Source organism: Pseudomonas sp. FSL R10-1339 (genome assembly GCF_009600545.1).
GTDB lineage: Bacteria > Pseudomonadota > Gammaproteobacteria > Pseudomonadales > Pseudomonadaceae > Aquipseudomonas > Aquipseudomonas bubulae.
Genome location: NZ_WIVQ01000006.1, coordinates 1 through 57,380 on the forward strand (window position 1 = coordinate 1; position 57,380 = coordinate 57,380).

At 58.6% G+C, this 57,380-nt stretch carries 49 protein-coding genes, 4 tRNA genes and 3 pseudogenes (1 of these 56 running past the window's edge); 43 read left to right on the top strand and 13 right to left on the bottom strand.

The features are described 5' to 3' along the window. Positions 1-77 precede the first annotated feature (77 nt). Both GHO03_RS25485 and GHO03_RS25725 read right to left on the bottom strand, forming a co-directional pair. Positions 78-755: pseudogene (locus GHO03_RS25485) on the bottom strand (IS481 family transposase); the annotation flags it as partial. Positions 756-803: 48 nt separating this feature from the next. Further along, positions 804-947 (bottom strand): annotated as a pseudogene (locus GHO03_RS25725) (MFS transporter); the annotation flags it as partial. On the opposite strand from GHO03_RS25725, the pseudogene GHO03_RS03605 reads away from it, so the two are divergent. Next, positions 938-1,051, top strand: a pseudogene (locus GHO03_RS03605) (helix-turn-helix domain-containing protein); the annotation flags it as partial. The pseudogenes GHO03_RS25725 and GHO03_RS03605 overlap by 10 nt on opposite strands. 14 nt (positions 1,052-1,065) lie before the next feature. Here GHO03_RS03605 and GHO03_RS03610 read toward each other — a convergent pair. Then, positions 1,066-1,581, bottom strand: a complete 516-nt coding sequence (locus GHO03_RS03610) for a cupin domain-containing protein (protein WP_153399171.1) — start codon at positions 1,579-1,581, stop codon at positions 1,066-1,068. Between the two features lie 510 nt (positions 1,582-2,091). Here GHO03_RS03610 and GHO03_RS03615 point away from each other — a divergent pair. Beyond that, positions 2,092-2,490: a hypothetical protein gene (locus tag GHO03_RS03615; RefSeq protein ID WP_153399173.1), complete on the top strand. Its 399-nt coding sequence runs from the start codon at positions 2,092-2,094 to the stop codon at positions 2,488-2,490. Positions 2,491-2,508: 18 nt separating this feature from the next. Here GHO03_RS03615 and GHO03_RS03620 read toward each other — a convergent pair whose 3' ends face one another. Continuing rightward, positions 2,509-3,747, bottom strand: a complete 1,239-nt coding sequence (locus tag GHO03_RS03620; RefSeq protein WP_153399175.1) for an acyl-CoA dehydrogenase family protein — start codon at positions 3,745-3,747, stop codon at positions 2,509-2,511. Between the two features lie 313 nt (positions 3,748-4,060). Here GHO03_RS03620 and GHO03_RS03625 point away from each other — a divergent pair, with 313 nt between their 5' ends. The 3 genes from GHO03_RS03625 to GHO03_RS25070 all read left to right on the top strand — a co-directional run bounded on the left by GHO03_RS03625 (position 4,061) and on the right by GHO03_RS25070 (position 6,728). Further along, positions 4,061-4,984, top strand: coding sequence for an ABC transporter substrate-binding protein (locus tag GHO03_RS03625; RefSeq protein WP_138738466.1), 924 nt, complete (start codon positions 4,061-4,063; stop codon positions 4,982-4,984). 17 nt (positions 4,985-5,001) lie between these two features. Beyond that, positions 5,002-6,321, top strand: a complete 1,320-nt coding sequence (locus GHO03_RS03630; protein WP_095019284.1) for an LLM class flavin-dependent oxidoreductase — start codon at positions 5,002-5,004, stop codon at positions 6,319-6,321. A 263-nt stretch (positions 6,322-6,584) separates the two neighbouring features. Further along, positions 6,585-6,728, top strand: coding sequence for a hypothetical protein (locus GHO03_RS25070; protein WP_165446521.1), 144 nt, complete (start codon positions 6,585-6,587; stop codon positions 6,726-6,728). Positions 6,729-6,760: 32 nt separating this feature from the next. On the opposite strand, the gene GHO03_RS03635 is transcribed toward GHO03_RS25070, so the two are convergent. Beyond that, positions 6,761-7,426 carry a response regulator gene (locus GHO03_RS03635; RefSeq protein ID WP_095001750.1) on the bottom strand — a complete coding sequence of 222 codons (666 nt, stop codon included), beginning with the start codon at positions 7,424-7,426 and terminating at the stop codon, positions 6,761-6,763. A 3-nt stretch (positions 7,427-7,429) separates the two neighbouring features. Beyond that, positions 7,430-8,815, bottom strand: a complete 1,386-nt coding sequence (gene baeS / locus GHO03_RS03640; protein WP_153399177.1) for a sensor histidine kinase efflux regulator BaeS — start codon at positions 8,813-8,815, stop codon at positions 7,430-7,432. A gap of 138 nt (positions 8,816-8,953) precedes the next feature. Here baeS and GHO03_RS03645 point away from each other — a divergent pair, with 138 nt between their 5' ends. The 4 genes from GHO03_RS03645 to GHO03_RS03660 are packed head-to-tail and all read left to right on the top strand — an operon-like array spanning position 8,954 to position 16,450. Then, positions 8,954-10,150 (top strand): efflux RND transporter periplasmic adaptor subunit, encoded by a 1,197-nt coding sequence (locus GHO03_RS03645; protein WP_153399179.1) that lies wholly within the window; start codon positions 8,954-8,956, stop codon positions 10,148-10,150. Positions 10,151-10,152: 2 nt separating this feature from the next. Then, positions 10,153-13,287, top strand: coding sequence for an efflux RND transporter permease subunit (locus GHO03_RS03650; protein ID WP_153399181.1), 3,135 nt, complete (start codon positions 10,153-10,155; stop codon positions 13,285-13,287). Further along, complete coding sequence (locus GHO03_RS03655) at positions 13,284-14,657, top strand: efflux transporter outer membrane subunit (RefSeq protein ID WP_153399183.1); 1,374 nt, start codon at positions 13,284-13,286, stop codon at positions 14,655-14,657. The genes GHO03_RS03650 and GHO03_RS03655 overlap by 4 nt, the downstream gene beginning before the upstream one ends. A gap of 41 nt (positions 14,658-14,698) precedes the next feature. Continuing rightward, complete coding sequence (locus GHO03_RS03660; protein ID WP_153399185.1) at positions 14,699-16,450, top strand: tannase/feruloyl esterase family alpha/beta hydrolase; 1,752 nt, start codon at positions 14,699-14,701, stop codon at positions 16,448-16,450. A gap of 5 nt (positions 16,451-16,455) precedes the next feature. Here the strand turns inward: GHO03_RS03660 and GHO03_RS03665 are convergent, their stop codons facing one another. Next, on the bottom strand, positions 16,456-17,316 hold the full coding sequence (locus GHO03_RS03665) for an AraC family transcriptional regulator (protein ID WP_095001744.1): 861 nt from the start codon (positions 17,314-17,316) through the stop codon (positions 16,456-16,458). A 241-nt stretch (positions 17,317-17,557) separates the two neighbouring features. Here GHO03_RS03665 and GHO03_RS03670 point away from each other — a divergent pair, with 241 nt between their 5' ends. The 14 genes from GHO03_RS03670 to nadA all read left to right on the top strand — a co-directional run bounded on the left by GHO03_RS03670 (position 17,558) and on the right by nadA (position 30,091). Continuing rightward, a complete protein-coding gene (locus GHO03_RS03670; RefSeq protein WP_095001743.1) occupies positions 17,558-17,749 on the top strand; it encodes a Flp family type IVb pilin in 192 nt (63 codons plus the stop codon). A gap of 417 nt (positions 17,750-18,166) precedes the next feature. Beyond that, positions 18,167-18,358 (top strand): Flp family type IVb pilin, encoded by a 192-nt coding sequence (locus GHO03_RS03675; protein WP_016782274.1) that lies wholly within the window; start codon positions 18,167-18,169, stop codon positions 18,356-18,358. Positions 18,359-18,386: 28 nt separating this feature from the next. After that, positions 18,387-18,905 (top strand): prepilin peptidase, encoded by a 519-nt coding sequence (locus GHO03_RS03680; RefSeq protein ID WP_095001742.1) that lies wholly within the window; start codon positions 18,387-18,389, stop codon positions 18,903-18,905. A gap of 14 nt (positions 18,906-18,919) precedes the next feature. Next, positions 18,920-20,242, top strand: a complete 1,323-nt coding sequence (locus GHO03_RS03685; RefSeq protein WP_095001741.1) for an AAA family ATPase — start codon at positions 18,920-18,922, stop codon at positions 20,240-20,242. 12 nt (positions 20,243-20,254) lie between these two features. After that, on the top strand, positions 20,255-21,061 hold the full coding sequence (gene cpaB / locus GHO03_RS03690; protein WP_095001740.1) for a Flp pilus assembly protein CpaB: 807 nt from the start codon (positions 20,255-20,257) through the stop codon (positions 21,059-21,061). Between the two features lie 40 nt (positions 21,062-21,101). Beyond that, a complete protein-coding gene (locus tag GHO03_RS03695; RefSeq protein ID WP_372241703.1) occupies positions 21,102-22,442 on the top strand; it encodes a TadE/TadG family type IV pilus assembly protein in 1,341 nt (446 codons plus the stop codon). 8 nt (positions 22,443-22,450) lie between these two features. Next, positions 22,451-22,921, top strand: a complete 471-nt coding sequence (locus tag GHO03_RS03700) for a TadE/TadG family type IV pilus assembly protein (RefSeq protein WP_095001738.1) — start codon at positions 22,451-22,453, stop codon at positions 22,919-22,921. Then, entirely contained in the window at positions 22,921-23,424 is a 504-nt protein-coding gene (locus GHO03_RS03705) for a TadE/TadG family type IV pilus assembly protein (RefSeq protein ID WP_095001737.1), read from the top strand. The genes GHO03_RS03700 and GHO03_RS03705 overlap by 1 nt, the downstream gene beginning before the upstream one ends. After that, a complete protein-coding gene (locus GHO03_RS03710; RefSeq protein ID WP_095001736.1) occupies positions 23,418-24,635 on the top strand; it encodes an AAA family ATPase in 1,218 nt (405 codons plus the stop codon). The genes GHO03_RS03705 and GHO03_RS03710 overlap by 7 nt, the downstream gene beginning before the upstream one ends. A gap of 3 nt (positions 24,636-24,638) precedes the next feature. After that, positions 24,639-26,078: a CpaF family protein gene (locus GHO03_RS03715; protein ID WP_095001735.1), complete on the top strand. Its 1,440-nt coding sequence runs from the start codon at positions 24,639-24,641 to the stop codon at positions 26,076-26,078. Continuing rightward, positions 26,075-27,061: a type II secretion system F family protein gene (locus GHO03_RS03720; protein WP_095001734.1), complete on the top strand. Its 987-nt coding sequence runs from the start codon at positions 26,075-26,077 to the stop codon at positions 27,059-27,061. The genes GHO03_RS03715 and GHO03_RS03720 overlap by 4 nt, the downstream gene beginning before the upstream one ends. 24 nt (positions 27,062-27,085) lie before the next feature. Beyond that, positions 27,086-28,048, top strand: coding sequence for a type II secretion system F family protein (locus tag GHO03_RS03725; RefSeq protein WP_153399190.1), 963 nt, complete (start codon positions 27,086-27,088; stop codon positions 28,046-28,048). Positions 28,049-28,132: 84 nt separating this feature from the next. Beyond that, complete coding sequence (locus tag GHO03_RS03730; RefSeq protein ID WP_153399193.1) at positions 28,133-28,819, top strand: type 1 glutamine amidotransferase domain-containing protein; 687 nt, start codon at positions 28,133-28,135, stop codon at positions 28,817-28,819. 213 nt (positions 28,820-29,032) lie between these two features. Further along, on the top strand, positions 29,033-30,091 hold the full coding sequence (gene nadA / locus GHO03_RS03735; protein ID WP_095001725.1) for a quinolinate synthase NadA: 1,059 nt from the start codon (positions 29,033-29,035) through the stop codon (positions 30,089-30,091). A gap of 39 nt (positions 30,092-30,130) precedes the next feature. Here the strand turns inward: nadA and GHO03_RS03740 are convergent, their stop codons facing one another. Next, on the bottom strand, positions 30,131-31,561 hold the full coding sequence (locus GHO03_RS03740) for a M48 family metalloprotease (protein WP_095001724.1): 1,431 nt from the start codon (positions 31,559-31,561) through the stop codon (positions 30,131-30,133). A 120-nt stretch (positions 31,562-31,681) separates the two neighbouring features. Here GHO03_RS03740 and GHO03_RS03745 point away from each other — a divergent pair, with 120 nt between their 5' ends. Together GHO03_RS03745 and GHO03_RS03750 are read left to right on the top strand one after the other, a co-directional pair. Continuing rightward, on the top strand, positions 31,682-31,921 hold the full coding sequence (locus GHO03_RS03745) for a sulfurtransferase TusA family protein (RefSeq protein WP_095001723.1): 240 nt from the start codon (positions 31,682-31,684) through the stop codon (positions 31,919-31,921). Positions 31,922-32,008: 87 nt separating this feature from the next. After that, positions 32,009-33,079 (top strand): AI-2E family transporter, encoded by a 1,071-nt coding sequence (locus tag GHO03_RS03750; RefSeq protein WP_095001722.1) that lies wholly within the window; start codon positions 32,009-32,011, stop codon positions 33,077-33,079. A 69-nt stretch (positions 33,080-33,148) separates the two neighbouring features. Here the strand turns inward: GHO03_RS03750 and acnB are convergent, their stop codons facing one another. Then, complete coding sequence (gene acnB, locus GHO03_RS03755; RefSeq protein ID WP_095001721.1) at positions 33,149-35,749, bottom strand: bifunctional aconitate hydratase 2/2-methylisocitrate dehydratase; 2,601 nt, start codon at positions 35,747-35,749, stop codon at positions 33,149-33,151. A gap of 406 nt (positions 35,750-36,155) precedes the next feature. Here acnB and GHO03_RS03760 point away from each other — a divergent pair, with 406 nt between their 5' ends. Next, positions 36,156-36,626: a DUF1289 domain-containing protein gene (locus tag GHO03_RS03760; protein WP_095001720.1), complete on the top strand. Its 471-nt coding sequence runs from the start codon at positions 36,156-36,158 to the stop codon at positions 36,624-36,626. Between the two features lie 4 nt (positions 36,627-36,630). Here GHO03_RS03760 and GHO03_RS03765 read toward each other — a convergent pair whose 3' ends face one another. After that, complete coding sequence (locus GHO03_RS03765; protein ID WP_095001719.1) at positions 36,631-37,494, bottom strand: universal stress protein; 864 nt, start codon at positions 37,492-37,494, stop codon at positions 36,631-36,633. Between the two features lie 220 nt (positions 37,495-37,714). Between GHO03_RS03765 and GHO03_RS03770 the strand changes: the two genes are divergently transcribed. The 5 genes from GHO03_RS03770 (at position 37,715) to GHO03_RS03790 (ending at position 43,338) form a co-directional block, all read left to right on the top strand. Continuing rightward, positions 37,715-38,323 carry a tRNA-(ms[2]io[6]A)-hydroxylase gene (locus GHO03_RS03770; RefSeq protein WP_095001718.1) on the top strand — a complete coding sequence of 203 codons (609 nt, stop codon included), beginning with the start codon at positions 37,715-37,717 and terminating at the stop codon, positions 38,321-38,323. 261 nt (positions 38,324-38,584) lie between these two features. Next, complete coding sequence (locus GHO03_RS03775; RefSeq protein ID WP_095020911.1) at positions 38,585-39,058, top strand: MarR family winged helix-turn-helix transcriptional regulator; 474 nt, start codon at positions 38,585-38,587, stop codon at positions 39,056-39,058. Then, entirely contained in the window at positions 39,055-40,530 is a 1,476-nt protein-coding gene (locus tag GHO03_RS03780; protein ID WP_095022906.1) for an efflux transporter outer membrane subunit, read from the top strand. The genes GHO03_RS03775 and GHO03_RS03780 overlap by 4 nt, the downstream gene beginning before the upstream one ends. Before the next feature lie 9 nt (positions 40,531-40,539). Beyond that, the gene (locus GHO03_RS03785) at positions 40,540-41,745 is read left to right on the top strand and encodes an efflux RND transporter periplasmic adaptor subunit (protein ID WP_153399195.1); all 1,206 of its coding nucleotides are present in this window, start codon (positions 40,540-40,542) and stop codon (positions 41,743-41,745) included. A gap of 63 nt (positions 41,746-41,808) precedes the next feature. Continuing rightward, a complete protein-coding gene (locus GHO03_RS03790; protein WP_095001714.1) occupies positions 41,809-43,338 on the top strand; it encodes a DHA2 family efflux MFS transporter permease subunit in 1,530 nt (509 codons plus the stop codon). A 120-nt stretch (positions 43,339-43,458) separates the two neighbouring features. Here GHO03_RS03790 and lpxH read toward each other — a convergent pair whose 3' ends face one another. Together lpxH and GHO03_RS03800 are read right to left on the bottom strand one after the other, a co-directional pair. Next, on the bottom strand, positions 43,459-44,196 hold the full coding sequence (gene lpxH, locus GHO03_RS03795; RefSeq protein ID WP_372241702.1) for a UDP-2,3-diacylglucosamine diphosphatase: 738 nt from the start codon (positions 44,194-44,196) through the stop codon (positions 43,459-43,461). Next, positions 44,193-44,696: a peptidylprolyl isomerase gene (locus GHO03_RS03800; RefSeq protein ID WP_095001712.1), complete on the bottom strand. Its 504-nt coding sequence runs from the start codon at positions 44,694-44,696 to the stop codon at positions 44,193-44,195. The genes lpxH and GHO03_RS03800 overlap by 4 nt, the downstream gene beginning before the upstream one ends. A gap of 277 nt (positions 44,697-44,973) precedes the next feature. On the opposite strand from GHO03_RS03800, the gene GHO03_RS03805 reads away from it, so the two are divergent. Next, positions 44,974-46,671 carry a glutamine--tRNA ligase/YqeY domain fusion protein gene (locus GHO03_RS03805; RefSeq protein WP_095019323.1) on the top strand — a complete coding sequence of 566 codons (1,698 nt, stop codon included), beginning with the start codon at positions 44,974-44,976 and terminating at the stop codon, positions 46,669-46,671. A 22-nt stretch (positions 46,672-46,693) separates the two neighbouring features. Next, positions 46,694-48,076: a cysteine--tRNA ligase gene (gene cysS, locus GHO03_RS03810; protein WP_095001710.1), complete on the top strand. Its 1,383-nt coding sequence runs from the start codon at positions 46,694-46,696 to the stop codon at positions 48,074-48,076. Between the two features lie 220 nt (positions 48,077-48,296). Here the strand turns inward: cysS and folD are convergent, their stop codons facing one another. Next, positions 48,297-49,154, bottom strand: coding sequence for a bifunctional methylenetetrahydrofolate dehydrogenase/methenyltetrahydrofolate cyclohydrolase FolD (gene folD, locus GHO03_RS03815; RefSeq protein WP_088377854.1), 858 nt, complete (start codon positions 49,152-49,154; stop codon positions 48,297-48,299). A 280-nt stretch (positions 49,155-49,434) separates the two neighbouring features. Here folD and GHO03_RS03820 point away from each other — a divergent pair. The 10 genes from GHO03_RS03820 to GHO03_RS03865 form a co-directional block, all read left to right on the top strand. Next, positions 49,435-49,511, top strand: a tRNA-Arg gene (locus tag GHO03_RS03820). 41 nt (positions 49,512-49,552) lie between these two features. Then, positions 49,553-49,628 (top strand) — tRNA-His (locus GHO03_RS03825). A gap of 56 nt (positions 49,629-49,684) precedes the next feature. Beyond that, positions 49,685-49,769 (top strand) — tRNA-Leu (locus tag GHO03_RS03830). An 86-nt stretch (positions 49,770-49,855) separates the two neighbouring features. After that, positions 49,856-49,931: transfer RNA gene (locus tag GHO03_RS03835), tRNA-His, on the top strand. Positions 49,932-50,290: 359 nt separating this feature from the next. Continuing rightward, positions 50,291-51,601, top strand: a complete 1,311-nt coding sequence (gene tig, locus GHO03_RS03840) for a trigger factor (protein WP_029611584.1) — start codon at positions 50,291-50,293, stop codon at positions 51,599-51,601. A gap of 90 nt (positions 51,602-51,691) precedes the next feature. Next, a complete protein-coding gene (gene clpP, locus GHO03_RS03845; protein WP_095001709.1) occupies positions 51,692-52,333 on the top strand; it encodes an ATP-dependent Clp endopeptidase proteolytic subunit ClpP in 642 nt (213 codons plus the stop codon). Positions 52,334-52,439: 106 nt separating this feature from the next. Further along, a complete protein-coding gene (gene clpX / locus GHO03_RS03850) occupies positions 52,440-53,723 on the top strand; it encodes an ATP-dependent Clp protease ATP-binding subunit ClpX (RefSeq protein WP_016782313.1) in 1,284 nt (427 codons plus the stop codon). Positions 53,724-53,885: 162 nt separating this feature from the next. Next, on the top strand, positions 53,886-56,282 hold the full coding sequence (lon, locus tag GHO03_RS03855; protein ID WP_095001708.1) for an endopeptidase La: 2,397 nt from the start codon (positions 53,886-53,888) through the stop codon (positions 56,280-56,282). 148 nt (positions 56,283-56,430) lie between these two features. Next, positions 56,431-56,703 (top strand): HU family DNA-binding protein, encoded by a 273-nt coding sequence (locus GHO03_RS03860; RefSeq protein WP_016782315.1) that lies wholly within the window; start codon positions 56,431-56,433, stop codon positions 56,701-56,703. Between the two features lie 229 nt (positions 56,704-56,932). Then, on the top strand, positions 56,933-57,380 hold the beginning of the coding sequence (locus tag GHO03_RS03865) for a SurA N-terminal domain-containing protein (protein ID WP_153399197.1). 1,424 nt of this gene lie beyond the right edge of the window; the window shows 448 of its 1,872 coding nt (coding positions 1-448); the start codon lies at positions 56,933-56,935; its stop codon lies beyond the right edge, outside the window.

Sequence of the window (57,380 nt, forward strand, 5' to 3'; positions counted from 1 at the left end):
ATCAGCTGTCACCGGTAGAGTTTGAAAAGCGTTACGCAGCGAGCCTGGAGAGTGTCTAGGAAACCCGGGGCGATTCAGTACTCGTAGCAAACACGATCAAAATCATGTCCCCAAAAGCGGTTGGTGGCACCGCTTCGATATCTCGACTGTTCGGTAAATGTTGTACCGTTGTCAGTCAGGACGGTCTGTATCTGGTATGGAAACGCTTCGATAGCCTGACGTTAAAACATTGTCCCGTTGCGTTTTGTGGCCGCATTGAATAACGCGACATAGGTGAACTTGGTCACCCGGTCGATGGCAACGAACATGTGTTATTTACCGCTCTCCAGCCGCAGCTCAGAGCTGTCGATATGTAGGTAACCCATTTCAGTCGGCGCGAATTTTCCGCGTTTGGGCGCGTTGGTAGACTTGGGTAGCTGGCTGATACCGTGGCGCACCAGGCAACGATACAAGGCGCTGCGACTTAACTGGGGAAGACATTGATGAAGGTGTCCCAACATGTCGTCCAAAGGCAGCAAGGTCCGCCTACGAAACTCAACCACCAACTCCTCTTCAGCCAATGTCAGCTTTGCGCTTCGCGGCAGCGCAGGCCCCATACGAGAGTCCATGGTTGTTGACCGTGAGCGCCATTTGGCGACGGTTTTTACGTTCAGCCTGTAACGGGCCGCAAGCTGGCGATTCGACTCTTTCGACGCTTGGAGCTCGGCTCGAATTCGCGGCGTTGTTCGGGCTGAACCATCAAGACGTCTTGCCAAAATGCATCCTCTTGTTCGATTGCTAAGGATGCACCATGACTTTCCGAGACTGAACACGAAGATGGCGAAGATGGCGAAGGTGGCAAACAGGCCAAATCTGGCGACATGCCACTGGCCATAAGGGATCACGATGGCCGCAGCCAGTAGTGGGCCGAATGCGCTGCCGGCGTTGCCGCCGATCTGGAAGGGAGAAGATTATCGATGTGGCATTTTCACTGGGGTATGAAAGTCCGAGTGCGTTCACCAACATGTTCAAAAAGCAGTTCGGCAAAACCCCCAGCCATTTTTTCAAATAGTCTTTCGCTCGCTGCTACGAACCGCTACACACCTTGGCAGCAACCGGATCGTCGGGGATAAACGAGTCCTTGGCTGAGGGTTTAAGCACCACGTAGCCGCGGCGCCAGGGCTGGTCATCGACCATGCTCCAGCGATGCCCCGTACCGGTGTTGTCTTCGGCGATCAGCACTTCGCCCGGATGCAGGGTGAATTTCTCGCCATTGCGGGTCGCGAATGCCAGCGTGCCCGACAACGTGATGACGTACTGCGGCTCCGGGTCGTTGTGCCAGTCATAGGAAGCATGCGCCGGGCTTTGCTTGAAATGGATGGCGGTCACGTCGTTGCGCATGTTCTGGTCGATACGGCCTTGCAGAACATGGGAGGCGTTGTCCGCACCCGTACACAATTTGTAGGCCTTGATGGTGTCGGCAGTGGAGGTGGCGGCCTGGGCACCGCTCAGGCCAGCCAGGGTAATGGCGACAGCCGCTGCCGTGCGCAGGCTCAGACGGTGGATTGCAGTGCGCTGCGGTGCGCGCGTGTGCTTATGCATGGAGCAGGTTTCCCTTGTGCAGAATTGACGTGACAGGCGGCCATGTTCTGCGAGGCAACGGTTCTGGACAATTAACAATTTGTTTATGGGTCATAAAAGCCCGGCAGATCGCGACGGGCTTCCGGTGAGCGGTCATTGGGTTGATCGTTCGCGGATACCCGCTATGCGCCAAGCGGCGAGGCGTAGGTGTCGGTACGTTGCATGGGGTCTGGGGTGTAGTTGTCCCAGAACGACTTCATCCTGTATTGGTTTGCGTGATAGATGATCAATAAGTTCAGGATGGTTGTGAGAAATTTCTGATGTATTAGTTAGATTGGTCTTTTATTGCAGTGAAAGTTTCGTATTTGTTTCGCATGACAGTCGTTTGATGACAACGTGCAAGTTGTCAGGGTTTGATCCCGGCAAGTACTCAGTGACAGTAAAACCGAGCGCCACATAGACAGAGGAAAAAGAATGAGCACTATTACATGCCCAAATTGTGGTAACGAAGCCAGTGCGTATGGCTCTGTCATGAATTGCTGGTGCGACAAGATGTATTGCGACCATACCGATGGCATGTTTGCGACGTACAGCTGCGCCTGTGGCTCAAGCGGTCAAACCCCTCAAGCCTGGCAACACCAGGCCCATCAGGAGGCCAAATTTCTGGCCGAAATGGCCCGTGATGTTTCGGCACTGCTGGCTACCCTCCCGAACACGATCAAAGCGACTTTTCAAACTGAAAGTGTCATTGCCAACTACTCGGATGTGCAGGTCGTCTTCAAAAATGGCCGCAGCGCTACTGTCACCGTTACTTGCGTGTATTCAACCCCCAAAGAGTTCCAGGTGGCCACTAGCAATCAGCGAGTCGTGGCTAAAGGCGGTAGCGAGCTCAGGGCCGCGCTGGCGAGTATTGCCCAGGCTTGCCCTTGAGCTGCACAAACGCTGACGTCAGCTCTTGGCCACCCCCACCCGCCACTGCGAAGGGGGCACCAGGCCGTTGACCAGGTAGTTGCCGACAATGCGTGACTTGTAGACCCGGGGGTTGTGGTTGGCCAGGGTGCGGGCGTTGCGCCACAGGCGGTCCAGTGCCTTGTTGCTGGCGGTGGCACTGGCGCCCAGGGCATCGAACAGCGCCGTAGTCGCGGCCAGGGTGGCGTCTACCACGGGGTTGACCGCCAGGCACACTTCCAGTTCGGCCAGTGCTACCTGCGGGTCTTCATGGGTCAGCGGCTGCTCACTGGCAATGGTGTATTGCGCGGTGCTTTCCAGGCGCTGCGCCGCGTACCGGGCAATGGCCTGTGCTGCATAGGCCTGGCTGGCCACCTCGCCAATCACTTGCAGCAATTGCACGTCCTGCGCGGCGCTGTCGGCATTGCCCGTAGAGAAGGTTCTGGAGCGGCTGTGCAGTTCGTCGGCACCACTCAAGGCGGCGCGGCGGGCGATGCCGGCCAGGGTGCTCAGGTGGTAGATCTGGAAGAACGATTGGCCATAGGCAAAACGCTGGTCGGTGGCGCGGGGTTCATCGTTCACTCGCACGTTGTCGAAGATGCAGGTGCCGCTGGCAGTCAGGCGCTGACCAAAGCCGTTCCAGTCATCAATGATTTGTACGCCGGGGGCCTTGAGATCGACCACTACGCTGTACAACGTGCCATCGTCACCGGTGCCGATGGTGTTGATCAGGTCACTGTAAAGGGCGCCGGTGGTGTAGAACTTTTTCCCGCTGATACGCAGCGAGCCGTCTTCAGCCCGGTGGATGCGGGTTTCGAATTCGCCACGGGTCTGCGTGCCCACCTCGGTACTGCCCGGCGACAGTAAAACGCCCTGGCTGAGTGTGTCCAGCCAGCGGGCCTGCCAGTCGAGATTTTTCGAGACCAGCACTTCTTCGCAGAACCCAAAATGCCCGCGCAAGGCCTGGGTGATGTTGGAGTCGGCTGCGGACAATTCGGTCAACAGGGCGAGCAACTCAACCAGCGTGGCGTCCTGACCGCCATAGCTGGTCGGCAGACGCCAGCGCGGCAAGCCCAGGGCGTTCAGTTGCTGGATCACCTTGCCCAGGTGGCTGCGCGAACCATCAGCTTCGGCGGCTTGTGCGCCGATTTGGGCAAACAGCGGGCGAAAGGGAGCGGCCAGTTGTTCGTAACGGGCGCTTGGGGCGCTGCCCCAGATATCAAGTTGTGGATTAGGCATGCAGTCTGACCTTGCCGGGCCTGCGCTCAAAGGCGCGCTGGCGCTGAAATGAGTGAAGTAAATACGGTTAGGCCCAGTGGTCTGGTGAAGCCACCCTAATACTAGATTGGTCAAATGCTTAATACCAAAAACAGCTAACCAAATACCCGGACAGGGTTCTATGGATATGCCTTAAAAGTATTGGTTGCTTATGTCTTTATTGCGCTAGCTTCTAAAAACGCCACGCTTGGCGACTCAAAAAGCCTCTTTTCTCAAAGCCAGACTGCATGCCTACAGATGGTTGATTCAGCTGTTAACTCTGTAGGAATTCTTAATGACAACACGTCAAAAATTGTTCGGCCTGTTGGGTCTGGCCTCTCTGGTGCTGCATGGCACTCCCGCCTGCGCCGCTACCCCGCAGACCCTGGTGGTGGGCGATCAGTTCTTCTCCAACCGCATTGTTCTCGAACTCTCGGGTGAGCTTAAAGATTTGCCCTATACCATCGATTTCAAGCGCTTCAATACCGGTTCGCCGGTAGCCTCGGCCGTCGCCAGCGGCGCCCTGGATATTGGCGTGGTAGGCGATACCCCGGTGATCAGCCTGGCGGCCAACGGTGCCCCGGTCAAAGTCGTGGCCAGCACCCAGACCAGCCTTAACGGTGTCGGCATTGTGGCCCGCCCGGGCATCCATTCGGTGGCTGACCTCAAAGGCAAGACCGTGGCGATCTGGAACGGCTCCTGGAGTCAGCAGATGATGTTCAAGGCCCTGGATGAAGCAGGCGTGCCACGTGACAGCGTGAACTACAAGTTCCTGTTGCCGGCGGAAGCCAGCATGGCCTTGAGCCAGGGCGATATCGATGCCTTCGGCACGTGGGAACCCTATGTGTCGCTGCAGGAAAAAGAAGGCAGCACCCTGATCCGCAACGCCAAGGGGCTGATGAGCGCACCGACTTATGTGGTTGCCTATGAGCCGGTGCTGGCGCAAAAGGGCGAGATCATCAAGGACTTTGTTGCGCGCCTGACCCGCGCCCGGGAGTGGAGCCAAAGCCATGTTGATGAATACGCTGCCGCCTGGTCCAAGGCCAACCAGTCCTCCCCGGAAATCGCCAAGGCCTGGTTCAAGCGTGACGCCATTACCGTGTTGCCGATCTCGCCCACCATTGTCAGCGAAGCCCAGGCCACTTCTGACTTTCTATACGACGCCAAACTGCTGAAAAAGCCGTACGACGTCACTCCCATGTTTGACCGCGCACTCTGACAACCAAGGAAAACCTTATGGCCAAGCAAATGGCACTGGCGGGGTTTATGCTTTCGGGCCCCGTGGTACATAGCCACGCGGTGTGGCGTCACCCGCAAACCCATAGCCACTTTCTCGACCCCGACTACTACATCGAAATAGCCAAGACCCTGGAAGAGGGTTGTTTTGACCTGTTGTTTTTCGCTGATCGCCTGGCGGTCGGCGATCAGGCCGGGCAATCCCGGGCGCGTTCCTTCGAGTTGGGTGCGCAGGATGCGGCGCGGCTCGATCCGCTACCGATTCTCAGCTTGCTGGCCGGTCACACCAAGCATATTGGCCTGGGGCTGACACGCTCTACCACCTACTACCAACCGCCCCATGTGGCGCGGGCCATCGCCTCCCTGGACCATATCTCCAGAGGTCGCAGCGCCTGGAATATCGTGACCTCGATGAACGACAGCGAAGCGCGTCTGTTCGGCCATGCCCAGCACCTGGCCCACGATCAGCGCTACGCCCGCGCCGATGAGTTTGTCGAACTGGTGCTCAAACTGTGGAACAGCTGGCAGCCGGATGCGCTGGTGCTGGACAAGGTGCGCGGCATCCTCGCCGACCCGAGCAAGATCGATGCCTTCAAGCACAGCGGCACCTACTTCGACTGCGAAGGCCCGCTCAATATTCCGCGAGTGCCACAGGGCCAGCCGGTGCTGATCCAGGCCGGAGCCTCGGGGCGGGGTCGCCAGTTTGGTTCACGCTGGGCTGAAGTGATTTTCAGCATCAACAGCCGGGTAGAGCGCATGCTCGAATTCCGCCAGGATATCCACCAGCAAATGCGCGCCATTGGCCGCAACCCGGATGACTGCAAAATCCTCACGGCGGTCATGCCATTTATTGGCGGCACTGAAGCTGAAGCGATCAAAAAGCGCGATGAGCACAATGCATTGGCCAACCCTGAGCTGGGGGTTATCACCCTGTCGACCCAGTCCAATTTCGACTTTACCCAATTCCCGCTGGACACCCGCCTGCTGGATATCGCCCGGCACTCGGCCACCCCCGACGTGATTGCGCAAAAACTGCGTCTGGAACGTGACATCACCCTTGGCGAGTACGGTGCGATCATGGCCGCCAGTATCCGCGTGCCGCAATTGGCGGGGACCGCAGAGAGCGTGGCGCAGCAATTGATCGACTGGCTGGAGTTGGGTGCCTGTGACGGTTATGTGGTGTCGCCTGCCTATCTGCCCGGCACTTTCACCGAGTTCACCGAATCGGTGGTGCCGATCCTGCAACGCCGCGGTTACCTGCGCAGCGCCTATGAACACCCGACCTTGCGTGGGCATCTGGGGTTGAAAAGTTTCAATTGAAACCGGAGTGCGAGGGGGGCAATCCTGAACCCCTCGCCAATGACGGATTGCTCGATAGCCCCTGAGGCCGGTTCCTTTACAGAATATTCAATGGGTAGCTGACAATCACCCGATGCTCGTCGCAGCCTCGCTCCGCTCGACAGCGGCTACAGGTGCTTGGCAGTTGTGCAAGGACTGTAAAGTTGGGTAAATCTTGGCTTCGAGCCTTGCTCGCACTGGTATAAGGGCGGCGTTTTGTCCCTGTTGAAAATGAGCGTTCGGTCATGAAATTGAAGTCTGTTGTTAAAGCGATGGTTGTAGCGGTGGCGGTATCGGCCTTGTCAGGCTGCTGGATGTTTATGCCGCCAGGCGGCGGTGGCGGTGGTGGCGGTCATGGTGGCGGTGGTCAGCACGGTGGTCAGCGCTGATCGGGTGAGTCGCTCTATTGTGGGCGCTGGCATTACAACTCCAGCTTGTAGCCCACGCCATACAACGACTGGATCGGGTCTTGCCCGGGGCTGGCCTGGGCCAGTTTGCGCCGCAGGTTGCGGATATGGCTGTCCACCGTGCGGTCAGTGACCACGCGATGGTCGGAGTAGAGTTTGTCCAGCAACTGGTCACGGGAAAATACCCGCCCCGGGGCGCGGGCGAAGGTGTTGAGCAGGCGCAGTTCAACCGGGGTCAGGTCCAGCGCCACGCCATCGAACGAGGCGCGATACTGCGCTTCGTCGATCTGCAGGCGGGCCCGGGCCACCTGCTCGAACTGCGGGCTGCGGCGCAGGATGGCCTTGACCCGGGCCACCACTTCACGCGGGCTGAACGGCTTGCAGATATAGTCGTCAGCGCCCAGATCCAGCCCCAGCAGGCGGTCCACTTCTTCTACCCGAGCGGTGATCATGATGACCGGGATTGCGCTGAAATCCCGCAGCTCCTTGCAGATTTCCAGGCCGTCGCGACCGGGCAGCATCAGGTCCAGCAGGATTAGCCGTGGCGCATGGCTGCGTACCCACGGCACCACGTCCAGGCCGTTGTCCAGGCAATGCACGGCGTACCCGGCGAGGGTCAGGTAGTCATGCATCAATGCGGCCAGTTTAGGCTCATCTTCAACGATCAGAATCGTGTCCATGCTTTACACCTTGCGTGGCAAGCGCATGCTGAGCCAGAGGCCGCCCAGGGGTGAGTGGTCGGCCGTGAGGCTGCCGCCATGGGCCAGTACGATGCTGTGACAGATCGCCAGTCCCAGGCCGGCGCCACCACTGGCGCGATTGCGCGAAGCTTCACCGCGGTAGAAGCGCTCGAACAGCCGCGGCAGTTGCTGCGGGTCGACGCCGGGGGCGGAGTCCATAAAGCTGACCAGTATGTGCTCATCTTCAATGGAGGCGCTGATCAGCAGCATGCCGCCGGCATCGGTGTAGCGCACGGCGTTTTCCAGCAGGTTGCCGAACAGCTGTTGCAGGCGCTTGGCATCGGCTTCCAGCAGCAGGGCGCAGGATGGCAGGCGCAGCTCAACCCGCAGGCCGGCCGCATTGCAGCGATCCTGATACATGGCCACCGAGGTCTGCAGCAGGTCGTTGAGGTCGCATTGGCTTTTGCGGTAGGTCAGGGCACCGACATCGGCCAGTGACAGCTCATACAGGTCGTCCACCAGTTTGCTGAGCATGCCGACTTCGCCTTGCAGTGACTTCATCGAACTGTGGTCGAGGGTGCGTACACCGTCCTCGATGGCCTCCAGTTCGCCGCGCAGGATCGACAACGGCGTGCGCAGTTCGTGGGAGACATCGGCCATAAATTCGCGGCGCATTTTTTCGTTGCGCTCAAGGGTGTAGGCCAGTTGATTGAAGTCGCGGGCCAGTTGGCCGACTTCGTCGTTGGACGATACGGCTACCCGGTTGCTGTATTCCCCGGTGGCCAGTTTGTGGGTGGCCGCAGCCACGCGCTTGACCGGGTCGAGCAGGGTGCGGGCGATCCACCAGGCAATCAGCATGGCCAGCAGCAGCGAGAGCACGCCCATGCCCAGACTGGTTTGCAACTGGTATTGCTGGAAACGCTCGCCACCGGCCTCGGTCACGCTCTGGAACGGGGTCACGGCCAGCCAGCCGACGGTTTTGCCATTGACTTCAATTGGCCGCAGCAGAGCATCGTCGCCGATGGAGGGGTAGCCGGTGACGCGCTTTTTATCCTGGTCGAGCAGGGCAATGCGAAACAGCGCGCCGGTCAGGTCCGAGGGCAACGGGTTTTTAAGGTCGCCGCGTTTGGGTTCATCCCCTGCGTCTGGCCGCATAAGTTGAAACCAGCGCTCTGGATTGTGTCGCAAAAAATCCCAACTGCCTTCGCGCTGCCAGGCGCTAACCATACGCGGCTGCACGGATTCCATGCGCTCCAGCGCCTGTTCATTGAGGTAGCCGAGAAAGCCCCGGGTGAAACTCCAGCTCGTGGCCAGGCCCATGCTCAGAATCACGAACAGCACGCTGGCCAGGACGGCGATAAACAGCTTGGTGGAGATACTCAGTTTCATCGGCTCGGCTTACTGGCGAAATGGCCTGCTCATTTAGGCCCTGCGCCGGGGAAGATTCAAGGCTTGCGGGCAATCTTCAATTTTCCTGCACATTTGCCTCGCACCATGACATCAGCCAACTGTCTTGTAGAGGCCGCCATGTCGATCAAACTGTTTACCAAATCCCTGGTAACCGCCGCTGTTATTGTGTCTTTGCTGGTTCTCGTTGTGTTGAGCGGATGCTCGGCCGGTGATTCCGCGCCCGTTGCCGAAAAACCCAAGGTTTCGGTGCTCACTGTGCAACCGCAGCGTCAGGCATTGACCGCCGAGCTGGCCGGTCGCACCCAGGCATTTATGGTTGCGCAGATCCGTCCTCAGGTCAGCGGCATTGTGCAGCAGCGCCTGTTCGTCGAAGGGGCCGAGGTCAAGGCCGGCGAGGCGCTGTATCAAATTGATGCGGCGCCGTACAAGGCCGCCTTTGCCCAGATGCAGGCCACCGCCGCCAAGGCCCGCGCCACCGTCAAATCGGCTCAGGCCACGGCCCGGCGCGACGCGCAACTGGCGAAAATAGACGCCATCAGCCAGCAAGATAATGAAGACGCGCAGGTCAGCCTGCAAACGGCCGAGGCCGACCTGCAAGTGGCCTTGGCCGACGTCGAAACCGCGCGCATCAATCTGGCTTACACGCGCATCAGTTCGCCGCTCAGTGGCCGCATCGAAACCTCCACCGTGACCCCCGGCGCCTTGGTGGTGGCCAGCCAGGACACCGCGCTGACCACCGTGCAGCAACTGGACCCGATCTATGTCGACGTCACCCAGTCGACCAGCGAGTTGCTGCGCCTGAAACGCGACCTGGCCAGCGGCACCCTGCAAAACAATGGCCAGGGCGAAACCCCGGTGTTGCTCAAACTCGATGACGGCAGCACCTACAACCACGCCGGCAGCCTCAAGTTCAGCGGCGTCACCGTCACTGAAGGCACCGGCACCGTGACCCTGCGCGCTGTCTTCCCCAACCCCGATCACCTGTTATTGCCGGGTATGTATGTACGCGCCGTGCTGGATCAGGCCACCGACGACAGGGCGATTTTGATCCCGCAAAAAGCCGTCACCCGCAGCGCCTGCGGCGTGACCTCGGTGCTGGTGGTGGTCGAGGGCAAGGTCGAACAGCGCGTGCTGACCATTGACCGTGCCGTGGGCAATCAATGGTGGGTCACCTCCGGGTTGAATGCCGGTGATCAGGTGATTGTCGAGGGCGGGCAGAAAGTCCGGGTGGGCAACGAGGTGCTGGCGCAAAACAGCGAAACCCGTTCGCTGCCGACCCGTGCGGCACCCACTGCAATTGCCCGGGAGGGTTGAACATGGCGCGCTTCTTTATTGATCGGCCGATTTTTGCCTGGGTGATCGCCATCGTGATCATGCTCGCGGGCGCGCTGTCGATCACCCAATTGCCCCTTGAGCAGTACCCTGATATTGCTCCGCCCACGGTGAAAATCGCCGCCACCTACACCGGCGCATCGGCCAAAACGGTCGAGGACTCGGTGACCCAGGTGATCGAGCAGCAAATGACCGGCATCGACAAGCTGACCTATATGTCGGCCTCCAGCAGTTCGGCGGGCAGCGCCAGTATCAACCTCACCTTTGAGGCCGGCACGGATCCCGACGTGGCGCAGATGCAGGTGCAAAACAAGCTCCAGCAAGTGGAATCGCGCCTGCCCAGCTCGGTGCAGAGCGAAGGCCTGACCGTGACCAAGGGCGGCTCGGATTTCTTGATGATTGCCGCGCTGGCCTCGGATAACCCGAGCGTGACCGGCACGCAGATTGGCGATTACATCTCCAGCACCTTGCTCGACTCCATCAGCCGCATCGACGGCGTCGGTGAAGTCAAAGCCATGGGCTCGGGCTACGCCATGCGCATCTGGCTGGACCCGGCGCTGCTGCAAAAATATTCCCTTATGCCTTCTGACGTGACCACCGCCCTGGAGGCGCAAAACACCGAAGTGTCGGCCGGGCAGTTGGGCGCCTTGCCCGCCGTGGCCAGCCAGCAACTCAATGCCACCATCACCGCGCGCAGCAAGCTGCAAACCGCCGAAGAATTTCGCAATGTGGTGGTCAAGTCCAACAGCGCCGGTGCCGTGGTGTTGCTCGGCGAAGTGGCCACGGTGGAGCTGGGCAGTGACAGCTATGACGTCAACTCGGCCCTTAATGGCAAACCGTCCGCCGCCATGGGCGTGCAACTGGCCACCGGCGCCAATGCGCTGGAAGTCGGTGAGGCGGTCAAGGCCAAGCTCGCCGAACTGGAACCGTACTACCCGAGCGAAATGCAGCTCAAAAACGTGATCGCCTACGACACCACGCCGTTTGTCAGCCTGTCCATCGAAGAAGTGGTCAAGTCTCTGGGCGAGGCCATCGTGCTGGTGGTGCTGATCATGTTCCTGTTCCTGCAGAATTTTCGCGCCACGCTGATCCCCGCCATCACCGTGCCGGTGGTGCTGCTGGGCACCTTTGGCGTGCTGGCGATGTTTGGTTACTCGATCAACACCCTGACCATGTTTGCCATGGTATTGGCCATTGGCTTGCTGGTGGATGACGCCATTGTGGTGGTGGAAAACGTCGAACGGGTGATGAGCGAGAAGGGCTTGTCGCCGCTGGAAGCGACGCGCCAGTCGATGGATGAAATCACCAGCGCCTTGATCGGCATCGCTCTGGTGCTGAGCGCGGTGTTTATTCCTATGGCGTTTTTCAGCGGTTCGACCGGGATTATCTACCGCCAGTTTTCGGTGACGATTGTGTCGGCGATGGTGCTCTCGGTGCTGGTGGCCATGACCTTGACCCCGGCCCTGTGTGCGACCTTGCTCAAGCCGGTTGACGGTAAGGGCCACGGCCCGCAGAGCGGATTCTTCGGCTGGTTCAACCGTACCTTTGAGCGCGGCGCCCAGGCGTATCAACGGGTAGTCGGCAAGATTTTGCAGCGCAGTGGCCGCAGCCTGATGGTGTACGTGTTGGTGGTCGCCGCGATGGCGGTGGGTTACACCAAACTGCCCACCTCGTTCTTGCCCGATGAAGATCAGGGCATCCTTATGGCGCAGATGCAATTGCCGGTAGGCGCCACCGATGACCGCACTCAGGCGGTGCTCAAGCAGTTCGAGAGCTATATCCTGCAACAGCCGGAAGTCGAGGCCATGATCAGTATTTCCGGCATGGGTATGGGCGGCAACAGTCAGAACTCGGCGCGGGCGTTTATCCGTCTCAAGGACTGGAGCGAGCGCACCGGCGCCGGGCAGGATTCAGCGTCGATCGCCCAGCGCGCCACGCAGGCACTGTCGAGCATCGGCGATGCCGATGTGTTTGTCATGCAGCCGCCAGCCGTGCGCGGGTTGGGACAGAGCTCCGGGTTTGATTTGCAACTCAAGGACGTCGCCGGGCTGGGCCATGAAGCGCTGGTGGCGGCGCGTGAACAACTGATCGAACTGGCCAGGCAGGACCCGCGCCTGCAAGGCGTGCGCAGCAACGGTCTGGACGACACGCCGCAGCTCAAGGTAACGATTGATGACCGCAAAGCCGGGGCGCTGAGCCTGACCACCAGCGATATCAACACCACGTTATCCACGGCGTTAGGCGGCAGTTACGTCAATGACTTCCTCAATCAGGGCCGGGTGAAAAAGGTCTATGTGCAGGGGCAGGCGTCGTCGCGGATGCAGGCTGACGACCTTGATCACTGGTTTGTGCGCAACAGCAATGACGAAATGGTGCCGTTCTCCTCGTTCGCCAGCAGCTCATGGACCTCGGGTTCGCCGCTGCTGGAGCGCTACAACGGCAGTTCGTCGCTGGAAGTGGTGGGTGATCCGGCACCGGGCGTGAGTTCCGGGGTGGCGATGGACGCTGTGGAGTCGATCATCAAGCAACTGCCTGAAGGCATCAGCTACGAATGGACGGGGCAGTCCTATCAACTGCGTCTGTCCGGCTCGCAAGCGCCGTTGCTGTATGCGATTTCGGTACTGTTTGTGTTCCTGTGCCTGGCGGCGCTGTACGAGAGCTGGTCGGTGCCGTTTTCGGTGATGCTGGTGGTGCCATTGGGCGTGGTGGGCGCGGTGCTCGCCACTCGCTTCAGCGGCTTGAGCAATGACGTGTACTTTCAGGTGGGGCTGTTGACCACCGTGGGGCTGGCGGCGAAAAACGCCATTCTGATCGTCGAGTTCGCCAAGCATCTGCAAGAGCAGGGCAACAGTTTGATCGACGCCACGCTGATCGCGGTACGGCAACGTCTGCGGCCGATTTTGATGACCTCGCTGGCCTTTATGTTTGGCGTGTTGCCGCTGGCCATGAGTTCCGGTGCAGGTTCGGCCGGGCGTCAAGCCATCGGCACCGGCGTGCTGGGCGGCATGTTCAGCGCCACGGTGCTGGGAATCTTCTTTGTGCCGCTGTTCTTCGTGTTGATTCGCCGCCGTTTCAGCCGTGTGTCGACCCCCACCACTGACCGTACAGGTGAAGCATGAGTCACTTTCGTTGGCCGCTGCTGGCCGTTTTCGCACTGCTGGGCGGCTGCATCAATCTGGCGCCTGAGTACGAGCGCCCGCAAGCCCCGGTGGCCGAGCAATGGCTGCCGGGCACCGCTACGCCCAAAGGGCAGGTGGCGGCGGACATTCAATGGCAGCAGTTTTTCACCGATCCGCGACTGGCGCAGTTGCAGACCCTGGCCTTGGCCAATAACCGCGACCTGCGGGTGGCCAGCCTGAATATCGAAAAAGCGCAGGCGCAATACCGCATTCAGCGTGCCGCCTCGTTTCCGGGGATCGACGCCAGCGTCAGTGGCAGTTCCAGTCGGGCCAACAGCAGCACCAGCCACAGCTACAGTGCCGAACTGGGGTTGAGCAGCTACGAAGTGGACGTGTTCGGGCGAGTCAAAAACCTTCAGGACGAAGCGCTGCAATCCTATCTGGCGCTGACCGAAACCCGCCGCAGCACTCAGATCAGCATGGTCGCCGAAGTGGGCACCGCGTGGCTGACGTTGGCGGCGGACAACGAGCGCCTGAAATTGGCACAAGAGACGCTGACCAGCCAGCAGTCCACCTACGAACTGACCCAGCGCAGCCATGGTTTGGGTGGTTCATCGGGGCTGGCAGTCTCTGAGGCGCAAACCACCGTGGAATCGGCGCGGGTCGATGTGGCCGAATACGCCAGTCAGGTGCTGCAAGATCAGAATGCGTTGCGTCTGCTGGTGGGCAGCGACATCCCGGCCAGCCTGCTGCCGGGCGACAGCCTGGAATCGGCGGCGATGCTGGTGCAAGTGCCAGCCGAGTTGCCGTCCACCTTGTTGCAGCGTCGCCCGGACGTACTGGCCGCTGAACATACCTTGATGTCAGCCAACATCGACATTGGCGCGGCGCGGGCGGCGTTCTTCCCCAGCATCACCCTGACCGCCGGTGCCGGGTCAGCCAGCACCAGCCTGTCGAGCCTGTTCAAGGCCGGCAGCGGCGCGTGGAGCTTTGCGCCGAGTATCAGCCTGCCGATCTTCGACGCCGGCAGTAATCGGGCTACGCTGGACTCAGCCAAAGTGGAGCGCGAGATACAGGCGCAGACCTACCAGCTGACTTTGCAGACTGCGTTCAAGGAAGTGGCCGATGCACTGGCGGTGCGCAGCACCCTGGACCAGCGCCTGAGCGCCCAGCAAGCGCTGACCGAGGCCAGTCGCAAAAGCTACGAGTTGTCGGATGCACTGTACCGCAGTGGTTCGCAAAGCTTTCTTGAAGCACTGGTTTCCCAGCGTTCGCTGTACAGCGCCGAACAAGACCTGATCACCCTGCGACTGGCCGAACAAAGCAACCGCGTGACGTTATACAAAGTGCTGGGCGGTGGCTGGAACTGAGCGCAGGTTTACCCCGGATTTTTCATTGAAAAGGAGCTGTCATGATCGCCCTCCAAACCCTGCGCCGGCTATTACTCGGCAGCACAGTGCTTCTCCTGCAACTGCCGAACCTGGCCCATGCCGAAACGACCATCGCCGCGCTGCCCGTGGTCAAACCCGCCATCAGCTGCGCGGCCCTGACCCGGGTTGATCTGCAGGCAATCGGCGGCAAGGGCAGCCAGGTGGAGTCGGCCAGCGAAACCACCAGCAATGGGGTTACCGCCTGTGAAGTGCAAGGCACGCTGGCGCCGAGCATCGGTTTCAAGGTCATGCTGCCAACCCACACCTGGACCCAGCGTTATCTGCAAGTGGGTTGCGGCGGCCTGTGCGGGCGGATTTCATTGCAGGTGGGCGCGGCCGAAGGCTGTGCCCCCCTGAACAGCGGCGGCTTTGTGCTGGCAGCAACCGATATGGGTCACGAGGGCATGGACAACAGTTGGGGCAACGATGCACAAAAACGTGCTGATTTCGCCCATCGCGGCGTCCATCTGACGGCACTGGCCGCCAAGCAACTGATTGGCGCCTATTATGGCCAGCAACCTGCGTACGCTTATTTTACCGGCTGCTCCGATGGCGGGCGCGAAGCCCTGATCGAAGCCCAGCGCTATCCCGACGATTTCAACGGCATCATTGCCGGGGCGCCGGCATTGAATTTTCTGGTGCAGAATTCGATTTATCATGCCTGGCAGGCCCGCGCCAATCAGGACGGGGAGGGCAAGGCGATTCTTGTCGCCTCGCGCCTGCCGATCCTGCACAAGGCTGTGCTGCAGCAGTGCGACGCGCTGGACGGGCAGGTCGATGGTCTGATCAGCGACCCCCGGGCTTGCCGTTTTGATCCTGCAACTGTGCAGTGCAAGGCCTCTGCGACGGATACTTCGGACTGCCTGAGCGCCAGGGAGGTGGAGGCGGCCCGAAGCCTTTATGACGGCCCGCGTGACCCGGCTACCGGTGAACGCCTGACCATTGCCGGGCCACAGCCGGGTTCCGAACTGGCCTGGGCCGGGGTGTTTGTGCCGGACAGCGTCGATCAGCCGATCAACAGTGAAAAGATGGCCCTGGATGTCTTGCGCAATCTGGCCTTCGAGCGCAATCCGGGAGCAGATTACAGCCTGGCGGACGTGAAGTTTGATCGCAGCACCCTGGATCAATTGCGCGCCCTGCACCCACTGTATGACGCCACCAACCCGGATCTGTCGGCATTCGCAGACCGCGGCGGCAAGCTGATCCTGTGGCACGGTTGGGCCGATCAGCATATCTCGCCACTGAACACCATCGCCTACCACCAGGCGGTGCAGGTGCAGATGGGCAAGTCGAAGGCCGAGTCCTTCGAGCGGCTTTATCTGCTGCCAGGGGTTTACCACTGTGGTGGCGGTGAAGGCCCGAGCCTGCTGGACCTGCTGACACCCATGATGTCATGGGTCGAAAAGGGTCAGGCCCCCGCTGCCATTGTGACCTTGCAGGCCAGCAGCAAACAGGCCGCTGCCAGCGAGTTTGGCGCACCGACCAATCTGCCGGGCCGGGCTGCTGCGGACCAAAAACCGTCAATGATGGCGCCCCGGTCTGTCGCCCAGGACCCTGCCAACGACGGGCGTACACGCCTGGTGTTTCCGTACCCGGATGTGGCGGTGTATGACGGCAAGGGCGATGTTAAATCGGCCGACAGTTATGTGCGCAGCCCAAACGCGGTAGATGAAAAAACCCCGCAGTGGCTGGGCTCGGACTTTTTCACGCCCTATGCACCGCTGCAACGCTGAGGTCTTCAGCCCTCGGCACTGCGCGCCAGGCTCTGGATGACCTGGGTGAGGATTTCATCCGATAATGGCACATCACTGCGTCGCGCCTGGCGATACTCGCTGGGCGTACTGCCCGCGTATTGCTTGAATGCGCGGGCGAAGTAGGAGGGGTCCTTGAAGCCGACTTCATAGCCGATACTGGTAATGGGCATCTGGCTGTTGTCGAGCAGGTCCTTGGCGCTGTCCATGCGCTTGCCCAGTATGTAGTCCATAAAGCCCAGCCCGTAGACTTCCTTGAACAGGCGGCTAAAGCGAAAGGTAGTCATCCCGCAGCGCTTGGCCAGGTCTTTCTGGTCAATGCTTTCGCAGTAATGCTGATCGATGTACTGCAGCACATTGTGCAGTGCGTTGTGCTTTTGATGGTCGGTGGTCAGGCGGATGCTGTCGGGCAGAGCAGGACCATGTTCGATCGGCAATGCCTTGTTGTTCCCGGCGGCGCTTCTCAATGTACACAGTTGCTCAAGGGCGTTGAGGTAACGGTTGATCTCGGCCGCACTCAAGGGCAGCACCACGTATTCCCAGACTCGCGAACGCATGGCCCAGATCGCAAGCTCTTCGGAGTGCTGCACGGTAAACATGGTGATCGGGATAGAGGGCGACTTGAGTTTGATTTCCTGCAACAGGCTGAGCCCCGCCAGGTCGGGGCAGTCAAAATGCATGCAGATCATGTCTGGCACCGGTTCGCGGTGTTTGTTGGCCCAGGCCCGGGGGGTGTCCAGCAGGCAGTGGCAGGCGGAACGAAAGGGCAGCATGAGGGCTTCAGTGGATTGATTGCGGGTAAGGTCGAACCATAGGAGATGAGGTTGTTTGACAGCTTCAGATTTCATTCACCTAATCCTTTCTTGTGCAGAGCGCTGTCGGGTTGATAGGTCGAATCAATATGTACGCGCACTTTCAAGTTGGTTTTTAATTGGATCCGATAAGGGTGTTTGCCTATCTAATTAGTGCAAAAAAATCCTGCTGTTCGACAATAAACTCCTAACCGCTCCTTCCACCGATGGCTAGCCTTCAATCAGGCGGTGCATTTAGTAATCGCTTTGGGCAAGCCACTCGAGTGAGGTGAACAAAATGAACTTGCAAACCATTAAAACTTCCGTCCAGGCCTTTATTAAGGATGAGAACGGCCTGACCATTGTTGAATACGCCGTGGCCGGTGGCTTGATAACCCTGGGGGCGGTTGCGGCATTCGTCACCCTGGGTGGCAACGTCAAGGACGCCATTACCAGCCTGGGGTGTGCGGTCAAGGGTACTACCTGCTGATGCACGGGCAATGATCACTGGGGCATGGCTCCTTTGCAGTTGCTGGCTGCCGGTTTGCAGCGCCAATGATACCAACCCGTACATAAGTATCGCTGTTGCTGTGAGGTTGTGAAGATTAAATCCTGCTATGAAACCCCCGGCTTAGTCTGTTGCGCTATACGTCCCCTCTAGCCCAGCACCCTGAAGCCGGTTTTTTTGTGCCTGATTAGTTGTAGTACGGATTGCATATAAAGAGTCTGTTAGTGGCAGTTACCTGCTCTTGAATAGGTGGGGTTTAACTGTTTCTGGGTAATGTCAATAAAGTCCTAGCAGTCAGCAAAAATCTCCTAACCCTCAAATAACCCTCTGGCTAAGATCCAATCAAGCAGCGCAAATAGCCCTGCTTCTTGATATCAAACATTGAGTGAGGTGGACGAAATGAGCCTGCAATCAATCAAGACTTCCGTAGTGAAGTTTATCAACGACGAAGATGGCCTGACCATTGTGGAATATGCAGTGGCAGGCGGGCTGATAACACTGGGCGCTGTCGCCGCGTTTATCACCCTGGGCGGCAATGTGAAAACAGCAATCACCAGTCTGGGATGTGCTGTCAAGGGCACTGTCTGCTAACACGATGTCTCCTGTTGAGGGTGCAGCTATGAGCGAGTTACTGATTGCTCCTGTCGTATTGCTTTTAGGGCTGCTGGGAGTTGCGGTGGTGAGCGATCTTCGCAGTCACCGCATTCCCAACCTTCTTGTTTTGCTGGGGCTGGTACTGGGCCTGGTCGGCCAGACCTGGGCCGCAGGCTTTATCGGGTTGGGGCATTCACTGCTGGGCATGCTGATCGGTTTCGGAATTTTCCTGCCCATGTACGCCGTTGGCGGGATGGCCGCCGGGGACGTCAAGTTAATGGCCATGGCCGGCGCATTTTTAACCCCCCATGACGCCCTCTGGGCTGCGTTTTTCAGCCTGATTGCAGGTGGGGTATGCGGGTTATTGATCGTCCTAGTGCAGGGCCAGGCCCTGCAAACCCTGGGCCGCTACTGGTTGATGCTCAGGGCACGCGCCTACTTCCCCCCCCACGCTGCTGAAGTGGCCGGCAAACCTTTCCCTTATTCGGTCGCCGTTTTGCTCGGCACCTTGGCCAGCGTCTTTTGGCTGACCTTGGGCCACTAGTTCAGGAGAACACCATGTACGCCATCAGCAGCAACCGTGTTTCTCTCGATGAGCGCGAAGCGGTACAACTACTGGCTCCACAACCACGGACCATCCTTGAAACCGGATTGGCAGACAATTTTCTCGGTGATCTGGTGTGCAAGCATTTATACGATGCGGGTGTGCTGGACATGGTGCAGCTGGTGGCGCGACTGGCGCTTACCGGTGCGGTGATGGAAGAAATCCTCACGTTCCTGCGCAAGGACCGTCGCGTCGAAGTACTGGGCCAGGCAGGGGGGCAGGCCATGCGCTACGGCTTGACCGAGCGCGGCCGCAACAGTGCCCGCGATGCCCTGGCCCGCAGTGGCTACATAGGTGCAGCGCCTTACCCGGTGAGTGCCTACCGCTCGCTGCTGAAGTTGCAGACCATTCACCACGGGCGTATCAGCGCCCATGACATGCACCACTGTTTCGGTTCGATGGTGCTGGCGCAAAGCATGCTCGATCAACTGGGTGTTGCCTTGAATTCCGGGCGCGCCATCATGATTTACGGGCCTGCTGGTACCGGCAAGACCTATGTCAGCAGTCGGCTGATCCGCTTGTTTGCCGAAGCGATCTGGGTGCCCCATGCCATCGCCATCAATGAATCGGTGATCGAGATCTTTGACCCTCAGGTACACAAGCGCCTGGGCGATGACGAACATCAAAACGGCTTGATGCTCAACGAGGGCATAGACCGCCGCTTGCTGTGCTGCGAACGGCCGATCGTGATCACCGGTGGTGAGTTGACGATGGAACAACTGGATGTTCGTTATGACCCTTATGCCCGTCAGTACCAGGCACCGTTGCAACTCAAGGCCAGTAACGGCCTGCTGATCATCGACGATCTGGGGCGTCAGCGCATGACCCCGGGCGAGTTGTTGAACCGCTGGATTGTGCCCATGGAAGAGAGGCGAGACTTCCTCAACCTGGGGGGCGGGCGCCACTGCGAACTGCCGTTTGACCTGATCCTGGTGTTCTCCACCAACCTCAATCCGCTGGAGCTGGCTGACGAAGCATTTTTGCGGCGCATTGGCTACAAGCTGCAATTTGGCTACCTCAAGCCTGGCGAATACGAACGCATCTGGATTCAAGAGACGCAGCGCCTGGGTATCCCCTATGACCCGCTGTTGCTCAGTTTCGTGCTGCACGACCTGTATGGCGCCGAAAACATGCCCCTGGTGCCATGCCATCCCCGGGATCTGTTGAATATGGCGTGCGATCGCCAGCGTTATCTGGAGGGGGCGGGGCCACTGACTACTCAGGAGCTTGAGTGGGCGTGGCGCAACTATTTCGTCCAACTCGATTTTCTTGGGTAAGGAGTTACCGTCATGAACTCGCGCACGCTGACTTTGATTGTCCTGTCCGTGATCCTCGGGCTGGGGGCTACATGGATGGCCAATAACTGGCTCACGGCACGGCTGAACACCAGCCCTGACGATAACCAGCAAAACGTGGTGATTGCCACGGTGGAAATCGCTTTCGGGCAGATGATCGAGCCCCAGCAGGTGACTGTGGTGCGCATGCCCAGGGATGCAGCCCCCGAGGACGCCTTCGACACCCCTGAAAAAGTGGTCGGCAAGATCGCCACCTTCTCCCTGCTGCGCGGCGACATTCTGCGGGGGGCACGGTTGGCCGAGCATATGGGTGGCAGCACCCTGGCTTCGCTGATCGAACCCAGCAAACGGGCCATCTCGGTGCGGGTGGATGACGTGGTTGGCGTCGGCGGCTTCCTGCTGCCGGGTAATCGGGTCGACGTGCTGGCAACCCGGCAGGTTGGTAGCGAAGGTAATGCCGAGTCCAAGACCATTCTCCAGGACCTGCGGGTACTGGCTGTTGACCAGACCGCCAGCACTGACAAGACCCAACCGGTGGTGGTGCGTGCGGTAACCCTGGAGATGACCCCCGCCCAGGCCGAAGTGCTGGTCAAGGGCATGAGCGCTGGCAAGGTGCAACTGGCCTTGCGCAACCCCCTGGATAACAACAAGACACCCATTGCGGCTGAACCCGTTGCCATGGCGGCGCCGGTACTGCCGACCGTGATGGCCAAGCCGGTGGCTCGCCGTCGTGCACCGGCCAATGACGGTGGCGTGATTGTCATCCGCGGTGTCGCGGCCACGGTAGAAAAGGCGATGTAGAGGGCCGGGCAGCGGCAGCGTAACACTATCAAGGTGAACCATCATGAACGCGCGTATCCAACAGCCCCACACCGCGTTTCCCCGGCAACAGCGCGGCGCTATGCTGGTCCTGGTGGTCATTGCCATGGCTTCGCTCTTGTTGATGGGCACCCTGGCCCTGGACGGCAGCCATATGCTGCTGAACAAGACCCGGTTGCAAAACGCCGTGGATGCGGCGGCGTTGAGCGGGGCCAAGACGCTCAGCATGGTGGTGGGGGCGACCGGCTCGGCCAGCCTGACGCAAACAGCGGCCCTCAATACCCTGAGCCTCAATGCCAATGCGACGGGCAACGAGGAATTGGGCAGGGCCATCACGGCCAACCCGTCAGGCTTTGCCTCGGTAGAACTGGCCACCAGTGTCTACGGGCCGTTTTCTTTCCCGGGGCCGACCAATGCGACCTTTGTTCGGGTCACGGTGAACAACTATCCCCTGAGCAGTTTTTTCTGGGGCGTATTCCAGGCGCTGGACAACGGTAACGCCACCGGCAAGGCCGTCGCGGCGGTGGCCACTGCCGGGCCCAGCCCGAGCAGCGGCCCCTGTGATCTGACGCCGCTGCTGGTGTGCGGCAACCCTGCGCAGAACAATCCGGCTGCGGGGATGTTCTGGGGTTTCACGTTCGGTGATCTGCAGGTACTGAAAACTGCCGCCAACAACAATTCGCCCATCGGTCCGGGCAATTTTCAGCTGCTGGATTTCGGTTCGGGCGGCAAGACGGTCAGGGAAGCGCTGGCGGGGGGGATCGACCAGTGCAATATCGTCGGTGCAACTGCCCAGACCAAGCCGGGCAACACCGTGGGCCCGGCTTCCCAGGGCCTCAATACGCGCTTTAACGAATACAAGGGTGGCCTCAGTGCTTCTGACTATCCGCCGGACCTGGTGGTTACCGTCAATCCCAAGTCATTTACCTACGCCGGCTCGCCTGCGCCGATTCTGTATGACGGCAATACGGTCACGTCCAGCAGCGGCAACCTGTCCACCAGCAGCGGAGCCCTGTACGACTACAACAACTGGAAACAGGACGAGGCAGCTTGTGTGGGCGGTGGCGCCGGTTGCCAGGGCAATGGTGTATTTGAACGACGGATCCTGAAAATCGTGATCGGCGATTGCTCGGGCAAGAACGACGGAGCCTCGGCGATTCCGGTGCTGGGCTTTGGCTGCTATTTCGTGATGCAGCCAGCCGCTCAGAAGGGTAATGAAGCGCAAATCTTCGGCCAGTTCGTCAGCGTGTGCGAAGGCGACAACGTACCGGGTCCAAACCCTGCGGCCAACGCCGGGCCACAGGTGATCCAGCTGTACAAAACCTATATCGACAACAACCAGACGCCGAGCACCGACTCCTAGGAGGTCTCATGAGACGCTGTGGATTCAGGTCGTCCCGCGCCCAGCGGGGCCTGGCGATGGTCGAACTGGCGCTGACCCTGCCGCTGCTGGTGTTGCTGATGCTAGCCTTCGCCGAGTTCGGCCGCATGCTGTTCCAGTACAACAGCCTGCAGCAGGCCAGCCGTGATGCCGGGCGTTATGTGGCCAGCCAGGCGTGGAACGCCACCCTGGGCACGCTGGACCTGAACGCGGCGCTGGTCACCAAGACCAAAAACGTTGCCGTTTACGGCCTGCCGGCCAACCCCAATGGATACCCGGCGGCGGCACCGGGCCTGACCACCGGTGATGTCACGGTGAGTGCGGTGGGCACCAACCATGTACGGGTCAGCATTGCCTACACCTTTGTCCCGGCGCTCGGCAGCGCCATTCCTGCGCTGTATGGCAGCAGCGTGCCACTGGGCCTGCTGTTGACTTCAACGGTCGTAATGAGGGCCTTGTGATGAACCGAAAACGCATGGGTGGCGTGTATATCGTCGAGTTCGCCATCACCGCTCTGGTGCTCTTCACCCTGCTGTTTGGCGCACTGGAAATGGGCCGGCTGTACTTCACCGTCAATGTGCTGAGCGAGTCGGTGCGTCGCGGCGCGCGGCTGGCAGCGGTGTGCAATATCCAGGACCCGGTCATCCTGCGTCGTGCCATGTTCAACACGGCGGGCAATGCCGGGCCAAGCAGCCTGATCGCCAGCCTGACCAGTGCCAATCTGAACCTGATCTATCTGGACGCCAACGGTGCAGTGGTCAGCAGCCCCAATGATCTGGTGGGGGCCGGCGGTTTTGCCGCCATTCGTTATGTGCAACTGCAGGTGACCAACTTCAGTTTCAATCTGTTGATCCCCGGTTTCAGGGGGGTCTTCATTCTGCCCACGTTCAGGTCGACCGTGCCTCGTGAGAGTCTTGGACGCCAGCCTGATCCGGCGGTTACACCGGGGATTACGCCATGTTAAGTGTCCGAGAAGTGACGGCGGCTACGTCATCAGACCGCCAGGGAATGCGCCTGTTGATCAGCGGTCGTGATGCCGCGGCCTTGAATCATCTCAAGGCCTTGAGCCAGGGCATAGCCCACTTGCAGGTGAGTACGCGGCTGGTGAGCAATGGCCACACTGACCCGCTCTACGGCCTGGAACAGCAGCCTGATTTTCTGCTGTTGCGCGTCAGTCATTTATGGCGCGAGGAACTGGCGGCATTGTTGCAGCATCCGCTCAAGGAGCGTCCGCCACTGCTGGTGTGCGGGTCGCTGGATGAGCATGAAGGCATGCGCATGGCCATGCAGGCCGGGGCCCGTGACTTTTTGCCGGAGCCGGTGTCGGCCGAGGACTTGCAGTCGGCGCTGGAGCGCATGCAGCTGGAGCAGCACAGCGAGTATGGGAGCAAGGGCAAGCTGGTGTCGGTGATGAATGCCAAGGGCGGCTCAGGTGCCTCGATGCTGGCTTGCAATCTGGCTCATCAATTAAGTGTGCAGGGCGGCAGAACCCTGCTGCTGGATCTGGACCTGCAATTCGGCAGCCTGGCTCACAGTCTGGATGTGTTGCCCACCCACAGCCATACCGATGTGCTGCAACAGATCGATACCCTGGACAGCGTGGCGTTGCGTGGTTTCTGCAGTCATTTCAGCCCCAGTCTGCATGTGCTGGGCGGCCGCACCGATGAGCTGTGCCTGTCCCAGGAAATTCGCCTGGAGCAACTGGACAGTTTGCTGAAACTGGCGCGCAGCACCTATGACTGGGTCGTGGTGGATTTGCCGCGGCATATTGATCACCTCACCGGCATCACCCTGGAACAGTCGGACCGGGTCTATATCGTGCTGCAACAAAGCTTGAGCCATCTGCAGGACGCCAACCGCCTGGTGCGCATTCTGCGCGACGACCTGGGCGTGCAGGGCAATCGTCTGCATGTGGTGCTTAACCGCTTTGACAAGGCGTCGCCCTTTAAACCCAAGGACATCAGCGAAGCCTTGCGCTGCGCGGAACTGCAAAAGTTGCCCAATGACTATGCAGTGGTCAGTGAAAGCCAGAATACCGGGGTGCCCCTGGAGCTGCATGCTCCCCGTGCCAGCATCACCTTGAGCCTGCGTGAGCTGAGCCAGAGCCTGATCGGCATCGAGGCCACTGAAGCAGGTTTGCTCAAACGTACTTTCAGCCGTCTGTTCGGAGGATAAGCCATGCTCAGCGACTTTCGTAATCGTCTGCGTCAGCAAGCCGGCAAGCTGGCCTCCGCAGAAGTGGTGGCACTGCCTGTCGAGGGCGCCGATTGCACCAGTGTATTGATGGCCTGGGAAGCCAGCGTGCCGGATGTGGTGTATGAAACCCGCACCAAGCTCAGCTCCATGGAAGCCGAGTGGCGGGAGAAGATTTACCAGCAGTTGCTCAAGGTCATGGACCTGTCCTTGCTCGACACCCTGGAGCTGGCCGATGCAGGGCGCCAGATTCGCGAGATCAGTCAGCGCCTGCTGGATGAGTACTCGGCACCGGTCAGTGCCAGCAGCCGTCAGTTGATCATCAAGCAGATTACCGACGAGGTGCTGGGCCTCGGGCCGCTGGAGCCGCTGCTGGGTGACAGCAGCGTATCGGACATTCTGGTCAATGGTTTTGACTCGGTGTACGTCGAGCGCTTCGGCAAATTGCAGAGAACCGATGTGCGTTTTCGCGACGATCATCATCTGCTCAATATCATCGACCGTATTGTCTCCAGCCTCGGGCGGCGTATCGATGAGTCCTCGCCCCTGGTGGATGCACGGCTCAAGGACGGCTCGCGGGTCAACGCGATCATCCCGCCGCTGGCCATCGACGGGCCGAGCATGTCGATCCGCCGCTTCGCTGTAGACCTGCTCAATACCCAGAGCCTGGTGCAGATGGGCACCCTGACCCCGGCCATTGCCCTGATGCTCAAGGCCATCGTGCGCGGGCGGCTCAATGTGCTGATCTCCGGCGGCACCGGCAGCGGCAAGACCACCATGCTCAATGTGCTCTCCAGCTTTATCCCGCACAACGAGCGCATCGTCACCATTGAAGACTCCGCCGAGCTGCAATTGCAGCAGCCCCATGTGGTGCGCCTGGAAACCCGGCCCTCGAATATCGAGGGGCGTGGCGAGGTGGGTCAGCGTGAACTGGTGCGCAACAGCCTGCGCATGCGCCCTGACCGGATCGTGATCGGTGAGGTGCGTGGTGCCGAGGCGCTGGATATGTTGACGGCCATGAACACCGGCCACGACGGGTCGCTGACCACTATTCACGCCAACACGGCCCGCGACGCGCTGGGGCGGATCGAAAACATGGTGTCGATGAGCGGCGCCACCTTTCCGATCAAGGCCATGCGTCAGCAGATTGCCTCGGCCATCGGCGTGGTCATCCAGCTGGAGCGTCAGGAGGATGGTACCCGGCGCCTGGTCAGCGTGCAGGAAATCAATGGCATGGAAGGCGACATCATTACCATGACCGAGATCTTCGCCTTTGTACGCAGCGGCATGGGCGAGAAAGGGGAAGTGCTGGGCGAGTTCCGCTCAACCGGCATGGTGCCGGCATTTCGTGATGTGCTGGCCAAACGGGGTATTGAGCTGCCGCTCAGCCTGTTCCGGCCGGAATGGATGGAGGGGCAGTCATGAATCAGGTTCCTGGCGAGTTTATCCTGGCGTTCCTGGGCATGGTGTTCACTGCCATGTTCCTGCTCAGTCAGGGTTTGACCATTCCGGTGTTCGGTGAGGCCAACCAGGTGCGCAAGCGCATTCGCGGGCGCCTTAACCTGCTGGAGCGGGCGAGTAACCTGCCCAATATGCAGTCGATCCTGCGCCAGAAATACCTGCGGCGTCTGCCACCCCTTGAGGCCCGCCTCGAGCAGTTGCCGATGATGGAAACCCTGGCGCAGATGATCGAGCAGGCCGGCCATGAATACAGGGCCTACCGCGTGTTGCTGCTGGGGCTGGTACTGGCCACGGCAGTGGGGCTGGTGTTGTGGTCGTTGTTGCAGCTGTGGTGGGTGGCGTTGCCGGCGGCGTTTGTCTGCTTCTGGCTACCCATCTGGAAGATTTCCCACGATCGCATCAAGCGTTTTGCCCAGTTTGAAGAGGGTTTGCCCGATGCGCTGGATGCCATGTGCCGGGCTTTGCGCGCCGGGCATCCGTTTAACGAAACCCTGCAACTGGTTGCCGAAGAGCATCACGGGCCGGTGGCTTACGAGTTCGGCCTGGCCTTTGCCGATATCAACTATGGCAATGATGTGCGCCGGGCCATGCTCGGCCTGCTGGAACGGGTGCCCAGCATGACGGTGATGATGCTGGTGACCACGGTGCTGATCCACCGCGAAACCGGCGGCAACCTGACCGAGGTGTTGACCCGCTTGAGCAGCCTGATCCGCGGGCGCTTTCGCTTCCATCGCAAGGTCAAGACGCTCTCGGCTGAAGGGCGGATGTCCGGCTGGATTCTGGTGTCGATGCCCTTTGTGCTGGCGTTGGCCATCCTGATTTCCAGCCCGACTTATATGCCCCTGCTGTTCAAGGAGCCCATGGGCCAGAAGCTGATCATGGGGGCTTTTGTGGCCATGATCATCGGGATTTTCTGGATTCGCAAAATCATCCGGATTCAGGTTTGAACACGGCTCGCCCTGGAGGGTGACATGAACTATTTACTGGAACTGATCAATCGGATGGTGGGTGACGAGCAACTGACCCGAATGCTGTTTGCCGCAGTGATCGGCCTGAGTGTGGTGTTGGTGGTGGTCACCCTGGCGGTGCTGGTCAAGGGCCTGCAAAGCCCGGTACAGCGGCGCTTGATGTTGATCAAGCGCGGGCATGGTGTCGACCACCGGGCGCCGCCGAGCAATCTGCAAATGATGCTGGAGCAGGTCGGGCAGCGTTTCAGCTCCGGTGAGACCCGGGGGGCATCGGCCACCCGGACCCTGCTGATCCATGCCGGTTATCGCTCGCCGTCTGCGGTGCAGGTGTACTGGGCGATTCGTCTGCTGCTGCCACTGCTGCTGATGGGTATTGCGCTTCTGGCATTGCCGTTTATTCCCAACATGTCGCTGCTGCTGGGGGGCGGCATCCTGGCAGTAGCGCTCGGGGTGGGCTGGCTGATACCGGCGATCTATGTCAGCTCACGCAAGGAGTCGCGCATGTCGCGGTTGCTCATTGCCTTCCCGGATGCCCTCGACCTGATGGTGGTGTGTGTGGAATCGGGCCTGGCCTTGCCCCAGGCTATTGAACGGGTGGCCGAGGAAATGGCCGTCAGCCAGCCTGACCTGGCCATGGAGCTGGCGCTGGTCAACGCCGAGGTGCGTGCCGGGGTGCCCAGTACTGAGGCGCTCAAGCACCTGGCCGAGCGTACCGGGCTGGAAGATATTCGCGGGCTGGTGAGCTTGCTGGCACAAAGCATTCGCTTTGGTACCAGTGTGGGTACGACCCTGCGGATTTATGCTGAAGAGTTTCGCGATCGGCGCACCCAGCTGGCTGAAGAAAAGGCCGCCAAAGTCGGTACCAAGCTGGTGTTTCCACTGATCTTCTGCCTGTGGCCGAGCTTTTTCCTGGTGGCCATCGGGCCTGCGATCATCAGTGTGTTCAAGGTGTTCGGCAAGATTTGAGTGCACAGGACGAATGCGTGTTGCTGTGGTCTATGCTCTTGTTCCCACCGGTTTGCCGGTGTCCGCACAAACAGGAGGTTGACCATGAGCAAGAAGATTTTGGTGGTACTGACCAGCGTCGAGAAATACCCGAACCTTGATCGCGCCACAGGCTTATGGCTGGGCGAGGCCGTGCATTTTGTGCACAAGGTCGAGGCCGCAGGCTATGCCGTCGACTACGTCAGCCCGCAAGGTGGGTACACGCCGATCGACCCCCACAGCCTGGCCGCCGACATGGCGTCGCCGATTGACTGGCAGTGGTATCACGACAAGGCCTTCATGAACCGGCTGGGCGCGACGCTCAAGCCCGATCAGTTCAACCCGGATGACTACATCGCCATTTATTACGCGGGCGGCCATGGCGTTATCTGGGATTTTCCTGACAACGAGAAACTGCAAGCGCTCAGCCGTCATATCTATGAGCACGGCGGGGTGGTTTCGTCGGTGTGTCATGGCGCTGTGGGTTTACTGAATATCAAGCTGAGTAATGGTGAGCTGCTGGTCAAGGGCAAGAAAGTCACTGGTTTTTCCAATGAAGAGGAAGACCTGGCCGGATTAAGCCAGCATGTGCCGTACCTGACCGAAACCGAGCTGGTGAAGCGCGGTGCCTTGTATCAAAAGGCCGGTACCCCATGGGCACCGTTTGCCATCGCAGACGGACGGCTGATTACCGGGCAAAACCCGGCATCGGGCGGGCCGGTGGCCGAGCTGGTACTGGCGGCGATTCAGTAAAATCCCCGTTCTAAAGCCGATGCAGGCCCCTCAGCCTGCATCTACCTGCCTGATACCCACATTAAACTTTTGAATCCCAAGGATATTCTGTAGCCTTGTCGCGCTTCAGTGCTTGTCCGTGCCTGATACATACATTCTCCCAGCGGGGCTTGCCGGCCCGGAGCTGGTGGTACACTCGACTTTCGCGCAACAGCGCTTGCAGGTCTTGCGAACATGACGCAAATTTCTGAACGACTTCTGGTTCAAGCCCACCTTGATGCCAAGCAGCCCAAGCCGTTGACTGAGGCTCAAGCCCTCAGCCTGCGGGCGCAAATCGCGGCTGAACTTAAAGCCCGCGACGCGGTGCTGGTGGCGCACTTTTATTGTGATCCGGTGATTCAGGCCCTGGCCGAAGAAACTGGCGGCTGTGTCTCTGACTCCCTGGAGATGGCCCGCTTTGGCGCGGCTCACCCGGCCAAGACCATTCTGGTCGCCGGTGTGCGCTTTATGGGCGAAACCGCAAAAATCCTCACCCCTGAAAAACGCGTGCTGATGCCGACGCTGGAGGCCACCTGCTCGCTGGACCTGGGCTGCCCGGTGGAAGAGTTCTCCGCGTTTTGCGACAAGCACCCCGAGCGCACGGTGGTGGTGTATGCCAACACGTCGGCGGCGGTCAAGGCCCGGGCGGACTGGGTGGTGACGTCAAGCTGTGCGCTGGAAATCGTCGAAAGCCTGATGGATAACGGCGAAACCATTATCTGGGGGCCGGACAAGCATCTGGGCCGTTATATCCAGCGCCAGACCGGTGCCGACATGCTGCTGTGGGACGGTGCCTGCATCGTTCACGAAGAGTTCAAGTCCAAGCAGCTGGAAGACATGAAGGCGCTGTACCCGGATGCAGCGATTCTGGTGCACCCGGAGTCGCCAGAGTCGGTGATCGATCTGGCCGATGCCGTGGGCTCTACCAGTCAGTTGATTGCTGCGGCGCAGAACCTGCCCAACAAGACCTTTATCGTGGCCACCGATCGCGGCATTTTCTACAAGATGCAGCAGTTGTGCCCGGACAAGGTGTTTATCGAAGCCCCGACCGCGGGTAACGGTGCGGCGTGCCGCAGTTGCGCGCACTGTCCGTGGATGGCGATGAATACCCTGGAGCGCACGCTGGAATGCTTGCAGCAGGGCAGCAACGAAATCTTTGTCGACCCGGCACTGGTGCCCCATGCCATTCGCCCGCTCAAGCGCATGCTCGATTTCACCCAGGCAGCGCGGTTGAAGCTGGCGGGGAATGCCTGATTAGCAAACCCGCTCCCACAGGAACTGAGCCAGTCAGGCTCAGTTCATCATTTCCTTGAGCGCCCGTTCCTGATCCATCAACTCCCGCTTGCGAGCATCCAGGCGTGCCGACAGCTGAAAGTTGTTGGTCAGCTTCTGGGCGAAATCCAGTTGCTGGATGGCCTGGCGGTAATCCCCCACCAATGCGAAGTACTCCGCACGGGCCTGGTGCAGGCCGATGATATTGCCTGACAAACCTCGGGTCTCGGCAACCGAATACCAGACATCCGGGTCGTCGGGGCGGCTCTTGAGCAGCGCCTCAAGGGCCTTGTCGGCTTCCTTGGGATTATTCTGCTTGAGCAGCAAATCAACCCGGGCCTGATTGAGCGGGTAATTGCCCGGGTACAGGGTGCGCATCCGGTCGATACGTTGCTGGGCTTCGCTCAGGCGGTTGCTGTCCATGTCCAGCTCGATCTGTGCCAGGTTATAGGTGATGTCGTTGGGCGCCTTTTCCAGCAGTGGCTTGAGGGTCTCGCGGGCTTCGTTGAACTGGCTGCCTTTTATATAGGCAATCGCCAGGCCATAACGGGCTACGTTATTTTTCGGGTTTTCATCCAGTTGCTGGCGAAAGCGTTTGGCCGCCAGCCCCGGGGTTTCTTCGTAATTGAGTTGCACCCGGGCGCGGATCAACTGATAGCGCAGGCTGTCTTCAGTGCCGCCTGGCCGGGCCTGTTCCGCGCGGTTGCGGGTATCGGCGATACGCGACTCGGTGACCGGGTGAGTCAGCAAAAATTCCGGCGGCCTGCCATCAAAACGGTACTGGCGCATCAGGCGCTCAAACATGGTGGGCATGGAGCGCGGGTCGTAACCGGCTTTCTCCAGGTTAAGAATGCCGATGCGGTCAGCTTCCTGCTCATTCTGGCGCGAGAAGCGTCGCTGCTCTTGCAGGGCCGCAGCCTGGGTGCCGGCAATCGCAGCGATGCCGGCATCTCCTGCGCCAGAGGCTGCAACGATGATCCCGGCGAGCAGCGCTGCCATCATCGGCAGTTGCATGCGCTGCTGGGCTTCCACGCCACGGGCAAAGTGGCGTTGGGACAAGTGGGCCAGTTCGTGGGCCATTACCGAGGCATATTCACCTTCGGTCTGGGCATTGAGGAACAGACCGCCGTTAACCCCGATGATGCCGCCGGGTGCGGCGAAGGCGTTGAGCTGCGGGCTGTTGATCAGGATGAATTCCAGGCGGCGGTCCTGCACCTGGCTGGTTTCGACCAGTTTGTAGACACTGGTCTCGACGTAGTCCTTGAGCTGCGGGTCGTTGAGTTGTGACACCTGGCCGCGCAACATGCCCAGCCAGGCGCGGCCCAGTTGGTACTCTTGCTGTGGCGAGACAATGGACGAACTGGCGTCACCCAGAGACGGTAAATCGTCGGCGAAACTCGGTGATGCGAGCAGGCAAGCGAGCGTCAACAGGGTAGGGCGCAGAAAAGTCATGCACAAGGCTCTGGTCGGTAAAGCGCTTACTGTAGCTGGACACTTGGCTGGCGACCAGTGGCGGGGTTGCTTGGGGTATTCTAGCCCGCATAAAAAAAGCCCTCTGTGGAGACGTATGCAATGACTGATGTGCTGGCCCATGATGCCGAACTGGATGCTGCCGGGCTCAATTGCCCGCTGCCACTGCTCAAGGCCAAGATGGCGCTTAACAAAATGGGCAGTGGCCAGACCCTCAAGGTGATTGCCACCGATGCCGGCTCACAACGGGACATTCGTACCTTCGCGCGCCTGGCAGGCCATGAATTGCTGCGTGAAGAAGTAGATGCTGGCACTTATCGCTACTGGTTACGCAAGGCCTGAGCCTTGCTTGACCTCGCTGTGGGAGCGAGCCTGCTCGCGAATGAATCGCTGCCGCAGAAGCGCTGCACTTTCTTTTAAGGAATATCGATGTTCAAGGTTTTACGTGGTTGGGTGCAGCGCTATTTCTCTGATGAAGAAGCAGTGGTGCTGGCGGTGTTGCTGGTGTTGGCTTTCACCGCCGTACTGACATTGGGCGGCATGCTGGCGCCGGTACTGGCGGGCATGGTGCTGGCGTATTTGATGCAGGGCCTGGTGGTTGCACTGGAACGCATGCGGATGCCGGCCGCGGCGGCAGTCGGGCTGGTGTTTGCGCTGTTTATGGGGCTGTTGCTGGTGTTTCTGGTGGTGGTAGTGCCTTTGCTCTGGCATCAGTTGATCACCCTGTTCAACGAGCTGCCGGGCATGCTTGCCAAGTGGCAATCATTGTTGCTGTTGCTGCCTGAGCGCTACCCTCACCTCGTGTCGGATGAGCAGGTGTTACAGGCCATCGAAGTTGCACGGGGTGAAATCGGCAAGTTCGGGCAACTGGCACTGACCTTTTCGCTGTCCAGTTTGCCGCTGCTGGTCAACATCATGATTTATCTGGTGCTGGTGCCGATCCTGGTGTTTTTCTTCCTCAAGGACCGCGCGGTGATTGGCCGTTGGGTGCGGGGTTATTTGCCCCGTGAACGGGCATTGATTACCCGCGTGGCCGAAGAAATGAACCGCCAGATTGCCAATTACATTCGCGGCAAGGTGATCGAGATCATCATTTGTGGCGGCGTGACCTATATCGCCTTTGTCACCATGGGCCTCAACTATGCGGCCTTGCTGGCGCTGCTAGTGGGGGTTTCGGTAGTGGTGCCCTATGTCGGGGCGGTGGTGGTGACGGTGCCGGTGCTGCTGATTGCGCTGTTCCAGTGGGGCTGGAGCGATCAGTTTATCTACCTGATGGCGGTCTACGGGATCATTCAGACCCTGGACGGCAATGTGCTGGTACCGCTGCTGTTCTCCGAGGCGGTGAGTCTGCACCCGGTGGCGATCATTTGCGCGGTGCTGTTGTTTGGCGGTTTATGGGGGTTCTGGGGGATATTCTTCGCGATCCCGCTGGCGACCTTGTTCAAGGCCGTGCTCGATGCCTGGCCGCGAGAGCAGCAAGTCGTGTCACCGCTGCTGTAAATCACTGAACGCCAGACATGAAAAAGCCCCGGCTCGTAAGAGTCGGGGCTTTTTCGTTACTGCATCAGCTTACGCTTGAATAACCGGGATATTGGCATTGGCTGCCGCTTCACGGAATTCGGCGATCTGATCAAAGCTCAGGTAGCGGTACACGTCCGCAGCCATGGTGTTGATCTCTGCCGCGTAGGCCATGTATTCCTCAACGGAAGGCAGGCGACCCAGGATCGAGGCCACCGACGCCAACTCGGCCGAAGCCAGGTAAACGTTCGCGCCGTCACCCAGACGGTTCGGGAAGTTACGGGTCGAAGTCGACACAACAGTCGAGTTCGGCTCTACACGTGCCTGGTTACCCATGCACAGCGAGCAGCCCGGCATTTCCATGCGCGCGCCAGCTTTGCCGTAGATACCGTAGTAGCCTTCTTCGGTCAGTTGGTGAGCGTCCATCTTGGTCGGCGGCGACAGCCACAGACGGGTTGGCAGCTGGCCTTTGACCTTGTCCAGCAACTTGCCCGCAGCGCGGAAGTGGCCGATGTTGGTCATGCACGAACCGATAAATACTTCGTCGATTTTCTCGCCAGCAACGCTGGACAGCAGACGGGCGTCATCCGGGTCGTTTGGCGCGCAGAGCACAGGCTCTTTGATGTCAGCCAGATCGATTTCGATAATGTGCGCGTATTCGGCGTCAGCATCGGCTTCCATCAGCTCAGGGTTGGCTACCCAGGCTTCCATCGCTTGAGCACGACGCTCGAGGGTACGTGCGTCGCCGTAACCTTCACCGATCATCCAGCGCAGCAGGGTGATGTTGGAGTTCAGGTATTCGGTGATCGACTCTTTGGACAGCTTGATGGTGCAACCGGCGGCCGAACGCTCTGCCGAAGCGTCGGACAGTTCGAAGGCTTGCTCGATGCTCAGGTTGTCCAGACCTTCGATTTCTAGGATACGACCCGAGAATTCGTTGATCTTGCCTTTCTTCTCTACCGTCAGCAGGCCTTTCTGGATAGCGACGTAAGGAATGGCGTGAACCAGGTCACGCAGGGTGATGCCCGGTTGCATTTCGCCCTTGAAGCGAACCAGAACCGATTCCGGCATATCCAATGGCATTACGCCAGTAGCTGCGGCGAACGCCACCAGGCCCGAACCGGCCGGGAACGAAATGCCCATCGGGAAACGGGTGTGCGAGTCACCACCGGTACCGACGGTATCCGGCAGCAGCATGCGGTTCAGCCAGCTGTGGATGATGCCGTCGCCCGGACGCAGGGAAACACCGCCGCGGGTCATGATGAAGTCAGGCAGGGTGTGGTGGGTGGTCACGTCGATCGGCTTTGGATAAGCCGCGGTGTGGCAGAACGACTGCATCACCAGATCAGCGGAGAAGCCCAGGCACGCCAGGTCCTTCAGTTCGTCACGGGTCATAGGACCGGTGGTGTCCTGAGAACCTACGGTGGTCATCTTCGGTTCGCAGTAAGTGCCTGGACGAACGCCAGTCACGCCGCAAGCCTTGCCGACCATTTTCTGCGCCAGGGTGAAACCCTTGGTGCTTTCAACCGGTGCTTCAGGCTTCTTGAACAGGTCGGTAGGGCCCAGACCCAGCTCGGCGCGAGCCTTCTCGGTGAGGCCGCGGCCGATGATCAGCGGAATACGGCCGCCAGCGCGTACTTCGTCCAACAGAACCGGGGTTTTCAGTTCGAAAGTGGTGATGACTTCGTCAGTACCGTGCTTGCAGACTTTGCCTGCGTGCGGGTACAGGTCGATCACGTCGCCCATGTTGATGTTGGAAACATCAAATTCGATTGGCAGTGCGCCAGCATCTTCCATGGTGTTGTAGAAGATCGGAGCGATTTTGCTGCCGAAGCAGAAACCGCCGGCACGCTTGTTCGGTACATAAGGAACGTCGTCGCCGAAGAACCACAGTACGGAGTTGGTTGCCGACTTGCGCGACGAACCGGTACCGACTACGTCACCGACGTAAGCGATAGGGAAGCCCTGGCCGCGCATTTCTTCGATTTGCTTCATCGGGCCGATGGAGCCTTGCACGTCCGGCACGATACCGTCACGGGCCATTTTCAGCATGGCCAGGGCGTGCAGCGGGATGTCAGGGCGCGACCAGGCGTCCGGTGCCGGCGACAGGTCGTCGGTGTTGGTTTCGCCGGTTACCTTGAACACGCGCAGGCTGATTTTGTCAGCCAGGGTAGGGCGGTTCTTGAACCACTCGCCGTCAGCCCAGGACTGCACCACGGCTTTGGCGTGGGCATTGCCGTTCTTGGCTTTTTCTGCAACGTCGTGGAAGGCGTCAAACATCAGCAGGGTGTGCTTGAGTTGCTCGGCGGCAACCGGAGCCAGCTCCGCGTCGTCCAGCAGGTCAACCAGGGTCACGATGTTGTAGCCGCCCTGCATGGTGCCAAGCAGTTCAACAGCGCGTTTTTTGCTGATCAGCGGAGAGGTCGCTTCGCCTTTGGCAATCGCGGCCAGGAAGCCGGCTTTTACGTAAGCAGCTTCGTCAACACCCGGCGGAATGCGGTTGGTGATCAGGTCTACGAGGAATTCTTCTTCGCCGGCAGGCGGGTTTTTCAGCAGCTCAACCAGGCCTGCGGTTTGTTCGGCGTTAAGCGGCTGGGGAACGATACCCAGTGCTGCGCGCTCTTCGATATGTTTGCGGTAGGCTTCAAGCACAGTTATTACCCTCATCATTGGTCCCAAATGGGTGTCCGGGACGCTCATCCAGGAATGCCGAGCACTCATGCGCTGCGCGGCTTTATGAGCCGCTTGGCCAGAGTTTCAAGGATTCCCAACAGAAGCTGTTTTCAAAGTTTTACGCCTTCCGAACGGGGGAGATGATGAATGTCGGTGGGGGTATCTGCAGTGCAAACACCCCTCACCAACACCGTTCTTCGGGATCAACTGTGCTCGTGACGCTTTGAAAACAGCTTCTAACGGACATTGGCGCCTTAAAAGGCAGGCCGATTCTACGGTAAAAACTTGTTAAAGGTAAGTTAGGCCCTGAAGGTTGAGGGGTGATCTGCGTTAGACAAAGGGCTAACATGGCCACCTGTTTCGTTCTGCAGTGCTCTATTTCGCCATGTCCAATCAAACCATCAAGACCCCCTGCATAGGCCTTTGCTCAACGGTTTACGGCGACCTTGTGTGCCGTGGTTGCAAGCGTTTCCATCATGAAGTGATCAACTGGAACGGTTACAACGAGGAAGAAAAGCGTGCCGTGTGGCGTCGGCTCGAGCAGCTTTTGGTGCAGGTGATGGCCGGCAAGGTCGAAGTGTTCGACCGGGCCACGCTGCGTGACCAGCTGGTGGCGCGCAAAATCCGCTTTGTGCCTGCCCAGTCCGAGTATTGCTGGGCCTACCAGCTGATTGCCCGCGGGGCGCGGGTGATCAACCAGCTGGAGCTGTACGGCATGGTGCTGTTGCCGGAGTTTCGCGGCTGGCCGCTGACCGATCTGCGCGATGCCATTGATCGGGAATTTTTCCTCCTGTCCGAAGCGCATTATCAGCGCTATATCGCCCCGGGCTTTCTGAAGGATGCGTTTGGCGAGTAAGCGCTCAGAGCTTGCTCGCCAGTTGCTCCAGATGCTCGACGATGTCATCGGGCTTGAGCACCAGAATGTCGCTTTCCAGCTTGTCGATCACCACTTCGGCGGTATTGCCGATCAGGGCCCCGGAAAAACCGGTACGGGCGACGGTGCCCATCACGGTGACCACGGCGTCCAGGTTTTTGGCTACCCGCGGAATGATCACGTCCGCCGGGCCTTCTTCAATATGCAGGCGGCTGTCGTCAATTTCGCATTGTTGCTGGAAGACTTTACATTCTGCGCGGTAGGTCTGTTCCAGCTCGGTATCCAGCGGGTAGACCGCGTCGACTGTTGCGAGCATTGGCGCCGGGTGGGCGCTGACCACATGCAGCTCGGCATGGGCCATGCTGGCGATGCGAAAGCCGTGGTCGACAATGCTGGTATGCAGGGCCATATGCTCCGGGTCGTTATTGCCCACGTCGACGGCTGCCAGTATCACGCCGTGCTCCCAGCTTTGTGCTGTTTTGGCCAGCAGCACCGGGCTAGGGCAATAGCGCAGCAGTTTCCAGTCCTCAGGGGTCAGCAGGACTTTTTTTAGCGGGTTGTCGGGCACATGCTGTTTGATCACTAGCCCGCAGTTGTGCGCCTGCTGCACTTTGATAATGGTGGCGTGCTGGCTTTCGTGCCAGGCCTGCTCGCTGCTCACACTGTAGGCTTCGCTTTTGAGGCTGCTTTCAAGCACGCTCAGCAGGGCTGAGTGGTCATTTTTTTTATCGCAGATCAATAGATGCAGATGCGCCTTGGTGTGACTGGCAATGTGCTTGGCCCGCTTGAGTGCGAGGCTTTCCATCAGGTGAGGCTCGATGACGACCAACAGGCTGTTAATGCTGTGCATGACCGGTGACTCCACATGTAATAGAAACGGCGTGCATTCACTATAGCTGGTCGGCAGTTGAACCTGCGTTGATGCATATCAAGTTGTGTCGTTGGTGCTGCGCGCCGGGGCCCGTATAATCACCGGCTCGCCTCAATTCAGTCTTTGTGAGTCCCATGTCAGCAATTGTTCAAATCACTGCCGGTCTGCCGTGCAATTCCCAATGCCTGGGAGTGTGCGCGTGAATCTTCCTGAAATTCATGAGTTCCTGGGTTGCCGAACGCCTGACGGCTGGATTGCAGCGGCACTGGCTGATCAGGAAACCCTGCTGATCGATCACAAAAACTGCGAGTTCAAGGCCGCCAGCACGGCGCTGAGCCTGATCGCCAAATATCACTCCCATGTTGACCTGATCAATATGATGTCGCGTCTGGCTCGTGAAGAGCTGGTGCACCACGAGCAAGTCATGCGTCTGATGAAAAAGCGCAAGATCGAGCTGCGCCAGCTATCGGCCGGGCGCTATGCCTCGGCGCTGCGCAAGGTGGTGCGCAACCATGAGCCGGTCAAACTGGTGGATACCCTGGTGGTGGGGGCGTTTATCGAGGCCCGCAGCTGCGAGCGTTTCGAGGCGCTGGTGCCGCATCTGGACGAAGAGCTCGGCAAGTTCTACTTCGGTCTGCTCAAGAGCGAGGCCCGACATTTCCAGGGTTATCTGAAGCTGGCCTACCAGTATGGCGACGCCAAGGATATCGCCCAGGTGATCGAGCGGGTGAGGGCGGCGGAGCAGGAGCTGATTGAATCGCCGGATGTTGAATTCCGCTTTCATAGTGGTGTGCCGGCAGTTTCTTGAGTCTTCTGTAGATCTACTGTGGGAGCGGGCTTGCTCGCGATGCAGACGCTGCGGTCTGTCATGCAGGCAGGGCGATGCCCTCGCGAGCAAGCCCGCTCCCACAACAATCCCGCCATCATCTAGATAGTTGCTCTCTTAGGCACCGGTTTGCGTGCCCGCTGAAAAACCAGATAGATAGCCACCTAATAATCGGCTTGACATTAGCTGCCTAGACAGTAATATTTAGAAACATTACTGCCTAGGCAGCTTCCTGGTGCCCTGATGAAGCATTTTCACCCCGATAACTTTCAAAACTGCACCCTGGGTTTGCTCCTGGGGCGCACGGCCATGCTCAAAGACAAGATCATTGACCGCCATATGGAGCCTTACGGCATCACCGCGGCGCAGTTCAAGGTGCTGATCATCATGGCCCAGTTCGACGTCGACACTCCGGCTGAGCTTTGCCGCCATCTGTGCCTGGACAGCGGCTCGATGACGCGCATGCTCGATCGTCTTGAGCAGAAAAACCTGCTGGTGCGCCAGCGTTCCGAGGCTGACCGTCGCCAGGTGCGGCTGGTACTGAGCGAAGACGGCAAGGCCCTGGCAGGCCTTCTGCCGAAGGTCGGTGCCGATGCGATGAACCAGCTGGCCGGCGCCATCAGCCCGCAAGAACTGCAAAGCCTGGAACAGATCCTCAAGAAAATACTGTTGGCAGCGGGTGATCCCATCACTGTCATGCGTTTAGGTGAAAAATGAGCCACAAGACACTGCGTACAGGCCTTAGCCTGGTTTTTACGTCGATGCTGCTGGCCGGTTGTGCCAGCTACAGCGGGCTGAACACCGAGGGCGTGAGCCAGGACGGGAAAAACCTGGAAGCGGCCAGGACCCTTGCAGGCATTGCCGTCAGCCCGGCGGCATGGCCTGAAAAGGACTGGTGGAAGCGCCTGGGCGACACTCAGCTGGATGGCTTGATCGAACAAGCGTTGCGCGACAGCCCTGATATGCAAATAGCGAGTGCCCGCGCCCATCAAGCAACGGCTGCAGCCGGGGCTGCAGATGCCGCACGCATGCCGACCCTGGATGCCGAGGCCGATGTTTCGCGTTCGCGCCTGTCGCGTTCCCAGGATCCGACCGGCCAGGGTGGCCGTTACGACACGCTACGTAACGCCAGCCTGACATTTAATTACACCTTCGACCTATGGGGTGGCCAGCGTGCGGCCTGGGAAGCGGCGTTGGGCCAGGCCCGCGCTGCCGAAGTCGACACTCAGGCCGCGAGCCTGACCCTGGCTGCCGATGTAGCGCGGGGGTATAGCAGCCTGGGACATGCCTTTATCGTGCGCGACCTGGCCAGGGATGACCTGGAACGCACCGGTAAAATGCTGGACCTGAGCAAGCGCCGCCTGCAAGCCGGTATCGACAGCCATTACCAGTACCAGCAAACCGAAAGCCTTGAGGCCAGCTCCCAGGAGCAGTTGATCAATGCTGAAAAACAACTCAAAAGTGCACGCATCGCGCTGGCGGTGTTGTTGGGCAAGGGGCCGGACCGCGGGATGGATATCGCTCGCCCGAAAACCCTCGCCCCGGGCGCCGTGGCGTTACCGAGCAGCTTGCCAGCTGAACTGCTGGGGCGTCGCCCCGATCTGGTGGCTGCGCGCTGGCGGGTAGAGGCAGCGAGCAAGAATATTACCGCCGCCCGGACGCGTTTTTATCCCAATCTCAATTTGAGTGCAGCGGCGGGAACCCAGTCGTTGCTGGGTGATGCGCTGTTCGGTTCTGCCAGTCGCTTCCTCAATATTGCCCCGGCGATTTCGCTGCCGATCTTTGATGGCGGGCGTTTGCGTGCCGGGCTGGACGCAGAGGACGCCAATTACGATCTGGCGGTGGCGCAATACAACAAGATCCTGGTCGGCGCCCTGGGCGATGTCAGTGACACCCTGGCGCAGTTAAGTGCCGTGGGCCAGCAGATAAGCGCCCAGCAACGGGCCACCCAGATCGCTCAGGAGTCGTTCGATACCGTCTTGCAGCGCTACGGCTCGGGTGTCGGCAACTACCTCGACGTGCTCAGCATCGAGCAGCAATTGTTGCAGGCGCAGCGCCAGCTGGCGGGCCTGAATGCCGAGCAGATCGACCTTTCGATTCAACTGATGCAAGCCCTGGGCGGCGGACTTGAGCCCGGCAATCCGGCTGCGGCCGCTCCCGCTGAAGCCCTCGCTGGCAGAATAATTTAGGTACCCGTCATGGCCACTGTGCAAGCACCGAATGAAACGCAACAACCCCAGGACGCTGCCAGCCAGCGCAAACGCAAGCTCTGGCTGAGCGGCCTGGCAATTTTGGTCATCCTGCTCGGGCTGGGTGTCTGGGCCTGGGAAGAGCTCTATGGTCGCTGGAATGAAAGCACCGACGATGCCTATGTAAATGGCAACGTGGTTGAAATCACCCCGTTGGTCACCGGTACGGTGGTGAGTATCGGCGCCGATGATGGCGATCTGGTGCATGAAGGGCAGGTGCTGATTGATTTCGATCCGAGCGATGCCCAGGTCGGCCTGCAGAGCGCTGAAGCCAATCTGGCCCGTACCGTGCGCCAGGTACGCGGCCTGTTCAGTGATGTGAAGGGCATGAAAGCCCAGGTGGCTGCGCAGAAAGTTGAAGTGCAGAAAAACCAGGACAACTACAGCCGCCGTAAAAGCCTCGCAGCAGGCGGGGCGATCTCTCAGGAAGAGTTGTCCCATGCCCGGGATGATCTGTCTTCGGCGCAAAGCGCCTTGCGCAATGCCGAGCAAAAACTCGACACCACCCTGGCGCTGGTCGATAACACCACGGTGGCCAACCACCCGGATGTGAAGGCTGCAGCGGCGCAACTGCGCCAGGCGTACCTGGCCAATGCCCGTTCCACCCTGATTGCGCCGGTCACCGGTTATGTGGCCAAGCGCACCGTGCAGCTGGGCCAGCGGGTTCAGCCGGGCACGGCGTTGATGGCGGTCATTCCGCTTAACCAGCTGTGGATCGATGCCAACTTCAAGGAAACCCAGTTGCACAAGATGCGTATCGGGCAGGCGGTGGATATTGAGTCTGATATCTACGGCAGCGGCGTGAAATACAGCGGCACCATCGACAGTATCGGTGCCGGTACCGGCAGTGCATTTGCTCTGTTGCCCGCGCAAAATGCCACGGGCAACTGGATCAAGATTGTCCAGCGTGTGCCGGTGCGTATTCATATCAATGCCGATGAGCTGGCCGAGCACCCGTTGCGGGTCGGCTTGTCGACGACTGTGGATGTCAACCTGCGTGACCAAAGTGGTCCGGTACTGGCTCAGCAACCGCCGCAAAAAGCTTCGTTCTCCACCACGGTGTATGCGCAGCAATTGGTCGATGCCGAAGCCCTGATTACGCGTTTGATTGACAGCAACAGCGCTGGCACTGGCGACATGGCCGCCCAACGCTGATTCGCCAATCCATGAGCCCCGCCGCAAGGGTGGGGCTGCATCCCCGGTTTTAAAGGATTTGCGATGAGTACAAACGCGTCATTTTCCCCTCCCAGCCTGGTAATGGCCACGATCGGCCTGTCGCTGGCGACCTTTATGCAGGTGCTGGACACCACCATCGCCAACGTCGCCTTGCCCACCATCTCCGGTAATCTTGGAGTGAGTTCGGAGCAGGGTACCTGGGTCATTACGTCATTTGCGGTCAGTAACGCGATTGCCTTGCCGTTAACCGGCTGGCTCAGCCGGCGTTTTGGTGAGGTTAAGTTATTTCTGTGGGCCACGATGCTGTTCGTTCTGGCCTCGTTTTTGTGCGGTATTTCCACCTCGATGCCAGAGCTGGTCGGGTTTCGCGTGCTCCAGGGGCTGGTGGCAGGGCCGCTTTATCCCATGACCCAGACTTTGCTGATTGCGGTGTATCCCCCGGCAAAACGGGGGATGGCATTGGCATTGCTGGCAATGGTCACGGTGGTTGCACCGATTGCCGGGCCTATTTTGGGCGGCTGGATCACCGACAGTTACAGTTGGCCGTGGATCTTCTTTATCAATATCCCGATCGGTATTTTTGCCGTGATGGTGGTTCGTCAGCAACTCAAGGCGCGCCCGGTGGTGATTACCCGTCAACCGATGGATTACGTGGGGCTAATCACCTTGATCATCGGTGTGGGTGCGTTGCAGATCGTGCTCGACAAGGGCAATGATCTGGACTGGTTCGAGTCCAGTTTCATTCTCTCGGGCACGGCGTTATCGGTAGTGGCACTGGCGGCCTTTATCATTTGGGAAATGACAGACAAGCATCCGATCGTCAACTTGCGCCTGTTTGCTCACCGTAACTTCCGGATTGGCACCATTGTGCTGGTGTTGGGTTATGCCGGGTTCTTTGGTATCAACCTGATTTTGCCGCAATGGCTGCAGACGCAGATGGGCTATACCGCTACCTGGGCCGGTCTGGCGGTGGCACCGATCGGGATCTTGCCGGTTTTGATGTCGCCCTTTGTGGGCAAGTACGCGAATAAATTCGACTTGCGCCTGTTGGCCGGGCTGGCCTTTTTGGCTATTGGCCTGAGCTGCTTTATGCGTGCCGAGTTCACCAATGAGGTGGATTTTCAGCATATCGCGATGGTGCAGCTGTTTATGGGGATTGGCGTGGCCCTGTTCTTTATGCCGACCTTGACCATTTTGATGTCGGATTTGCCGCCGCATCAGATTGCTGATGGCGCGGGGCTAGCGACCTTCCTGCGTACACTGGGCGGCAGCTTTGCGGCGTCCTTGACCACCTGGATCTGGATTCGCCGGGCGGATCAGCATCATGCCTACTTGAGCGAAAGCATCAGCGCCTATGACCCTGTGACCCGGCATACGCTCGAAAGCCTGGGGGGCGCCAGCACGCCCGCCTATGCACAGATGGACAAGATTCTTACCAGTCAGGCCTATATGTTCTCCACCGTGGATTACTTCACCATGATGGGTTGGCTGTTTATGGGCTTGATTCTGCTGGTGTGGCTGGCGAAACCACCGTTTATAGCCAAGGCGGGGCCGGCGACCAGCGGGCATTAGAGGTAGAGGGGCTGGAGCCCTGCAAGTCCTTGTGGGAGCGAGCCTGCTCGCGAAAGTCTGCATGCGGTTTATCTGTGATGTTGCGCAGAAACCTTCGCGAGCAGGCTCGCTCCCACGAGTTTACTGTGCGCCAGGCGGAGCAAAATCAAACGGCGCCAGCTGCATGCCTTGCTCATCCACTTGCAGTACCCAGCCCTGGCGGTCCCAGTCACCCAGCACAATGCGCCGGGCGGTCTGTTCGCCGATCTGCAGTTTGTGTATCGCCGGGCGGTGGGTGTGGCCGTGAATCAGGGTGTGCACACCAAAGTGCGCCATGATCCGGGGTACTTCCTCGGGGGTCACGTCAACGATGTCGTTGGCTTTCATGCGGGTCTGGGCGCGGCTTTCGCTGCGCAGCTTGCGCGCCAGTTTATGCCGCGTGCTCAGCGGCAGGTGGCGCAGGATCCACAAAGTGACGGGGTTGCGCAGGATGCGTCGCAGGCGCATATAGGCTTCGTCGCGCGTGCACAGGCTGTCGCCGTGCATCAACAAAACCGGTTCGCCATAGAAGTCGACCACGCTGGGGTCTTTGATCAGGGTGCAGCCAGCCGCTTTACAAAAGGCCTGGCCCAGTAAAAAGTCGCGGTTGCCGTGCATCAGAAAGATCTGCGTGCCGGTCTCGCTCAGGGTGCGCAGCGCTGCACAGATCGAGCGCTGATAGGGGGTCATGGCATCGTCGCCAATCCAGGCTTCGAAAAAGTCGCCCAGGATGTAGAGCGCCTGAGCCGAGCGCGCACGCCCGGTCAGGAAATCCAGAAACGCCCGGGTAATGTCCGGGCGCTCCTCTTCCAGATGCAAATCTGAAATCAGCAGTATCACTCAATGATCTCTGCTTTCTCGACGATCACGTCATCTTTAGGCACGTCCTGGTGGCCGGCTTTGGACGTGGTGGCAACGCCTTTGATCTTGTCTACTACGTCCTGGCCTGCAACGACTTTACCGAATACGGCGTAGCCCCAGCCCTGAGCGGTTTTGCCGCTGTGGTTGAGGAAGCTGTTGTCAGCCACGTTGATGAAGAACTGGGCGGAAGCCGAATGCGGTTCCATGGTGCGAGCCATGGCCACGGTGTACTTCTCGTTCGGCAGGCCGTTGTCGGCTTCGTTCTGGATGCTTGGACGCTTGTCTTTCTTTTCTTTCATGCCTGGCTCAAAACCGCCGCCCTGGATCATGAAGTTGCCGATTACACGGTGGAAAACGGTGTTTTCGTAGTGGCCGGCTTTTACGTATTCGATGAAGTTGGCTACGGTGATCGGTGCTTTTTCAGCGTTCAGTTCGATCACGATGTCGCCGTGGTTGGTGCTCAGTTTTACTTGGGTCATGGTCGTATCGCTCTATCAGGGAATTCGTCGGGCCGGGGAGCGGGGTGAACACACCTCAATCTCCCGGGCTGGCTGGGTAGATACAGCCGCGGGCGGAGTTTAGCGTGCTCGCACGGCATTTCGATGGTGTTTTTCCCATATGGGGACTAAAAGCCGGCATTTCAATCGCTTTGATTGAGCACCTGCTCTGTCAGTGACTTGGCGGCATCGGCTATGATAGGCGCTTTGATTTAGTCGGCCGACCCAGGCCGCGCACCCTGTTACGTTCAAGGATCCTATGAGCAAGCCCACTGTCGACCCCACTCTGAATCCAAAGGCTGGCCCTGCTGTCCCGGCTAACTTCCTGCGTCCAATCGTTCAGGCGGACCTAGACTCGGGTAAATACACACAGATCGTGACCCGCTTTCCGCCGGAGCCAAACGGCTATCTGCACATCGGTCATGCCAAATCCATTTGTGTGAACTTTGGGCTGGCTCAAGAGTTTGGCGGCGTGACGCATTTGCGTTTTGACGACACCAACCCGGCAAAAGAAGACCAGGAATACATCGACGCCATCGAAAGCGACGTCAAGTGGCTGGGCTTCGAGTGGGCCGGTGAAGTGCGTTACGCGTCGCAATACTTCGATCAACTGCACGAGTGGGCGATTTACCTGATCAAAGAAGGCAAGGCCTACGTCTGCGACCTGACGCCCGAGCAAGCCAAGGAATACCGCGGCAGCCTGACCGAGCCCGGCAAGAACAGCCCGTTCCGCGACCGCAGCGTTGAAGAGAACCTGGATCTGTTCGCCCGCATGACCGCCGGTGAGTTTGAAGACGGCAAGCGTGTGCTGCGCGCCAAGATCGACATGGCCTCGCCGAACATGAACCTGCGCGACCCGATCATGTACCGCATCCGTCATGCCCATCACCACCAGACCGGTGACAAGTGGTGCATCTACCCCAACTATGACTTCACCCACGGTCAGTCGGATGCCATTGAAGGCATCACCCATTCGATCTGCACCCTGGAGTTCGAAAGCCATCGTCCGCTGTACGAATGGTTCCTGGACAGCCTGCCAGTACCGGCGCGCCCGCGTCAGTACGAGTTCAGCCGTCTGAACCTCAACTACACCATCACCAGCAAGCGCAAGCTCAAGCAGCTGGTCGATGAAAAGCACGTCAACGGCTGGGATGACCCGCGCATGTCGACGCTGTCGGGTTTCCGCCGTCGCGGTTACACGCCTAAATCGATTCGTAATTTCTGTGACATGGTCGGCACCAACCGTTCTGACGGTGTTGTTGACTTCGGCATGCTGGAATTCAGCATTCGTGACGATCTGGACCACAGCGCGCCGCGCGCCATGTGCGTGCTGCGTCCATTGAAAGTGATCATCACCAACTACCCGGAAGGTCAGGTCGAAAACCTCGAGCTGCCTTGCCACCCTAAGGAAGACATGGGTGTGCGGGTGTTGCCGTTTGCCCGTGAAATCTACATCGACCGTGAAGACTTCATGGAAGAGCCGCCAAAAGGCTACAAGCGTCTTGAGCCTGCGGGCGAAGTGCGTTTGCGCGGCAGCTATGTGATCCGTGCCGACGAAGCGATCAAGGATGCCGATGGCAACATCGTTGAACTGCATTGCTCGTACGATCCGCTGACCCTGGGTAAAAACCCCGAGGGTCGCAAGGTCAAGGGTGTTGTGCATTGGGTGCCGGCGGCTGCCAGCGTCGAATGCGAAGTGCGTTTGTATGATCGTCTGTTCCGCTCGCCGAACCCTGAAAAGGCCGAAGACGGCGCGGGCTTCCTGGAAAACATCAACCCTGACTCGCTGCAGGTACTGACCGGTTGTCGTGCTGAACCCTCGCTGGGCAATGCACAGCCGGAAGACCGTTTCCAGTTCGAGCGCGAAGGCTACTTCTGCGCAGATATCAAGGACTCGAAACCCGGTCACCCGGTATTCAACCGTACCGTGACCCTGCGTGATTCGTGGGGCCAGTGATCAAGTTTTGAAGGAACAAGCCGTGCTTACGATCTACAACACGCTCACCAAGAGCAAAGAAGTTTTCAAGCCGCTGGACGGCAACAATGTGCGCATGTACGTGTGCGGCATGACCGTGTACGACTACTGCCACATCGGCCATGGTCGCAGCATGATTGCCTTCGATCTGGTGACCCGCTGGTTGCGTTTCAGCGGCTACAACCTGACCTACGTGCGCAACATTACGGACATTGAAGACAAGATCATCAATCGTGCGCGTGAAAACGGCGAGCCTTTCGAGGTGCTGACCGAGCGCATGATCGCGGCCATGCATGAAGATGAAGCGCGGCTCAATATCCTCAAGCCGGATATGGAGCCTCGTGCCACGGATCATATCCCTGGCATGCACGCGATGATCCAGACCCTGATCGACAAGGGTTACGCCTATGCCCCGGGCAATGGTGACGTGTACTACCGCGTTGCCAAGTTCATGGGCTACGGCAAGCTGTCGCGCAAAAAGATCGAAGATCTGCGCATCGGCGCGCGCATCGAGGTCGACGAGGCCAAGGACGATCCGCTGGACTTCGTGTTGTGGAAAGGCGTCAAGCCGGGCGAGCCGAGCTGGGAGTCGCCGTGGGGCCCGGGTCGTCCGGGCTGGCACATTGAATGCTCGGTGATGTCTACCTGCTGCCTGGGTGAGACCTTCGATATTCATGGCGGCGGCAGCGACCTGGAGTTTCCGCACCATGAGAACGAAATCGCCCAAAGCGAGGCGGCTACGGGTAAAACCTACGCCAACGCCTGGATGCACTGCGGGATGATTCGCATCAATGGCGAGAAGATGTCCAAGTCCTTGAACAACTTCTTCACCATTCGCGACGTTCTGGCGAAGTATCACCCGGAGGTTGTGCGTTATCTGTTGGTGTCGAGCCACTACCGTAGTTCGATCAACTATTCGGAAGACAATCTCAAGGATGCCAAGGCAGCCCTTGATCGCTTCTATAACGCACTGAAAGGGTTGCCCAAGGTTGCTCCGGCCGGTGGTGAAGCCTTTGTTGAGCGCTTTACCCAGGTCATGAACGACGACTTCGGTACGCCGGAAGCCTGTGCGGTGCTGTTCGAGATGGTTCGCGAGATCAACCGGTTGCGCGAAACCGATCTGCAGGCGGCTGCCGGTCTGGCGGCACGTCTCAAGCAATTGGCCGATGTGCTGGGTGTGTTGCAGCTTGAAGCGGATGACTTTCTGCAGGCCGGTGCTGAAGGCAAGATCGATGCCGCTCAGGTGCAGGCCTTGATCGATGCGCGTCTGGCTGCCCGCGCTGCCAAGGACTGGGCGGAGTCTGACCGTATCCGTGATCAGCTCGCGGCAATGGGTGTGGTGCTGGAAGACAGTAAAGGCGGGACAACCTGGCGCTTGGCTGACTAGATTGCCCGTTGTGTGAACAAAAGCCCGTACGGGGCGTGATGCTGATGATTTTGTGGGAGCGAGCCTGCTCGCGAAGGTCTCGGGTGGGCTTTCGCGAGCAGGCTCGCTCCCACAATTGAGGTCATGGCATTGCGCCAAGTGCGGGCTTTTGTTTGCCCGGATTTTAGCGGCGCCAATAAAAACGGCACCCGAAGGTGCCGTTTTTTTGCAGCGCTTTGCACTAGTTGCCGTGCAATTCTTCGGCTGCGTACAAGGTGTTTTCCAGCAGGCAGGCACGAGTCATCGGGCCTACGCCGCCCGGTACCGGGGTGATCCAGCCCGCGCGGGGCAGGGCGGTCTCGTACACCACGTCGCCCACCAGCTTGCCATCAGCCTGGCGGTTGATGCCCACGTCGATGACGATGGCGCCTTCCTTGATCCATTCGCCTTTGACCAGGCCAGGCTTGCCGGCAGCTACCACCACCAGGTCGGCGCGGCCAACGTGGCCGGCCAGGTCCTTGGTGAAACGGTGGGTTACGGTCACGGTGCAGCCAGCCAGCAGCAATTCCATGGCCATCGGGCGTCCAACGATATTGGAGGCGCCGACAATGACCGCGTCCATTCCGTACAGGTCCTGGCCGGTGCTTTCCAGCAGGGCCATGATGCCTTTGGGGGTGCATGGGCGCAGCAGCGGGATGCGTTGGGCCAGACGACCGACGTTATAGGGGTGGAAACCGTCGACATCTTTGTCCGGGCGGATACGCTCCAGCAGTTTGGAGGCATCCAGATGGGCAGGCAGAGGCAGTTGCAGCAGGATGCCGTCGATGTTCGCGTCGTCATTGAGACGGTCGATCAGGTCGGTGAGGTCCTGTTGGGTCGTGTCGGAGGGCAGGTCATAGGCTTGGGAAATAAAGCCTACCTCTTCGCAGTCTTTACGCTTGTGCGAAACATAAACCTGGGAAGCAGGATCGCTGCCGACCAGAATCACTGCCAGACCAGGGGTGCGCAGGCCTTGCTCGTGGCGCTCGGCGACACGTTTGGCAATCTGCTGGCGCAGGCTGGCGGCGATCGCTTTGCCGTCGATTAGTTGTGCAGTCATTACGCGTGATTAACCATCGTAAAGGGTGGAAAAAGGACGTGCATTCTCGCATGCCGCGGCGCGAGGGCAAAGGCGCCTGGTCTGTTTATTGCCCTAACTCCTTTATATTTCTAAACTTTTTTTAAAAAACAGTTGACGACTTACGGGCTCACCTATAACATTCGTCGCACTTGTCGGGCACAGCCTAGCACTGGTTAAGAAGGTAGAGCGAAGTTGTTGTCCAGCTTGGTGATACTGAAAGCACTTGGTTTGTAGTCGTCAAAGAATACAGGCTAACAATGCGCCCGTAGCTCAGCTGGATAGAGCATCCGCCTTCTAAGCGGATGGTCGCAGGTTCGAGTCCTGCCGGGTGCGCCATTAGGCAGCTTTGGCACAAGTAAAGCAGTACAGGCAATATGGTGGGCGTAGCTCAGTTGGTAGAGCACGGGATTGTGACTCCCGTTGTCGAGGGTTCGATCCCCTTCGTCCACCCCATATTTAGAAAGCCGCCAGATTAAAAGTCTGGCGTCTTTGCTTCAAGAGTTTGAAATGCGGATGTGGTGGAATTGGTAGACACACTGGATTTAGGTTCCAGCGCCGAAAGGTGTGAGAGTTCGAGTCTCTCCGTCCGCACCAAATTTTGATAGAGCCGCTTGTAGCGGCTTTTTCTTTGGTTGTAACTGTCGGCTTCCAGGAGCAGGCAGCGTTGTAAACGCACTATGGTGGGCGTAGCTCAGTTGGTAGAGCACGGGATTGTGACTCCCGTTGTCGAGGGTTCGATCCCCTTCGTCCACCCCATATTAAAAGAAAACGCCAGACTAACCCTCTGGCGTTTTTTTGTATCTGCGGTTTGAGAATCGCATATAGGGGTGTCGTTCGGCGCCTTGTTTCCCGCATGCTTAGCGTCCTCTGTGATTTGTGTGACAATGCGCGCAGATCGGGGTAGCTCCAAAGGCTGCCCGTTATCGCTAATTGATCAGTGCAGTCTTCTATCTATATAGAAGGCGAGGCGGATGGCTGCTTTTACTTAATTTCTGTCGGTCGTTTCTTAGGGTGTTTGCGGTAGGGTGACTTCTTGAGTTTGACCCACTAGAATGCTTGCCCTTGATTATGGGGTCGGAAACGGCCGGCTAATGTCTGTGCAACGAGGAATATCCATGCAAGTTTCTGTTGAAAATACTTCCGCTCTTGAGCGTCGCATGACCATTGGCGTGCCAGCTGAGCGTATTGAGGCTGAAGTCAACAAGCGTCTGCAACAGACTGCCCAAAAGGCCAAGATCCCGGGCTTCCGTCCAGGCAAGGTGCCAATGAGCGTAATCCGTCAGCGTTACGAAGCTGATGCGCGCCAGGAAGCGCTGGGCAATGTAGTCCAGTCTTCGTTCTACGAAGCTGTGGTTGAGCAGAAGCTGAACCCGGCTGGTGCTCCTTCGATCGAGCCTAAGGTTTTCGAAAAAGGCAAAGATCTGGAATACGTTGCTACTTTCGAAGTATTCCCTGAATTCGAAGTGACCGGTCTGGACACCATCGCTATCGAGCGCCTGAGCGCCGAAGTGGCTGATGCCGACCTGGACAAGATGCTGGACGTGCTGCGCAAGCAGAACACCCGCTTTGAAGTGACTGATCGTGCTGCCCAGAACGATGATCAGCTGAACATCGATTTCGTTGGCAAGGTAGACGGCGAAGTATTCGCTGGCGGCTCCGCCACCGGTACTCAGCTGGTGCTGGGTTCGGGCCGCATGATTCCTGGCTTTGAAGAAGGCCTGGTAGGCGCCAAAGCCGGTGAAGAGCGCGTTCTGAAACTGACTTTCCCTGCTGACTACCAGAATCTGGACCTGGCTGGCAAAGAAGCCGAGTTCACCGTAACCGTGAACACTGTTTCCGAGCCTAAGCTGCCAGAGCTGAACGAAGAGTTCTTCGCCCAGTTCGGTATCAAGGAAACCGGTCTGGAAGGCTTCCGCGCCGAAGTTCGCAAGAACATGGAGCGTGAACTGCGTCAGGCCATCAAGTCCAAGGTCAAGAACCAGGTAATGGACGGCCTGCTGGCTGCCAACCCGATCGAAGTGCCGAAGTCGCTGCTGGCCAACGAAGTTGACCGTCTGCGCGTGCAGGCTGTTCAGCAGTTCGGTGGTAACATCAAGCCTGATCAACTGCCGGCAGAGCTGTTCGAAGAGCAAGCCAACCGCCGTGTAGTGCTGGGTCTGATCGTGGCTGAAGTGGTCAAGCAGTTCGACCTCAAGCCTGACGAAGATCGCGTTCGCGAAATGATTCAGGAAATGGCTTCCGCTTACCAGGAGCCAGAGCAGGTTGTAGCCTGGTACTACAAAAACGACGCGCAATTGAACGAGGTTCGTTCGGTTGTGCTGGAAGAGCAAGTTGTGGATACTGTTCTGCAGAAGGCCAAGGTGACCGATAAAGCGGTCTCTTACGAAGAAGCTGTCAAGCCGGTGGAAGCTCCACAAGCCGACTGATTTCTGACTCGTTAGAAAACACAACCATAAGCCAGCCTCGAGCTGGCTTATGCGTATCCAGACAAGACTATTTGGGAGTGACTGCCGGACATGTCCCGCAATTCTTATATTCAGCAGAACTCTGATATCCACGCCGCTGGCGGCCTGGTCCCGATGGTTGTCGAGCAGTCCGCCCGTGGCGAACGCGCTTACGACATCTACTCGCGCCTCCTGAAGGAGCGAATCATCTTCCTGGTCGGCCCCGTAGAAGACTACATGGCCAACCTGGTGGCTGCGCAGCTGCTGTTCCTTGAAGCCGAGAACCCGGACAAGGACATCCACCTGTACATCAACTCGCCGGGCGGTTCGGTGACTGCAGGCATGTCGATCTACGACACCATGCAATTCATCAAGCCTGACGTGTCGACCATCTGCATCGGCCAGGCCTGCAGCATGGGTGCCTTCCTGTTGGCCGGTGGCGCACCGGGCAAGCGTCACTGCCTGCCGAACTCGCGCATGATGATTCACCAGCCACTGGGCGGTTTCCAGGGTCAGGCGTCGGATATCGACATTCATGCCAAGGAAATCCTCAACATCCGTCACCGTTTGAACTCGCTGCTGGCTCACCACACGGGCCAGACTCTCGAAACCATCGAGCGCGACACCGAGCGTGACAACTTCATGAGCGCCGAGCGTGCAGCCGAATACGGTTTGATCGACTCTGTGTTCAGCAAGCGTCAAATGCCCGCTTAAGCAGCTCAAATGTGGGTGGTTGGGTTAACCGGCCACCTGCGGGCTTGAAAAAGCCCGCAGTTGCCTTCATCTTGTGTTGCAAGCCTATCGGATTTGGATCGATCGAATGACTGACACCCGCAACGGCGAGGACAACGGCAAATTGCTCTATTGCTCCTTCTGTGGCAAAAGCCAGCATGAAGTGCGCAAATTGATTGCCGGCCCCTCGGTCTTTATCTGCGACGAATGCGTTGACCTGTGCAATGACATCATCCGTGAGGAGGTGCAGGAAGCCCAGGCCGAGAGCAGCGCGCATAAATTACCATCGCCAAAAGAAATCAGCGGCATCCTTGATCAATACGTCATTGGTCAGGAACGTGCCAAAAAGGTTTTGGCTGTAGCGGTGTACAACCACTACAAGCGCCTCAACCAGCGTGACAAGAAAAACGACGACGTCGAACTCGGCAAGAGCAACATCCTGCTGATCGGCCCTACCGGTTCGGGTAAGACCCTGCTGGCAGAAACCCTTGCACGCCTGTTGAATGTACCTTTCACCATCGCTGACGCAACCACGCTGACTGAAGCCGGTTACGTAGGCGAAGATGTTGAAAACATCATTCAGAAGCTGCTGCAGAAATGCGATTACGACGTAGAAAAAGCCCAGATGGGCATTGTCTACATCGATGAAATCGACAAGATTTCGCGCAAGTCTGACAACCCTTCGATTACCCGTGATGTTTCCGGTGAAGGTGTGCAGCAGGCATTGCTCAAGCTGATCGAAGGTACCGTGGCTTCCGTACCGCCTCAAGGCGGCCGCAAGCACCCGCAGCAGGAGTTCTTGCAGGTTGATACCCGCAACATCCTGTTTATCTGCGGTGGTGCGTTCTCGGGCCTTGAGAAGGTTGTACAGGCTCGCTCGACTCGCGGCGGCATCGGCTTCAGTGCCGAAGTGCGCAGCAAGGAAGAGGGCAAGAAGGTTGGCGAATCCCTGCGTGAAGTCGAGCCTGACGATCTGGTCAAGTTTGGCCTGATCCCGGAATTCGTGGGTCGTCTGCCTGTGCTGGCAACCCTGGACGAGCTGGACGAGGCTGCCTTGATGCAGATCCTCACCGAACCGAAGAACGCCTTGACCAAGCAGTACGGCAAGCTGTTCGAGATGGAAGGTGTAGATCTTGAGTTCCGTGCCGACGCCTTGAAGGCCGTGGCCAAGCGTGCTCTGGAGCGCAAAACGGGCGCTCGTGGCCTGCGTTCGATTCTTGAAGGCGTGCTGCTCGACACAATGTATGAAATCCCCTCGCAATCCGAGGTGAGTAAAGTTGTGATCGACGAAAGCGTTATAGAAGGCAAGTCCAAGCCGTTGTTGATCTATGAAAACAACGAAGCGACTGCCAAGGTTGCACCTGACGCGTAAATGTAATGCTGGCATTCCACATTGCGTGTTAAAGAAGGGGCCTTCGGGCCCCTTTGTTTTTCCTGTCGTTCAACGCTTGTTTTTTTTCAAGACTGCCCCCATCTTGGCTTCAAGCTTACATCCATCTGATTACGGCCTTATGGCCGCCGTAGAGGCGAAATCATGAAGACAACCATCGAATTGCCTCTCCTGCCGTTGCGTGATGTTGTTGTGTATCCGCACATGGTGATCCCACTGTTCGTGGGACGCGAGAAGTCGATCGAGGCCCTTGAGGCTGCGATGACGGGCGACAAGCAAATTTTGCTGTTGGCTCAAAAGAATCCGGCTGACGACGATCCGGGCGAAGATGCCCTGTATCGCGTCGGTACCATTGCAACTGTTCTGCAACTGCTCAAGCTCCCGGACGGCACGGTCAAAGTGCTGGTTGAGGGTGAGCAGCGCGGTGCGGTTGAGCATTTTGGTCAGGCAGATGGTTATCTGAGTGCCGAAGTCTCCCTGATTGACGAAGTGGCTGCCCCGGATCGCGAGTCCGAGGTCTTTGTGCGCAGCCTGCTTTCGCAGTTCGAGCAATACGTGCAACTGGGCAAAAAAGTCCCGGCCGAGGTTCTGTCATCGCTTAACAGCATTGACGAGCCAAGCCGTCTGGTCGATACCATGGCTGCCCATATGGCACTCAAGATCGAGCAGAAGCAGGAAATCCTCGAAATCATCGATCTGCAGGCCCGTGTCGAGCACGTTCTGGCCCTGCTGGATGCCGAGATCGACTTGCTGCAAGTCGAAAAGCGCATCCGTGGTCGCGTCAAAAAGCAAATGGAGCGCAGCCAGCGCGAGTACTACCTGAATGAGCAGATGAAGGCCATTCAGAAAGAGCTGGGCGATGGTGACGAAGGTCACAATGAAATCGAAGAGCTGAAAAAACGCATCGATGCTGCCGGTTTGCCGAAAGATGCAATGGCCAAGGCCCAGGCGGAGCTGAACAAGCTCAAGCAAATGTCGCCAATGTCCGCAGAAGCCACCGTGGTGCGCTCCTACATCGACTGGCTGGTGCAGGTGCCGTGGAAGGCTCAGAGCAAGGTGCGCCTGGATCTCAAGCGTGCTGAAGACATTCTGGACGCAGATCACTACGGTCTGGACGAAGTCAAAGAACGGATTCTCGAATATCTTGCCGTGCAAAAGCGTGTGAAGAAAATTCGTGGTCCGGTTCTGTGCCTGGTCGGTCCTCCGGGTGTAGGCAAAACCTCGCTTGCTGAGTCCATTGCCCACGCAACAAACCGTAAATTCGTGCGTATGGCCTTGGGTGGCGTGCGTGACGAAGCGGAAATTCGTGGCCATCGCCGTACGTACATCGGTTCGATGCCAGGAAGATTGATTCAAAAGATGACCAAGGTTGGTGTGCGCAACCCGCTGTTCCTGCTTGATGAAATCGACAAGATGGGCAGTGACATGCGCGGCGATCCGGCGTCTGCACTGCTTGAAGTGCTCGATCCCGAGCAGAACCACAATTTCAACGACCATTACCTCGAGGTTGATTACGACCTCTCCGATGTGATGTTCCTGTGTACGTCCAACTCGATGAACATCCCGCCAGCCTTGCTGGACCGGATGGAAGTCATTCGTCTGCCTGGCTACACCGAAGACGAAAAAATCAACATTGCTGTCAAATACCTGGCCCCGAAACAAATTGAAGCCAATGGCTTGAAGAAGGGCGAGCTGGCATTTGATAACGAAGCCATCCGCGACATGATCCGCTACTACACCCGCGAAGCCGGTGTGCGGGGCCTTGAGCGCCAGATTGCGAAGATCTGCCGCAAGGCGGTCAAAGAGCATGCGCTGGAAAAACGCTTTGCGGTCACCGTCACGCCGGAGCTACTTGAGCACTTTTTGGGCGTAAGAAAATTCAGCTACGGTTTGGCTGAAGTTCAGGACCAGATCGGTCAAGTGACCGGCCTGGCCTGGACCCAGGTGGGTGGCGAGTTGTTGACCATTGAAGCGGCCGTTGTTCCTGGCAAAGGCCAGCTGATCAAGACCGGTTCGCTGGGCGACGTGATGGTAGAGTCCATCACCGCTGCATTGACGGTGGTGCGCAGCCGCGCCAAGAGCCTGGGTATCCCGTTGGATTTCCACGAAAAACGCGATATTCACATTCACATGCCCGAAGGCGCTACGCCTAAAGATGGCCCTAGTGCTGGTGTGGGAATGTGTACTGCCCTGGTCTCTGCATTGACCCTGATTCCGGTACGCGCCGATGTTGCCATGACCGGTGAAATTACCCTTCGTGGTCAGGTGTTGGCGATTGGTGGCCTGAAGGAAAAATTACTTGCTGCTCATCGTGGTGGCATCAAAACTGTAATTATTCCTGAAGAGAACGTTCGTGACCTGAAGGAAATTCCTGACAACATCAAACAGGATCTTCAGATTAAACCGGTTAAATGGATTGACGAAGTCCTGCAAATTGCGCTGCAATACGCCCCGGAGCCCTTGCCGGATGTGGCTCCCGAGATTGTTGCCAAGGACGACAAACGAGAATCTGACTCTAAGGAAAGAATTAGCACGCATTAATACGGATTCGCCTGACGGGCTTTCTTGACGCTTTTTAGAGCCCTTGTTATAAAGCGGCTCTATAAGTGTCCGTAAGTGCTTCAGCAGTCGTTTTGCTTTTACCAAAAAACTTTAGAAACATACTCAGACAGATATAAGGGGACTTAGAGTGAACAAGTCGGAACTGATTGATGCTATCGCTGCATCTGCTGATATCCCGAAAGCTGCAGCTGGCCGTGCGCTGGACGCAGTAATCGAATCCGTCACTGGCGCTCTTAAGGCTGGCGACTCTGTGGTACTGGTTGGTTTTGGTACTTTCTCTGTAACCGATCGTCCTGCCCGTATTGGTCGTAACCCACAGACCGGTAAAACGCTGGAAATTCCTGCTGCCAAAAAGCCAGGCTTCAAAGCCGGTAAAGCACTGAAAGAAGCGGTTAACTAAGTTTCTGTAACACCTTTTACCCAACCGGGTCAGGCGCACGCCAGGCTTGGCAGCGGAGCGGTAGTGCAGTCGGTGGCAACATCGATGTGTCACGCCGGGGGTCGCGGGTTCGAGCCCGGTCCGCTCCGCCAGTTACGAGAAGGCGCATCCTCGGATGCGCCTTTCTTCTATCCGGACTCTACCCACGCTCCACGGTTGCTCATTATGCAAGACCGTTTCTGGGGGAAGCATGCTGCAAAATATCAGGGACAATTCACAAGGCTGGATTGCCAAGACCATCATCGGTGTCATCGTCGCGTTAATGGCGTTGACCGGTTTCGATGCCATTTTTCAAGCCACCTCTACCAGCCTGGATGCTGCCAAGGTTAACGGTGAAGAAATCACCCAGGTTGAACTGAGCCAGGCCGTCGATATGCAACGCCGGCAGCTGCTGCAGCAGTTGGGCAAGGATTTCGACTCGTCGTTGCTGGATGAAAAAATGCTGCGTGAAGCGGCCCTCAAAGGGTTGATCGATCGCAAGCTGTTGCTGCAAGGCGCCAAAGACGCGAAGTTTTCGTTTTCTGAAGCCGCTTTGGACCAAGTCATTCTGTTGACTCCTGAATTTCAGGAAGACGGCAAATTCAGCCCTGAGCGTTTCGACCAGGTGATCCGTCAACTGGGTTACGGTCGCTTGCAGT

Coding starts and splice junctions, on each gene's coding strand:
- GHO03_RS03730 (WP_153399193.1), top strand. CDS start 28,133: ATGAGCAAGAAGATTTTGGTGGTACTGACCAGCGTCGAGAAATACCCG.
- GHO03_RS03625 (WP_138738466.1), top strand. CDS start 4,061: ATGACAACACGTCAAAAATTGTTCGGCCTGTTGGGTCTGGCCTCTCTG.
- GHO03_RS03750 (WP_095001722.1), top strand. CDS start 32,009: ATGTTCAAGGTTTTACGTGGTTGGGTGCAGCGCTATTTCTCTGATGAA.
- GHO03_RS03790 (WP_095001714.1), top strand. CDS start 41,809: ATGAGTACAAACGCGTCATTTTCCCCTCCCAGCCTGGTAATGGCCACG.
- GHO03_RS03635 (WP_095001750.1), bottom strand. CDS start 7,426: ATGGACACGATTCTGATCGTTGAAGATGAGCCTAAACTGGCCGCATTG.
- GHO03_RS03675 (WP_016782274.1), top strand. CDS start 18,167: ATGAGCCTGCAATCAATCAAGACTTCCGTAGTGAAGTTTATCAACGAC.
- GHO03_RS25070 (WP_165446521.1), top strand. CDS start 6,585: ATGAAATTGAAGTCTGTTGTTAAAGCGATGGTTGTAGCGGTGGCGGTA.
- GHO03_RS03685 (WP_095001741.1), top strand. CDS start 18,920: ATGTACGCCATCAGCAGCAACCGTGTTTCTCTCGATGAGCGCGAAGCG.
- GHO03_RS03700 (WP_095001738.1), top strand. CDS start 22,451: ATGAGACGCTGTGGATTCAGGTCGTCCCGCGCCCAGCGGGGCCTGGCG.
- GHO03_RS03610 (WP_153399171.1), bottom strand. CDS start 1,581: ATGCATAAGCACACGCGCGCACCGCAGCGCACTGCAATCCACCGTCTG.
- GHO03_RS03780 (WP_095022906.1), top strand. CDS start 39,055: ATGAGCCACAAGACACTGCGTACAGGCCTTAGCCTGGTTTTTACGTCG.
- GHO03_RS03720 (WP_095001734.1), top strand. CDS start 26,075: ATGAATCAGGTTCCTGGCGAGTTTATCCTGGCGTTCCTGGGCATGGTG.
- GHO03_RS03660 (WP_153399185.1), top strand. CDS start 14,699: ATGATCGCCCTCCAAACCCTGCGCCGGCTATTACTCGGCAGCACAGTG.
- GHO03_RS03775 (WP_095020911.1), top strand. CDS start 38,585: ATGAAGCATTTTCACCCCGATAACTTTCAAAACTGCACCCTGGGTTTG.
- clpX (WP_016782313.1), top strand. CDS start 52,440: ATGACTGACACCCGCAACGGCGAGGACAACGGCAAATTGCTCTATTGC.
- GHO03_RS03650 (WP_153399181.1), top strand. CDS start 10,153: ATGGCGCGCTTCTTTATTGATCGGCCGATTTTTGCCTGGGTGATCGCC.
- GHO03_RS03715 (WP_095001735.1), top strand. CDS start 24,639: ATGCTCAGCGACTTTCGTAATCGTCTGCGTCAGCAAGCCGGCAAGCTG.
- GHO03_RS03655 (WP_153399183.1), top strand. CDS start 13,284: ATGAGTCACTTTCGTTGGCCGCTGCTGGCCGTTTTCGCACTGCTGGGC.
- folD (WP_088377854.1), bottom strand. CDS start 49,154: ATGACTGCACAACTAATCGACGGCAAAGCGATCGCCGCCAGCCTGCGC.
- nadA (WP_095001725.1), top strand. CDS start 29,033: ATGACGCAAATTTCTGAACGACTTCTGGTTCAAGCCCACCTTGATGCC.
- lon (WP_095001708.1), top strand. CDS start 53,886: ATGAAGACAACCATCGAATTGCCTCTCCTGCCGTTGCGTGATGTTGTT.
- GHO03_RS03680 (WP_095001742.1), top strand. CDS start 18,387: ATGAGCGAGTTACTGATTGCTCCTGTCGTATTGCTTTTAGGGCTGCTG.
- GHO03_RS03785 (WP_153399195.1), top strand. CDS start 40,540: ATGGCCACTGTGCAAGCACCGAATGAAACGCAACAACCCCAGGACGCT.
- GHO03_RS03805 (WP_095019323.1), top strand. CDS start 44,974: ATGAGCAAGCCCACTGTCGACCCCACTCTGAATCCAAAGGCTGGCCCT.
- GHO03_RS03670 (WP_095001743.1), top strand. CDS start 17,558: ATGAACTTGCAAACCATTAAAACTTCCGTCCAGGCCTTTATTAAGGAT.
- GHO03_RS03800 (WP_095001712.1), bottom strand. CDS start 44,696: ATGACCCAAGTAAAACTGAGCACCAACCACGGCGACATCGTGATCGAA.
- GHO03_RS03765 (WP_095001719.1), bottom strand. CDS start 37,494: ATGCACAGCATTAACAGCCTGTTGGTCGTCATCGAGCCTCACCTGATG.
- GHO03_RS03705 (WP_095001737.1), top strand. CDS start 22,921: ATGAACCGAAAACGCATGGGTGGCGTGTATATCGTCGAGTTCGCCATC.
- tig (WP_029611584.1), top strand. CDS start 50,291: ATGCAAGTTTCTGTTGAAAATACTTCCGCTCTTGAGCGTCGCATGACC.
- GHO03_RS03745 (WP_095001723.1), top strand. CDS start 31,682: ATGACTGATGTGCTGGCCCATGATGCCGAACTGGATGCTGCCGGGCTC.
- cpaB (WP_095001740.1), top strand. CDS start 20,255: ATGAACTCGCGCACGCTGACTTTGATTGTCCTGTCCGTGATCCTCGGG.
- GHO03_RS03725 (WP_153399190.1), top strand. CDS start 27,086: ATGAACTATTTACTGGAACTGATCAATCGGATGGTGGGTGACGAGCAA.
- GHO03_RS03740 (WP_095001724.1), bottom strand. CDS start 31,561: ATGACTTTTCTGCGCCCTACCCTGTTGACGCTCGCTTGCCTGCTCGCA.
- GHO03_RS03630 (WP_095019284.1), top strand. CDS start 5,002: ATGGCCAAGCAAATGGCACTGGCGGGGTTTATGCTTTCGGGCCCCGTG.
- clpP (WP_095001709.1), top strand. CDS start 51,692: ATGTCCCGCAATTCTTATATTCAGCAGAACTCTGATATCCACGCCGCT.
- GHO03_RS03665 (WP_095001744.1), bottom strand. CDS start 17,316: ATGAAATCTGAAGCTGTCAAACAACCTCATCTCCTATGGTTCGACCTT.
- GHO03_RS03615 (WP_153399173.1), top strand. CDS start 2,092: ATGAATTGCTGGTGCGACAAGATGTATTGCGACCATACCGATGGCATG.
- baeS (WP_153399177.1), bottom strand. CDS start 8,815: ATGAAACTGAGTATCTCCACCAAGCTGTTTATCGCCGTCCTGGCCAGC.
- GHO03_RS03760 (WP_095001720.1), top strand. CDS start 36,156: ATGTCCAATCAAACCATCAAGACCCCCTGCATAGGCCTTTGCTCAACG.
- GHO03_RS03710 (WP_095001736.1), top strand. CDS start 23,418: ATGTTAAGTGTCCGAGAAGTGACGGCGGCTACGTCATCAGACCGCCAG.
- GHO03_RS03645 (WP_153399179.1), top strand. CDS start 8,954: ATGTCGATCAAACTGTTTACCAAATCCCTGGTAACCGCCGCTGTTATT.
- GHO03_RS03620 (WP_153399175.1), bottom strand. CDS start 3,747: ATGCCTAATCCACAACTTGATATCTGGGGCAGCGCCCCAAGCGCCCGT.